The sequence below is a fragment of the Naasia sp. SYSU D00948 genome, from assembly GCF_017916515.1.
Lineage (GTDB): Bacteria > Actinomycetota > Actinomycetes > Actinomycetales > Microbacteriaceae > Naasia.
On record NZ_JAFMTA010000001.1, the window covers coordinates 2,488,229 to 2,545,899 of the forward strand.

A 57,671-nucleotide genomic window follows, 5' to 3' on the forward strand; every position below is an offset into this window, starting at 1 on the left:
GGGGAACACTCATGACTTCACTCGCGCGCAGGGCCGGGATCGCCGCCGTGACCGCCGGTCTGCTCGCCACGGTCGCCGGCTGCGCCGGCTCCGGAGGCTCGGACGAGGGCGGCGGCGCCGGCTCGGGAGGCGGCGACGAGGCGTCGCTCATCCTCATCACGCCGACGCCGATCGGCTCGAACAACTTCCTCCAGCTCGCCGTCGAGGGCCTCGAGCAGGCGGGCGAGGAGTACAGCGCCTCGGTCGACGTGTACGAGAGCGAGGACCCGACGAGCATCCAGCAGAACATCGACGCGGCGCTCCGCGAGCAGCCCGACATCATCATCGGCGTGAGCTTCAGCGTGCTCGACCAGTTCACCCAGGCCGCTCAGGACAACCCCGACCAGCAGTTCCTGCTCGTCGACACCTCGCCCGAGGAGGAGATCGAGAACGTCACCTCCGCCGTGTTCAAGGAGTACGAGGCGACCTACCTCACGGGCGTCGAGGCGGGCCTCCTGGCCGAGGCGGGAGGCGTCGGTGTCGTCGCGGCGCTCGACACCCCCTTCATCCACCGCTGGATCGACCCCTTCTTCGCCGGCGCCCAGAGCGTCAACCCCGGGGTCGCGACCGCCGTCCAGTACGTCGGCGGCGACAACCCGTTCGGCGACCAGGCCCGCGCCAAGGCGCAGGCCCTGATCCTCGCCGAGGGCGGCGCCCAGTACATCCAGGCGGCGGCGTCCGGGGGCAACACCGGCGTGTTCGAGGCGGCCGCCGAGGCGGGCTTCAAGGCGTTCGGCGTCGACACCAACCAGTGCCTCGACTCGCCCGGGAACGTCGTCGACAACGCCATCAAGCGCGTGGACGTCGCGCTCCTCGAGGGGGTCGGAGAGGTCCTCGACGGCAACACGGGCGGCCTCACCGCGTACGGCCTCAAGGAGGGCGGCGTCGGCCTCACCGGACTCGAGGAGGGCGTCGAGGACTCCCAGTGCCTCATCGCCGACTACCCCGAGGTGATCGAGCAGGTCTCCGCGGTCCGTGACCAGATCGTGTCGGGGGAGCTCGAGGTCGAGGATCCGCTGACCGCCGGATGAGGTCCGCCGCCGTCGAGCTGAGAGGCATCAGCAAGAGGTTCGACGCCGTCGTCGCGAACGACGGCGTCGACCTCGTGCTGCACCGCGGCACCATCCATGCCGTGATGGGCGAGAACGGCGCGGGCAAGTCGACGCTCATGTCGATCCTGTTCGGCCTCGTCCGGCCGGACTCGGGGGAGATCGTCGTGAAGGGCGAGCCGCGCTCCTTCCGTGGTCCGCTCGACGCGATCGCCGCGGGCCTCGGGATGGTGCACCAGCACTTCCGGCTCTTCGACAGCATGACCGTCGCCGAGAACGTCGTGTACGGGGCCGAGCCGCGGCGCCGAGGCGTCCTCGATCGGCGTGCCGCGGCCGCGCGGGTCCGGGAGCTGAGCGAGCGCTACGGGCTCGAGACGGACTCGGATGCGGTGGTCGGTCGGCTCTCCGCCGGCGCCCGGCAGCGGGTCGAGATTCTCAAGGCGCTGCACCGGGACGCCGAGATCCTCATCCTCGACGAGCCGACGGCGGTGCTCACCCCCGACGAGGTCGACTCGCTGTTCGCGGTCCTCCGGAGGGCGGCCGGCGAGGGGTCCACCGTCGTGATCGTGACGCACAAGATCCACGAGGTCCTCGCGATCAGCGACGAGGTCACGGTGCTGCGGGACGGGCGCGTGACAGGCCGGTTCACGACCGCCGACGCGACGAGCGACGCGCTCGTGCAGGCGATGACCGGCCGCGAGGTCCGCCCTGTCGGCAACGCCGGCACCGGCGAGCCGGGAGAGGTCGCGCTCGAGGTGTCCGGACTCACCGTGACCGACCGTGGCGTCGACCGGGCGCGCGACGTGTCGCTGGCCGTCCGGCGCGGGGAGATCGTCGGCGTCGCCGGAGTCTCCGGGAACGGGCAGCACGAGGTGGTCGCCGCCATCCTCGGCACCCAGCGCGCCGCCTCAGGGGCGATCCGCATCCTCGGCACGGACGTCACGTCCCTCGACGTGCGCGGCCGCCGCGCGCGGGGTCTCGCCGTCGTGCCGGAGGACCGGCGCGGCGAGGGGACCGCCGTCACGATGAGCACGGCCGAGAACCTGGCCCTCGGGCACCACCGCACACCGCCGATCGGCGCCGCGAATGGCTGGCGTCGCGGCTGGATGTCGCTGCGTGCCCAGCGCGACCAGGCCCGACGGCTGATCGCCGACTACGACGTGCGCACGTCCGGCGAGCGGCTGCCGGTCGGCGCGCTGTCCGGCGGCAACGCGCAGAAGGTCGTCGTCGCCCGCGAGCTGTCCCACCGGGCACCCGTGCTCGTCGTCGAGCAGCCGACCCAGGGCGTCGACATCGGGGCCATCGAGTCCATCCACCAGCGCCTGCTCGACTACCGCCGGGACGGCGGCGCGGTGCTGCTCGTCTCGCACGAGATCGCCGAGCTGCAGGCCCTCGCGGACCGTGTCCTCGTGATGTTCGCCGGGCGGATCGTCGCCGAGTACCCGCGCGCCGAGGCGACGACCGAGCGCATCGGCGCGGCCATGGCGGGAGCCGGGCAGGGCAGACCGCAGGAGCCGGTCCCGTGACCGTCGCCCCTCCCCACGAGCCCGAGATCGAGCCGCGCTCCGCCGTCGTGCGCCGCCTGCTGGGCGCCGCCGCGCGCCATCCCGCGATCGTCCCGATCGCGGCCGTGCTCCTCGCGCTCCTGATCGGCGCCGGGATCATCGCCGCCGCCGGCCTCGACCCCGTCGTCGCGTACGCCGCGGTGCTGGAGGGCGCGCTCGACCCGCGGAGCCTCGACTACACGTTCTCGGTCTGGGGCTTCATCTGCGGGATGGCGCTGGCCGCGGCCATCCCGCTCCGGATGGGCGAGTTCAACCTGGGCGGCAACGGCCAGCTGGTCCTCGGCGGCCTCGCCGCCTACGTCGTCGCGGCGGCCGTGCCCGGACCGCTCGCGGTGCCCCTCGCGCTGCTCGCGGCCGTGGTGCTGGCCGGGGCCTTCGGGGCGCTGTCGGCGCCTCTCGCCACGCGCTTCAACATCCCGATCATCATCAGCACGCTGCTGCTCGCCCCCGTCGCCGTCGCCGTCGTGTCCTTCCTCATCCGCTACCCGCTCGCCGAAGCCGGATCGGGCGTCGCGCAGACCGCGCAGCTGCCGGAGGACGCCCGGATGTGGGCGCTCGGCGACCTCCGGTACAGCAACGTCGGCCTGCTCATCATCATCGCGATGATGGTCGTCTTCTGGATCGTCGACTCCCGCACCGCGGTCGGATTCGAGCTTCGAGTGATCGGGGCGAACCGGCGCTTCGGCTCGTACGGCGGCATCGTCGTCCGCCGGCTGGCGCTCGGCGCGATGACCGCCGCCGGGGCGGCCGCCGGGATCGTCGGCGCCGTGATCGTGCTGTCCTCGCCCTACCGGCTCATCGACGGCGCGCTCCTCTCGCCCGGCTACACCTTCGCCGGGCTGGCCGCCGCCCTCCTCGCCGGCGGGCGTCCCGCGCTGATCCCGGTCACCGCGGTGCTGTTCGCGGTGCTGCAGGTCGGCGGCGCCGCCATGGAGCGGTCCGCGGACGTGCCACGGCAGCTGTCCGAGCTGCTCCAGGGCGTCGTCATCGTCGTGCTCGCGCTGCGGACCGTGCTCGACGCCCGGCGCACGGGGAGGAGCGAGCACTGATGCAGATCTTCGAGCTCAGCTTCGTCGCCGCCGTCCTCCTCGCGACCACCCCCGTGCTCTACGCCGCCCTCGCGGGCGCCCTGTCGGAGCGGGTCGGCGTCTTCAACATCGCGCTCGAGGGGCAGATGCTGTGGGGCGCCTTCGCCGCGGTGGCCGGCAGCCACTTCACGGGCAACCCGTGGCTCGGAGTCCTGATCGCGATCGTCACCACCGCGGCCTTCTCGCTCGTCCTCGCCGTCGGAGCCGCCCGGTTCAAGGCGGACCCGATCATCATCGCGATCGGCACGAACCTCTTCGCGATCGGGCTCACCGGATTCCTGCTCCGGATCCTCTTCGACGTGTCCGGCACCTTCGCCCCGCAGGGCCTGCAGGGGCTGCCCGACATGACCGCCCTGCGCGACATCCCGGTGATCGGCCCTCTCTTCGGAGGGCAGACCCTCCTCGTGCCGCTCGCGTTCGTGCTGTGCATCGCGGCGGGACTGTGGCTGCGCAGCACACCCGGCGGACTCCGGCTGCGGGGCGTCGGCGAGCATCCAGAGGCGTCGGCCAGCCTCGGAGTGAACGTCGCCTCCGCGCAGACCTGGACCACGGTCGTCGGGGGCGCGCTCTGCGGCATCGCGGGAGCCCAGCTCGCCCTCGGCAACGTGACCGTGTTCACCGAGAACATGACCGCCGGGCGGGGCTGGATCGCGGTCGCCGCCGTCATGCTCGTCGCCGCCCGGCCGCTGTGGCTCCCCGTGGCGTGCCTCGGCTTCGGCGCCGCGGAGGCGTTCGGCTTCCGGCTGCAGGGGCTCGGCGCCCCGCAGCAGCTCACGGACGCCGCCCCCTACGCCATCACCCTGCTCGTGCTGGTCGCCACCCGCGTCCGCTTCGGCGCGAAGCGACCCGCCGCCTCGTGACCGCTTCCTGACCGCCTCCGACTCCGAGGGATCCATGACCGACGCCGCCCCCGCGACCCGCCACATCATCGTCGACACCGACACCGGCATCGACGACGCCCTCGCCCTGCTCTACCTCGCCGGCAGGCCGGACGCGGAGGTGGCGGCGATCACGAGCGTCTACGGCAACACGTCGGTCGACAACGCGCTCACGAACATCGCCCGGGTGCAGCAGCTCGCGGGGCTCGAGGACGTCGTCGTCGCACGCGGAGCCGCGGGTCCGATCGAGGGCGAGCCGAGCATCGCGTGGCACGTCCACGGCAACGACGGGCTCGGGGACATCTGGAAGGACCCGATCAGCCCCAGGAACCTGTCCCCCCTGAGCTCGGCGGAGCTCATCGTGGAGATGGCGCGCTCGAAGCCCGGCTTCTACGACCTGCTCCCCATCGGCCCGCTGACGAACATCGGCATCGCGCTCGAGATCGAGCCCAACCTGCTGACGCTCTTCCGGTCGGTGGTCATCATGGGCGGCTCGGGCCCCTTCCCGCCGCTCGGGGTCTCGCAGATGATCGATGCGAACATCCAGAACGACCCGATCGCGGCCGGGAGGGTCTTCGCGGCGCCCCGCCGCGAGCTCGTGATGGTCGGGGTCAACGTGACCGCGGACACGATCGTCGACGAGCAGGCCGTCCAGGCGCTGCACCGGGCGGGGACCGAGTGGGGCACGTTCTCCGCGCAGATCCTCGAGGCGTACATGGACTTCTATCAGGGCGCGTGGGGACGGCGGGTCTCGCCCGCCCACGACGGCCTCGCGGCGGCGCTGCTGCTCGAGCCGCGGTGGATCACCGAGTCGGAGCGGGGGCCGGTCAACATCACGAGCGACGGCTTCGCCGTCCGCGCTCACCTGATGCGCACCGCGAGCGGGCTCCCCGTCAGCTGGCGCATCACTCCTGCACCGGACACCCTCGTCGTCCTGGACGCGGATCGCGACGCGTTCCTCGCGGACTTCGTGCGCATCATCTCCGGCTTCCCCCGGATCTGATGCGGTCATAGGGCGGCCTGCTCCCCGGCGCAAGGGGGCAGACATCGCTGTTCACCGGGGCGTTACCTGAAGTTCGCGCCCCACCGGGGGCGCGGGAGGGAGGCCCCGGTGTGCGGGATCGCCGGCGAGATCACCTTCTCCAGCGGACGAGCCGATCCGGACGCTGTCGAGCGGATGAGCGCCGTGCTCGAGCCACGGGGCCCGGACAGCGGGGGCAGCTGGGACGGCGGCTGGGTCGCCCTCGGTCATCGGCGCTTGAAGGTGATCGATCTCTCCGACGGAGGCGCTCAGCCGATGGTCGACGAGGACCTCGGCCTCGCCCTCGTCTTCAACGGCTGCATCTACAACCACCGGGAGCTGCGCCGGGAGCTCGAGCCCCACTACCGCTTCACCTCCCAGAGCGACACGGACGTCGTGCTCAAGGCGTACCACCGCTGGGGCGAGGACTTCGTCCACCACCTCGTGGGCATGTTCGCCATCGTGCTGGTGGACATCGCCGCGCGGCGCGTGGTGCTGGCGCGCGACCGCCTGGGCATCAAGCCGCTCTACCTGGCCCAGAGCCGGGGCCGGCTGCGCTTCGCATCGACCCTGCCGGCCCTGCTGGCCGCAGGTGACGTCGACACGGAACTCGATGCGGCGGCGGTCGCGCACTACCTCACCCTCCACTCCATCGTCCCCGCGCCGACGACCCTGCTGCGAGGGGTCCGCAAGCTGCCCGCGGCCACGGTGCGAGTGCTGGAGGCCGACGGACGGCAGCGCGAGCACGTCTACTGGTCGCCCTCCTACGAGCGGGACCCGCGGCACGCCGACTGGACGCGCGAGGACTGGCGCGAGGCGGTCCGGGACGCGCTGCGGACCGCCGTGCGGCGTCGCCTCGTGGCCGACGTCCCGGTCGGGGTCCTGCTGTCCGGCGGGCTCGACTCGAGCCTGCTCGTCGCGCTCCTGGCCGAGGAGGGGGTGCAGGACCTGCAGACCTTCAGCACCGGCTTCTCCGGCCCGGGCGGCGACGAGTTCGAGTACTCGGACCAGGTGGCCGACGCGTACGGCACCCACCACCACCGGCTCCCGATCCCGCCCGAGGAGCTGCTCCCGGCTCTGCCCGACGCCGTGCGGGCGATGACGGAGCCGATGAGCAGCCACGACGTCGCGGCGTTCTTCCTGCTGTCCCGCGTCGTGTCCGAGCACGTCCGCGTGGTCCAGTCGGGCCAGGGCGCCGACGAGGTGTTCGCGGGGTACCGCTACCACCAGCCCGCTGCGACTGTGGAGAGGGAGCAGGCTCTTCCCGTCTTCGCCGACGCGTTCGCCGATCGCTCACCGGGGGACCTGGCGCGAGCGCTCATGCCCTCGCGGCTGCTCGAGTCGGACGTCACCGGGGAGCTGCTGGCGGACGCGATCGACCGTCCCGGTGCCGCGTCGGCGCTCGACGCCGTGCTCAGGGCGGACACGCACCTGCTGATGATCGACGATCCGGTGAAGCGGGTCGACAGCATGACGACGGCCTGGGGCCTTGAAGCCAGGGTGCCCTTCCTGGACCAGGACCTGGTGGAGCTGGCCGCCGCCTGTCCGCCCGAGCTCAAGGCGGACCAGGGCGGGAAGGGGATTCTGAAGGACGTGGCGCGGGCAGTGCTCCCCGCCCCTCTCATCGACCGCCCGAAGGGGTACTTCCCCGTCCCGCTGCTCGCGCAGCTGGAGGGTCCCGTCCTCGAGCTGGCCCGTGACGCCGTCACCGCTCCCGAGGCTCGCGCCCGCGGGCTGTTCCGTCCGGAGTACATCGACGAGCTCGTCGAGCACCCCCGCGACGTCCTTCCGGGCAGCAAGGGCAGCGAGCTCTGGCAGGTCGCCGTGCTCGAGCTCTGGCTGCAGCTCCACGGCATCCGCTGACCGCCCGACGATACGAGCGGAGGGGCGTCTGTCCGTGGGGCGTACGCCCCCCTGACCCTTCACACCTTGCGGTGTTACAGTTGCCGCCGTCGCGGTCGGCCCGACGACCGCCTCTGAGGGGTCACAATGGCGTATGTCCTCGGTCTCGACGTCGGCACGAGCTATACGGCCGCCGCGATCCTCCGGCTCGGAACGGAGACCGGTCCGCAGCCGCTGAGGCTCGGCTCGCGGCATGACGCCGTGCCGTCCGTCGTGTTCCTGCCCGATGACGGTCCGATGCTCGTCGGCGAGGCCGCCGAGCGACGTGGGCTCGGGCAGCCGGACCGCATGGTGCGGGAGTTCAAGCGGCGGATCGGCGATTCCATCCCCATCGTCGCCGGGACCGCCCAGGTGCGCGCCGAGGACCTGCTGGCCGCCATGGCGGTCTGGGTGGTGGCGCGCGCCGCCGAGCTCGAGGGGGAGATGCCGAGCCTCGTCGCGCTCGCGCATCCCGTCGGCTGGGGAAGCTACAAGACCGGTCTCGTGCAGGCCGCGCTCGAGCGGGCGGGGCTTCCCGGGGTGAACCTGATCCAGGAGCCCGTCGCCGCGGCCCGGCACTACGCGAGCCAGGAGCGTGTCGAGCCCGGCGCCGCGATCGCCGTCTACGACCTCGGGGGCGGAACCTTCGACGTGGCCGTCCTCCGCACCAAGGACGACGGCCGGTTCACCCTGCTCGGACGCCCCGAGGGGCTCGAGGAGCTCGGCGGGCGGGACTTCGACGACGCCGTCTTCCGCCACGTGCTCGAGTCGATCGGCGACCGCACCGGCGACCTCGATCCCGAGGACCACGAGACGGCCGTCGCCCTCACCCGGCTCCGTCGCGAGTGCGTCGAGGCCAAGGAGGCTCTCTCCTTCGACTCGGAGGCGACGGTTCCCGTGCTGCTGCCCGGCCTCACCACACAGGTGCGGCTGCTGCGCTCCGAGTTCGAGGCCCTCATCGAGGACCGGGTGGAGGAGACGATCGCCGCGCTTCGGACGGCCGCCGAGAACGCCGAGGTCGGCGTGGACGGCCTCGCCACCGTCCTCCTCGTGGGTGGCTCCTCCCGTGTCCCGCTGGTCGCCGAGCTCATCTCCTCCGAGCTGGGACGGCCGGTGGCCATCGACGTCGACCCGAAGGCGGCGATCGCCCTCGGCGCGACCGCCTTCGCCGCGGCGCAGCTCGCGCCAGCCCCGGCCCCCGCGGCTCTCCGCGCGGTTCCCGCGCTCGAGTCCGAGCCGTCCGCCGCCGCGCCGCGCTTCGCCCCCGCCATCACGCTGCCGAGTCGCGCGACGCGGGGCCGCATCCTGATCCTCGGCGCCGCCGCCGTGGCCGCGCTGCTGGTCTTCCTCACTCCGCCCTCGCAGACGGCCACGAGCACGGGGATCGCCGCGGCCGAGAGCGCCGCGGCCGACACGGCCGAGGATCCGGCGGCCGAGACGCAGGCCCCGGCGGCCGCCGCGCCGGAGGCCCAGGCGCCGGCCGCTGCGCCGGTGGACGCGGGGGATCCGACTCCCGACCTCTTCACCTCGCCGAACACCCGGGCGAACTCGATCGCCCCGAACGCCTCCTCGCGCCCGGCGCCCCGGCAGGGCGGCGGATCGGGCACGACCACCAGCACCGCCGGAGCGGCTCCGGCCTCGAGCGGCACCTCCGGCGCAGCCCCGACCCGCCCCGCCACCGGCACGACCCCGGTAACGCAGACGCCACCGCAGCAGCAGCCGCCTGCCGAGGAGCCGCCGGTGGAGGAGCCGCCGGTGGAGGAGCCGCCGGTGGAGGAGCCGCCGGTGGAGGAGCCGCCGGTGGAGGAGCCGCCGGTGGAGGAGCCCCCGGTGGAGGAGCCGCCGGTGGAGGAGCCCCCGGTGGAGGAGCCCCCGGTGGAGGAGCCCCCGGTGGAGGAGCCCCCGGCCGAGGAGCCCCCGGTGGAGGAACCGCCGACGGATCCGGTCGACGGGAACGCTGCGGGGGAGCCGGCGCCCGCCACCGAAGGCTGACCGCGCGTGCGGTCAGCACGATCGAGGGCGGGGCTCCTCAATCCCGTCCCCGGCACTGCCGCGGCCTCGCTGCTCGCGGAGGCGGCCGGAAGTCCCGAGCGGCGGCTGGTCGCCGGGATCACGGGACCGGGAGGCACCGGCAAGAGCACGCTCCTCGACCGCTTGGCGGACCGGTACTCGGGCGCCGGCCTGCCGATCGCCTCGCATCCGTCGGCGCTGCCGGGCAGGGCCGGCCGCGCCGCGCTCCTCGTCGACGACGCGCACCTCCTCGCGGACGACGCCCTCCGCGACCTCCACTCGGCCGTCGCGCGCCCGGAGCTCGACCTCGTCGTGGCCTACCGACTCTGGCCGGAGCGCACTGGGCTGAGACGGCTCGCCGCCGCCCTGGACCACCACCACGTGCCGGTCGTCCTGGGCGCGCTCTCGAGCCGCGAGATCTCGGCCTCCGCCGCGCAGGTCTGGGGGGAGGCGCCCACGACGGCGGCGGTCGACGAGATCCGCCGCCTGACCGGTGGGCAGCCCTGGCTCGTCTCACGTCTGCTCGCGGCCGTGCCCCGTCCCCCCGGTCGCGCCCTGGCCGTGCCGCACGAGCTCCTCGACCAGCTCGGGTACGAGCTCGAGGGCGTCGAACCGACGGTGCACGAGCTCCTCGTCGCGCTCGCCGTCGGCTTCGACCTGTCCGGGCCACTCCCACCCACCCTTGCGGAGTTGGCGGACCGGGTGGACGAGCTGGTGACCCGTGCCCGGCACGACGGCCTGCTCCTCGCCGACGGCGAGCTCGCGCCGGTGGTGCGCGACGCGCTGCTCGACAACACTCCGGCGTACCGGGTCCGGATGCTGCAGAAGGCGCTCGTCGAGGCGTACGCCGACGAGGGCCGGGAGCTCGACCGTCTCGCCGGCAGGCTCGCGCGCGCCGGCCTGCGCGACCGGCGCGTGGCGAGCGCACTCGAGCACTCCGCGGATCACCTGCTGCCCACCCAGCCGGCCGTCGCCGCCGTGCTCTACCGCGAGGCCCTGGATGCCGGAGCCGACGAGCGGTCACTCGCCGCCCGCCTCGCCCAGGCGGAGTGGGCGTCGGGGCACAGCGACGCCGCCTGGCGCCTCCTCGAGGAGCTGATCGAGAGCGAGGACCCGCCGGACGCGATCCGAGCCGTGAACACCGCGGCCGCCCTGTGGGCCGAGCGCGGGATGCTGACCCGCGCCGCCGAGACGTACCGGTGGCTGGGTCAGGAGCGACTGGGCTCCTCCGCGCCGCTGGCCGCCGTGGCGACGATCGGCGCGGGGGAGCCCGCGCCCGCCTCGACGGCGGCGCCGGCTTCGCCGTCCCTGCACTCCGCCGCAGCGGCCCTCCTCGAGCAGGGCCTGCGGGCCTCCCTCACGGCCTCGGCTCAGGACGCCCTGCCCAGCCTGGTCCGCGCCTCCGACATGATGACCGCATCCGGTCACACCGAGCCGCTTCCCGAGGTGCCCGCCGTGGTGGCGGCCCTCGTCGCGCTCTGCGGGGGTGAGCTGAAGGCGGCCGAGTCGGTCGTCGAGGCGGCGCTGAACGGGCGGCAGGGCGGCGACGTGGCCCGACCCCGCCTCCTGCTGCTGCGGGCGTGGATCGCGATGCAGTCCGACCGGCCCGACCTGGCCGGAGAGGCCATCGCCGATGCGACGGCATCCGGCATCCGTCCCCGCGACGAGCTGCTCCTGCGCGCGCTGGAGGTCGGCCTCGGGCGCAGGACGGACGACCTCACCGCGCTCGTGCGCGCCTGGCAGCACGCGCGCGAGACGGTCCTGCACCTGCCCGTCGACCTGTTCTCACTCCTCCCGCTCGGCGAGCTCGTGGTCGCGGCGGCGCGGCTCCGCGACTCCTCCCGCCTCGAGGGACACCTCGACGGCGCGTGGGCGCTGCTGCGCAGGCTCGGGGACCCGCCGCTGTGGTCCGTGCCCCTCCACTGGTCCGGTGTGCAGGCGGCGATCCTCGCCGAGAGCCCGGGCGATCTCGCCCCGCACGCCGCCGCCCTCGTCCGGGCCGCCGCGCACAGCCGTCCGGCGGCCGTGCTCGCCGCCGCCGGCAAGGCCTGGGTGTCGGTGCTCGCCGACCGCTTCGAACCGGCTTCCGTCGAGTCGGCCGCGCGGGGCCTCGCCGCCATCGGGCTGCGGTGGGACGGGTCCCGGCTCGCCGGTCACGCCGCCGCACGGTCGGAGGAGCGGCGGGACATGACGCGCCTCCTCGCGCTCGCCCGCGAGCTGCATCCGGGCGTATCGGCCGCGACCGGCCCGATCGACACCGCCGGGTCCTCGCGCGCCCGCACGGAGTCGGCGTCCGGCTCGGCCACGCTGAGCCCGCGCGAGCGTGAGATCGCGCGGCTCGTGCTCGACGGCAAGAACTACCGCGAGATCGGCGAGGCGATCTTCATCTCGCCGCGGACGGTCGAGCACCACGTGGCCCGGATCCGTCAGCGGCTCGACGCGACCAGCCGCTCGGAGCTGCTGACGCGCCTCCGCCTCCTGCTGGACACCGAGGACACCCCCTCCGACTGATCCGGGGTCCCCGGACCCCGCAGCCGTGGCCGGGGGGACACTGGGCCTCCGCCGGCGACCCCGGACCCTGTCGCCGACCCGGGTTCCGGTGGCTGCCGTTCCCTTGCGCTCAACAGGCATTTCGGCAGTTGAGCAGGCAAAACAGGGCCGTTTCTGCCTGCTGGCCGCGATTCCGCCTGTTGAGCGCGAGCGGCGGAAGGGCGTGCCGCGGCGGGGCCGGCATCCCGGGTCCCCCTAACCCGCCGGGGCACCGAATCCCCATCGAGGGCCGCCCGAGTAGGGGGATGAGCGCGGATGCCGCCCCCCGAACGGCCGCCCTACGGTGAAGCCGTCCGATCCCGACGGACGCGATGACAACGAGCACGACCCGAGCACCACCCCATCGCCCCGCCCGAGGGATCCTCACCACCCGGAAACACCACGATCACCCGAATCGACCCCAGGGAGTACCCAATGTCCGTAACCCAGCTGCTGCTCGAGTTCCTGCTCAACCTGCTCAAGGATCCGAAGGCCGCGGAGGAGTTCCTGAAGGACCCGGAGGGTGTGCTGCACGAGCACGGCCTCGGGGACATCACCATCGACGACGTCGACGCGGTCGTCCCGGTGGTCGTCGACTTCGCCCCCGTCGCCCGCATCGGCGACCGGGTGTTCGAGACCGGCGGCAACGTGGTCGGTGGCGGTGACGCCCACTACGGCGGTGGCGGCGGCCACAACTACGGAGGCGGCCACTCCCCGGCGCCGTCCGTCGCCGATGCCGGCGCCGCCGCGTCCGTGACGCCGGCCGCCGCGCAGCTGACGCACGTGGTCAACAACTTCTCGTACACGAGCGTGGACGACCGCGACACCATCACGGACCAGTCCGTCAACCAGAACATCTGGGCCCTCGGCGACGTCGAGCAGATCTTCGACAACGAGGCGATCGTCGCCTCCGGTGACGGCTCCGCCGCCGCCGGTGACGACGCCGCGGTCGACAACTCCCAGGACCACTCGACGACGAACACGACCACCATCACGGTGGGCGAGGACTTCAACGTCGGCAACACGGATGTCGACATCGACGACTCGTTCAACGACGACCACTCGACGGACAACTCGATCGACGTGTCGCTCGAGGACTCGCTGAACGCCACCGACTCGTTCAACGACAACTCGGACAACTCGGACAACTCCGACAACTCGATCAACGACTCGTACAACGACAACTCGGACAACTCCGACAACTCCGTCAACGACTCGGGGAACACGGACAACTCGATCAACGACTCGGGCAACGCGACCGACTCGTTCAACGACAACTCCGACAACTCGACGCACACCGACGTGGACGTCGACATCGACGACTCGTTCAACCAGACCGAGACCGACGTGGCGATCGACGACTCGTTCAACCAGACGGAGACGAACACCGAGCTCGACGTCGCGATCGACGACTCGTTCAACGAGACCAACACCGACGTCGACGTGGCGCTCGAGGACTCGTTCAACGACAACTCGACGAACGTCGCCGTCGAGGACATCGACGCCGAGTTCACGAACATCGAGGACTCCATCGTCGTCGCCGACAACGAGATCGACGTCGACGTCGAGGCCCCCGAGGACCACGCCTACTAGACCCGGCCGCCACCCACGGCGGGGCGAGCCGGACCCGACGGCTCGCCCCGCGAGACAGGTCGAGCAGGAAGCACCCACTTCCTGCTCGGCCTTCGTCTGTGCATGATGAGGTACCCGAGCCGAAGGAGGCCGTGCGTGCGTTTGGCGGATCTGGTCACACAGGGCATCGCCCTCGCCGACGAGGCGGGGCGCAGCGATCTGCGGAAGCGGCTGGAGCAGACGCGCGAGCGGCTCGGTGAGCCCAGCATCCGGGTCATCGTGGTGGGCGAGTTCAAGCAGGGCAAGAGCCGGCTCATCAACGCCCTCGTCGGGCTGCCGGTCTGTCCGGTGGACGACGACATCGCCACGAGCGTCCCCACCCTGGTGAGCTACGGGGACCCGGCCGGCGCGGTGGTCGTGGTCCCCGTCGAGGACGGGACCGACGGCGAGCCGGTGCTCGAGCGCCGCCCCGTCGAGCTCGAGCGCCTCGCCGACGAGGTCTCCGAGCGCGGCAATCCCGGCAACCAGCGGGGCATCGTCGCGGCGGAGGTCACGCTCCCGCGCAAGATCCTCTCGGGCGGGCTCACCATCGTCGACTCCCCGGGGGTGGGCGGGCTCGACTCGGCTCACTCGCTCACGACGCTGTCGGCGCTCCCGTCGGCGGATGCGATGCTCCTCGTCTCCGACGCGTCGCAGGAGTACACCGAGCCGGAGATCCAGTTCCTCAAGCAGGCGCTGCGGGTCTGCCCGACGGTCGCCGCCGTCCTGACCAAGACCGATCTGTACCCCGCGTGGCGGCAGATCGCGGAGCTGGACCGCGGCCACCTGGACCGGGTGCTCCCCGGGATCCCGCTCTTCCCGGTCTCGTCCGAGCTGCGCACGCAGGCGGCCCGCCTGAACGACAAGGAGCTCAACGAGGAGTCCGGATTCCCCGCGCTGGTGTCCTATCTGCGCACGCAGGTGCTCGCTCAGGCGGAGGCCGTGCAGCGGCGGGCGGTGGCCCACGACCTGGTGTCGGTCACCGAGCACCTGGGCCTCGCCCTGCAGGCCGAGCTCAGCGCCCTGCTGAACCCGGAGCGGACCCCGCAGGTGGTCGCCGAGCTGGAGGCGGCGAAGGAGCGCACGGACGAGCTGCGGCGTCGCACCTCCCGCTGGCAGCTCACCCTCAACGACGGCATCAGCGACCTGATCGCCGACATGGAGCACGACCTGCGGGACCGCGTCCGCAACATCCAGCGCGACGTGGACGAGGCGATCGACTCCGGCGACCCGGGACCGGTCTGGGACCAGCTGATGGAGTGGCTGGAGCAGCGCGTCACCGCCGCGGCCTCCGACACCTTCGTCTGGACCGACGAGCGGGCGCGCTGGCTGTCCGAGCAGGTGGCGGAGCACTTCAGCGAGGCCGAGGTCGCTCTGCCCGCGCTGCCGCGGTCCGGTCCAGAGAGCGGGCTGGAGGCCGTCCCGGCGCTGCCCGAGCTCGATCCGGGCCATCTCGGGCCCATGCAGAAGCTCCTGATCGGAGCGAAGGGGTCGTACGGCGGCGTTCTCATGGTGGGGCTCGTCACGACCCTCGTCGGCATGAGCCTCATCAACCCGTTCTCCCTCGCCGCCGGCGTGCTGATCGGCCGCAAGGCGTACCGCGACGACAAGGACGCCCGGCTGAGGAAGCGGCAGTCGGAGGCGAAGTCCCTGATCCACAAGCAGCTCGACGAGGTGATCTTCCAGGTCGGCAAGCAGCTGCGGGACCGGCTGAGGCTCGTGCAGCGTTCGATCCGGGACCACTTCACGGCGATCGCGGACGAGCACCACCGGTCGCTCACCGCGTCCGTGCTCGCCTCGCAGAAGGCCGCGAGCCTCTACGCCGCGGAGCGGGAGAAGCGGGTGCGGGAGCTGCGCGCCGAGCTGAAGAAGGTGGAGGGGCTGCGCTCGCAGGTCCCGGTCGAGCCGCCCGCGCTCGCGAGGACGGCGTGAGCCGCGCCACGCGCCTGTCCGCCGACCGCCTCCTCGACCGGGCGCTCCAGGTCTACGCGGGGGACCCCGTCGCGGTCGCGCGCCTCGAGGGTCACCGGCGGCGGCTGCACGAGCCCCTCCGGGTCGCGGTCGCCGGGATGGTGAAGGCCGGCAAGTCGACGCTGATCAACGCGATCATCGGGGAGGAGATCGCTCCCACCGACGCGGGCGAGTCGACGCGCGTCGTCACCTGGTACCGCTACGGGCTGAACCCGCGGGTGACCCTGATCGCGCGGGAGGGCGAGCCGCGCGGTCTCCCGGTTCGGCGCCGGGAGGGCCGGCTGGTGCTGGACCTCGCCGGGGTGCCGGTCGAGGAGGTCCGGCATCTCATCGTTGACTGGCCGGCAGCCGGGCTGCGGAACCTGACGCTCATCGACACCCCGGGGATCGGATCCCTGTCGCAGGAGGTGTCCGCGCGGTCCGTGACGTTCCTCACGCCGGAGGACGCGCCGTCGGAGGCCGACGCCATCGTCTACCTGCTCCGGCATCTCCATGCGACCGACCTGCGGTTCCTCGAGTCCTTCCGGGACGTGGAGGCCGGGCGGTCGGGCACCGTGAACGCGATCGCCGTCCTCTCTCGGGCGGACGAGGTCGGCTCCGGCCGCATCGACGCCCTCGTCTCCGCTCGGACGGTGGCGGAGCGGTACCGGCACGACGAGGGCCTCCGCTCGCTCGCGCTGGACGTGGTCCCGGTGGCCGGGCTGCTCGCGCAGGGCGCGCGGACCCTCCGCCAGGCCGAGTACGCCGCGCTCGCGGAGATCGCCGCGCTCGACCGGGACGAGCGCGAGCGGCTCCTCGTGTCGGCGGACCGCTTCGTGCGCCCGGTCGAGGGGCTCCGTGCCGCGCCGGAGCTGCGGCGGGCCGTGCTCGAGCGGTTCGGCCTCTTCGGGATCCGGCTGGCCTCGGTGCTGCTGCGGAACGGGATCACCGAGCCGACGCCGCTCGCGCGGGAGCTGGCCCGGCGGAGCGGCCTCGACCCGCTGCTCCGGATCCTCGCGGACCAGTTCTCCGCCCGGGCCGAGCAGCTGAAGGCGCGCACCGCTGTGCTCGGCGTGGAGGCCCTCCTCCGGGAGCGTCCGGTTCCCGAAGCGGGGGAGCTCACCGCTGAGATCGAGCGGATCACCTCGAGCGCGCATGAGCTGACCGAGCTGCGGCTCCTGGCGGCGCTGCGGACCGGAGCGGCGCCCCTGCCGGACGAGGCGAGGGCGGACGCCGAGAGGCTCGTCGGCGGGTCGGGGGTCGTGCCCTACCAGCGGCTGGGGCTGCGCGAGGGCGCGTCCGAGCAGGAGATCACGGAGGCCGCGACCGCTGCGCTCGCCCGCTGGCGACGTCGCGCGGAGAACCCGCTGTCCGATCGGCTCACCGTCGAGGTGTGCCGCATCGTGTCGCGCAGCTGCGAGGCGATCATCGCGTCGTCCGCTCCTGCCCCTGGGCCCGCTCTGGTCGTCGCCGCCGACTGACGGTGGAGGCCACCGTGGTGACCACCAGCGCGATCGCCGCGAGCGCCAGCTGGGTGACGACGAGGAGCCTCGTCGACGTGCCTTCGGCGCCGAGCGCGATGAAGGGGATCAGCAGGGCGGCGGCGGCGGCGTGCACCGCGAGGAGGAACAGCAGGAACCATCGCCCGGCCGCTCGCCGCTCCGCGGCCCCTCGCAGCAGGAGCTCGACGATCAGCAGCACGGCGAACAGGCCGAACACGCTCCAGAACGCGATGGTGGCGGCGGTGTCGACGGTCTCGGCGTCGTAGCCGAGCTCCATCTCCTCGATCATCGTCTGCACCCGCCCGAACTGATCGGTGCGGCGCAGGAAGGTGACCACGAGCGCCACAGCACCGGCGAGTGCGCTCAGCGCCCAGATCGCCCGGGCCGCGCGGGTGAGGCGCGACGGCTTCGTGATCGGGGCGATCGGCGGGGGAGCGGCTCGGGTCATGGGCGGCCGCGGCGGCGGAGCGGAGGCCGGTGCGGACGGGGCCTCACCGGATGCCGGTGAGCGGGGCGGCGGGACAGGGGCGAGCTCCCGGCCGTCGGCCGTCCCTCGGGCGTCCTCGTCGGTCGTCACGCCGCTACTCGTTGTCCCCGCCGGTGGACCCGGCGATCGACACCTGTCCGGTACCGGTGTTCGCCGGACCGGCGGACCGGCTCGGCCACGTCCAGTCGGCGACCTCCGGGATGTCCTCCCCGCGCTGCCGCGTGTACGCGCGGGCGCGGAGGCGCGCATCCTGCATGCGCTGCCGCAGGGCGCCGTAGCGGGACCCGAGTCCCGGGACCCGGTCGATCACGTCGAGGACGAGGTGGTACCGGTCCATGTCGTTGAGCATCACCATGTCGAACGGCGTGGTCGTCGTGCCCTCCTCCTTGTAGCCGCGGACGTGGAGGAGGTCGTTGTTCGCGCGGCGGTAGGTGAGCCGGTGGATCAGCCACGGATAGCCGTGGTAGGCGAACACGACCGGCACGGTCGGCGGGAAGAACGCGTCGTACTCGCGGTCGCTCAGGCCGTGCGGGTGCTCGCCCTCGGACTGCATCCGCATGAGGTCGACGACGTTCACGACGCGGACCTTGAGGCCGGGGATCGCCTCCCGCAGGATCGAGGCGGCCGCGAGCGTCTCGAGGGTCGGCACGTCGCCGGCGCAGCCCAGCACGACGTCCGGCTGCTCGCCGTCCACCTCCGTGCCGGCCCACTCGAAGATCCCGAGCCCGCGCGTGCAGTGGGCGATCGCGTCGGGCATGGACAGCCAGTCGAACGTCGGCTGCTTGCCGGCGACCACCACGTTGACGTAGTCGACGGACCGCAGGCAGTGGTCGTAGGTCGACAGCAGGGTGTTCGCGTCGAAGGGGAGGTACACCCGCACCACGTCCGCCTTCTTGTTCACGACATGGTCGATGAAGCCCGGGTCCTGGTGCGAGAGCCCGTTGTGGTCCTGACGCCACACGTGCGAGGACAGGAGGTAGTTCAGCGACGCGATCGGGCGGCGCCACGCGATCCGGCGGGACACCTTGAGCCACTTCGCATGCTGGTTGAGCATCGAGTCGACGATGTGGATGAAGGCCTCGTAGCTGTTGAAGAGCCCGTGCCGGCCGGTGAGCAGGTACCCCTCGAGCCAGCCCTGGCACTGGTGCTCGCTGAGCATCTCCATGACCCGGCCGGAGGGGGCGAGGTCCTCGTCGGTCGGGAGGTACTCGCCGTTCCACTGCTTGCTCGTCGCGTGCAGGACGGCGCCGAGCCGGTTCGACGCGGTCTCGTCCGGCCCGAAGATCCGGAAGTTCGTCGGGTTCTCCTGGACGACGCCCGCGAGCCAGGTGCCGAGCACGCGGGTCGGCTCGTGCACGGTGGCCCCTGGCTCCGGGACCTCGACGGCGTACTCGCGGAAGTCGGGCAGGACGAGCGGGCGCCGCAGCACCCCGCCGTTGGCGACCGGGTTCGCGCTCATCCGGCGGTCGCCGTCGGGCGCCAGCGCGGTGACGAGGGGGACCGGCGCGCCGTCGCGGTCGAACAGCTCCTCGGGCCGGTACGACCGCAGCCAGTCCTCGAGCAGGCGGAGGTGCTCGTCCGTGTCCCGCGCGTTCGCCAGGGGCACCTGGTGGGAGCGCCAGCTGTTCTCGGTGGGATGCCCGTCGATCTCCCGGGGTCCCGTCCAGCCCTTCGGGGTGCGCAGCACGATCATCGGCCACGAGGGGCGACCGTCGAGCGTCCCCTCCGCGGCGGACTCCTTGATGTCGCGGATGTCGTCGAGCACCTGGTCGAGCGTCGCCGCCATCCGCTCGTGCACCGCGGCCGGATCCTCGCCGTCGAACCCGCCGGACACCACGTACGGCGTGTGCCCGTAGCCCCGCAGGAGGTCGAGGAGCTCGTCCTCGGGGATCCGCGCGAGGACGGTGGGGTTCGCGATCTTGTACCCGTTCAGGTGGAGGATCGGCAGCACGACCCCGTCGGAGACCGGGTCGACGAACTTGTTGGAGTGCCAGCTCGTGGCGAGGGGGCCCGTCTCGGCCTCGCCGTCGCCCACGACGGCGGCGACGATCAGGTCGGGGTTGTCGAACACCGCGCCGTACGCGTGCGAGAGCGCGTAGCCGAGCTCACCGCCCTCGTGGATGGAGCCCGGGGTCTCGGGGGCCGCGTGGCTCGGGATGCCGCCGGGAAAGGAGAACTGGCGGAAGAGGCGCCGCACCCCGTCCTCGTCCTGGGCGATGTCGGGGTAGAGCTCGCTGTAGGTCCCGTCGAGGTACGCGCTCGCCACCATCCCCGGGCCGCCGTGGCCTGGCCCGGCGATGTAGATCATGTCCAGGTCGCGCTCCCGGATGGCCCGGTTGAGGTGCGCGTAGAGGAAGTTGAGGCCGGGGGTCGTCCCCCAGTGCCCGAGGAGCCGCGGCTTGACGTCCTCGCGGGTCAGCGGCCTGCGCAGCAGCGGGTTGTCGAGGAGGTAGATCTGACCCACCGAGAGGTAGTTCGCCGTTCGCCACCAGGCGTCCAGGCGGGCCAGCGTCTCGTCGTCGAGAGCGGGACCGGAGGCCGGGCGGGCAGGAGCCGTCGTCATGCGCCCAGCCTCCCGTTTTCCGGGTTCCGCGTCGAGGGCCGCGCGGCCCGAGCCGGGGAGTCGCGACGCCCGGCGGACAGCGGAGCGCCTCGGAAACGGGGCTGTCGGCGCTCTCAGCCGGCGGTCGTGGTCTCCGGCAGCTCCTCGCCGTGACGGAACGGCCCGCCGCGATCCGGGCGGCGCTGCCCGGGGACGACCGCGATGGGCACGGGCGGGTTGAGGAGCACGTCGTGTGCGACCGAGCCGAGCTGGAGCAGATCCCGGAAGATGCCGCGTCCGTGCCGTCCGACGACGAGCAGCTGCGCGGTCTCGGCGGCCTCGATGAGCCGGGGGATCGTCGGTCCCTCGGTCAGATGGGCGGAGACGGTGAGGCCGGGGTGGGCGGATCGCACCTGCTGGAGGGTCCTTCCGATCAGCTCACGCGCCGCCTCCTCGGCCGACTGCCAGGGGTAGTCGGCGAGGTAGAGGGGGGTGGGGTAGGCGGGCGCCGCGCCCCAGACGTGGACGAGATCGAGCGGGAGCCCGCGGGCCTGGGCTTCCGCGGCCGCGAACGCCACGGCGGCGGGCGCGGGCTCGTCGTCGCCGACGGCGAGGAGGATCCGCTGCTGCCGCGGGGTCCAGGACCGCGGGACGACCACGAGAGGACAGGCGCTCAGGGCCGCGAGCCGGAGCGGCACCGTCCCGTAGACGAGCCGACGGACGTGGCTCGACTTGTCCGTGCCGACCACGAGCAGCCCGGTGCTCTCGCTCGCCCGCACGAGCTCGGCGGCCACGTGCCCCTCGCGCAGAGACGCCGTCACCGGGAGCCCGGGAGCGGATGCTCTCGCCGACTCCACGGCCTCGGCGAGGCCGGCCTCGTGGTGCCGGCGGGCGGTGGCCTGGAACTCGGCGTGGAACGGGGCCTCGGGGACCACCGTCACGAGCTCGAGCGACGTGGGCACGTGGCGGGACCGGTCGACGGCCCAGGACACCGCCACCCGGCTGGCGGGGCTTCCGTCGATGCCGACGGTGACCGTGCCGTCGTCCACGGCTGATCCTCCTGCCGGCGCTCAGCTCTGCCCGTGGGGCGGGACCTTGCCTCCTGGCTCGGCCGTCCCGTCCCGCCTCATCCCGTACACCGCGGCCTGAGTCCGCCGCTCCAGGCCCAGCTTGTCGAGGAGGCCCGACACGTAGTTCTTGACGGTCTTCTCGGCGAGCTGGAGGCGGTCGCCGATCTGCCGGTTCGTGAGCCCCTCGGCGATGAGCTTCAGGATCTGCTGCTCGCGCAGGGTGAGGGGCACGTCGGCGCCGTTGGTGGTGTGCGACTCCTGCAGCAGCCGCTCACGGACGCGCCGGCGCAGATCCTCCCGAATCAGCTGCTCGCCCGCCACGACGCGGCGGATGGCGGTCACGAGCCCTGCGCCGCGGATGTCCTTCAGCAGCCAGCCCTGGGCGCCGGCGAGCAGCGCGGCCTCCTCGGTCGCCTCGTCCTCGAACGCGGTGAGCATCAGGCACGGGAGCTGCGGATGCTCGGACCGGATCTCGCGGCACGCGTCGACCCCCGTGCCGTCGGGCAGGCGGACGTCGAGCACGACGACGTCGGGCGTCGTCGCCTTCACCCGCGGGACCGCGGCCCGCACCGTGCCGGCCTCGCCGACGACCGTCATGTCGCTCTCGCGTTCGATGACGTCGGCGATGCCGCGTCGGACGATCTCGTGGTCGTCGACGAGGAACACTCGGATCATGCCGCCCCCCTTGCCGGAGTGGGGACCCGCCACTCGAGGACGGCGCCCCCTTCCTCACCCGGGCGGAGCACGCTGCGACCGCCCCATCCCAGTGCGCGGGCCTCGAGGTTGGCGGTGCCGCTCGCGCGGTCCGTCGCGCCCGGGCCGCGCCCGTCGTCCGTGATGCATACGCTGATCTCGCGCTCGTCCGCGGCCACGCTGACCGCGACTCCGGATGCGTGCGCATGGCGGGCGGCGTTCGCCAGTCCCTCGCGGATCACGGCCTCGAGATCGTCGACCATCGCGTCGGGGGCCCACTCGTCGAGCTGCCCCTCGAAGACGATGCGGGGCGGGGTCGGGAAGGAGCTTGCCGCCTCGCCGACCACGTCGAGGAGACGGTGCCGCGCCGTCGAGTTGGTGCGCTCGGTCGTCGACAGGGCGAAGACGGACTTCCGGATCTCGGAGATGGCCTGGTCCATCATCTCGCCGACCTGGCCGAGCTTCGTCCGCACCATCGGGGGGAGGGAGTCGATGTCGATCGAGTGGAGCGTGAGACCGGCGCCGAAGAGCCGCTGGATGACGTTGTCGTGGAGGTCCCGGGCGATGCGGCTGCGCTCCTCGAGGAGCGCGATGCGCTCCCGGGCGTGCCGCGCCTCGCGGAGCTCGAGGGCCACGCTCGCGTGGCGCGCGAAGTCGCCCGCCAGGTTCGTCTCGATGTCGTGGAAGTGCTGGGAGCCGGGTGCGCGCACGACGGCGAGCGCCCCGTACGCGCCGCTCGCGCCCGACAGCGGCAGCACCATCGCGGGACCCGCGAAGGCCTCCCAGTCGCCGCCTTCCGGCTCGCGGACCCCGGGGGACACGATCGGGTTGCCCGAGGCGATGACCGAGCCGATCATGCTGCCCTCCTTGGGCAGCACCCGGCCGACGAACAGGTCGGCGTCCTCGCCCCAGGCGTGCTCGACGACGAGCGCGCTCACCGAGGTCTCGCGGATGAGGAGCACGAGCGAGGCGTTCGTGAGCGAGGCGACGGACTCGGCGATGAGGGCGAGCGGGTCCGCGCCGTCCGCGTTGAGCAGACCGGAGCTGACCTCGGCGGAGGCGATGGCCCACCGCCTGCCCCACTGCGTCTCCTCGAGCAGGCGAGCCTGGTCGATCGCGCTTCCCGCGGTCCCGGCGAGGGCGGTCAGGAGCTCCTCGTCCTCGGCGGTGAAGCTTCCACCTGCGCGGTCGATGAGGTAGAGGTTGCCGAAGATCTCGCCGCGCACGCGGATCGGGACGCCGAGGAAGCACTTGATCGGCGGCTGGAACTCCGGGAAGCCGACGGATCCGGGATCCCGGGTGATGGTCTCGAGCGGGATCGGCTTCGGTCCCGGGCTCCCGGTTCCGCCCAGGGGGCTGCGGTGCGAGTACGGCAGGCTCGCCATGGTCTCGTCGGTGAGCCCGACCTGGACGTACTGCTCCAGATCGCCGTCGGGACCGATGACCGCGAGAGCGCCGTAGCGGGCGCCCACGAGGTCGACGGCGGCCTGCGCGATGCTCCGCAGCACCACGGGGAGGTCGAGGTTCTGGTTGATGGCCCGGGCCGCGGCGAGGAGGCTGCGCAGCCGGCCCTGGGTCGACAGGACGCTGCTCGCCTTGTCGACGAGCTCCTGGATCGCGCGTTCGAGCTCGGAGCGAGGAAGCTCCGGGAAGTTGATCGGAGGGTCGACATTCATGCCGGATCCTGCCTTGGAACTCCGCCTCGGGACCAACGGCCCTGTTTGTTCCGAAGGATACGCCGTGGGCTGATGGATGGCCACCAGCAACACGAGGGGGGCGCGAGCGGTATGAACGGGACGGTCCTCCCCGTCGAGCGCTTGGGCCCCGGAGAGACGGCCGACGACCCGCTGCTCGCGCCGCGGGGCCGCTACCTCGTGGGCTTCGACGGGTCGCAGGCGAGCGCGACAGCCCTGCGCTGGGTGACCGATCGCGCCCGCACCGGGACCCACGAGCTGGTGCTCGTGGGCGTCGCGGAGGAGCCGGACGACACGGGAGCCGCCGCCGGGATCACGCCCCTCGAGCTGGCGCGCACCCTCGGGCAGCGCGCGCAGGATCTGCGGGCGCACGAGCGGCGGCTCTCCGTGTCCACCAGGCTGGCGAGCGGCGACGTCGCCACCGGCCTGGCGCAGGCCGCGCGCCCCGGCGATGTCGTCATCGTGGGCTCCGACAAGACGGGCTACGCCCAGGGGCGGCTCTACGGCTTCCGCAGCATCCAGATCGCCGCCTCCGCCACCGGCACGGTGGTCGTGGTGCCCGCCGTCGACCTGCGCATGCGCGAGGGTGTCGTCGTGGGTCTCGATGACTCCCCGGCCGCGAACGAGCTCGTGCTGATCGCCGCGCGGGAGGCCGCTCGGCGACGCTCCGCTCTGCTGCTCGTGCACGCGGTGCCGAGGGGCAGTGGCGGGGACCGGCTCGCGACGGGTGAGCACCTCCTCGCCCGGGCCAGGGATGCCGCGGCGGAGGCGGGCGAGGTGGAGGTGACCTCCCACCTCGTCCAGCGGCGGCCGGCCGACGCGATCCTCAATCTCTCGCGCGACCGGGCACTCCTCGTGGTCGGGCGCTCGCGGCGGCGGGGCCTCCTCGGCGTGGGCTCCACCCTGCACGAGCTGCTGATGAACGCGAACGTGCCGACGGCGGTCGTTCCCTAGGCGGCCGCGTCACGGAGCCGGGCCGTTCCGCCTCAGCGCGCGTCGCGCGCGGGGACCATCGGCACGACCGCCAGAGGACAGGGGAGGGTGCCGACGAGGTCGTGCGCGAGCGAGCCCAGCACGACGTCGCGGAAGACGCCCGAACCGTGGCGGCCGACCACTGCGAGTCCGGCTCCCTCGACCTCGGGCCGCACGGCGGCGAGCCGCGGACCCTCGACGAGCCGCTCCGAGATGCGGAGGCCAGGGTCGAGCTCGTGCAGCCGGGCGGCGCGGGAGGCGAGGATGTCGTGCGCCTCGCCGCGGGCGGCCTCGTAGCCGGCGCTGCGCTCGGCCAGGCGGGACGGGTATCCCGGCGCCACCTGCCACGCGTGCACCACGCGGAGCTCGCCGCCGCGGCGCTTCGCCTCGCGGGCCGCGAGCTGGAGCGGGGCCTCGCTGTCCTCGTTCTCGCCCACGAGCAGCACGACGCGGTCCGACTCCTGCCATTCGCGCGGCACGATCACGACCGGCGATCGGGTCACGGCGGCGACGTAGAAGGGCAGCGAGGTGTCGACGAGTCCGTCGAGGCGATCGGGCCGGTCGGAGCCGAGGACGAGGAGATCCGTCGGCCGCAGGTGCTCCACCATCGCCCTCCCGATCGGGTGCGCCCGATCGGGCGCCGAGCGGGTCCACCAGAGCACGTCCTCGGGCAGCTGGGCGGTCGTCTCCTGCAGCTGCGCGGCCACGCGGGCCCGCGTGACCTTCGGGGTCTCCACCACGAGCAGGCGCAGGACGTCCCGCTGCGCGTCGAGGGCCGCGAGGGCCCAGCGGAGCGCGGCGAGGCCGGCGTCCCCGCCGTCGAGGGCCACGACCACGCGCCGGGTGATCACCGACGGCGGCGGGCGGCGGGTGCTGACGGACTCGGGTGACGGGACGGCCTCCATGGCGCCACTGTCCCGCTCGCGTTTCGTCCCGCGGCAGGGACCTTGGTCCCGCCGGGACCTTCGGCCCTGGCCGTCCTCCGGATGAGGACCGAGGGTGAGTGGTTCGAGGAGGGAACCCGTGACCGCCGCCGACCCGCCCCCCGCCACCCCGATCCCGGCTCTGCCGGAGCACGCGAGGGACCAGCGGACGGAGCGTGTGCTCGTCGCGTCGGACGGGGGTGAGGCGGGCTCCGCGGCGCTCCGGTGGGTCGCCACGAGGGCCTCGACGCATCGGCTCGTCGTCACGGTGCTCACCGTCGTGGAGCAGGACTGGATCAGCGGCGAGTTCACGGGCGACCGGTTCGAGGACGCGGCGGATCAGGTCGTCAGGAGAGCGCGGGACTACCTCGCCACGGCCGCCGCCTCCACGACCGTCACGACCCGTGTGGAGCGGGGCGATCCGCGCGCCCTGTTCTCCCGGGCGTCCGCGAATCACGACCTGCTGGTGGTCGGCACGAATCGCACCGGGAAGCTCAGCGCCATGCTCGGCAGCACGTTCCCCATCAAGCTCGTGGAGGGGGCGAAGTGCCCAGTCGTGGTCGTACCGAGGAACTGGGTCTCCGGGCGAGGGGCGGTGGTCGCGGGGATCCAGGGGGACGGGAGTGACGACGCCGCCGTCCGGTTCGCCCTCCATGAGGCGCGCGTCCTGCATCGCGAGCTCCGCGTGGTGCACGCATGGGGCGTTCCGACGATCCTCGGACCCGAGCTCCCCTTCGCCGACGACGACGCCGGCGTGGCGGACTCCCACGACGTCATCCTGAGCCGCGCCGTGGACGAGCTCCGCATCGCGGCCCCCGACGTCGTCATCCGCGGTGTCCTCGCAGAGGGCGAGCCGGCGGAGGTCCTCGCGCGGGAGGCGGAGCACGAGGAGCTCCTCGTCGTGGGCTCCCACGGCTGGACGGTGATGGACCGGTTCTTCCTCGGCTCGATCAGCCGGGAGATCCTCACTCGGCCCCCGTGCCCGGTGGCGGTGGTCCGCCCTCACGAGAAGGGGTGACCGGGACGTTCGGCCCTATGGCGACCTCGGGCTCCTCCCGCAGAGTGGCCGGGCACGGCGCGCCTGCGGACGGGAGCGAGGGAGCTTCTGCCACCCCCGAGCTTCGTCCTTCCTCCGCAGGCACCGCCGTGCGGCGCCGGTTCAATCGCCGGTCGCATGCCGCTCGGGCTCGGACCCTCCTGAGGAGGCGGCGGCTTCGTTCTCGCGCTCGAACCACTCCGTGCTGATCCGGCCCGCCGCCCACCCCGCGAGCGTGCTGTTGAGCACGGTGACCAATCCATAGCGCTGAGCGGGCGTCTCCGCGTTCACGACCGCGACCAGCTTGTCCATCGCCCAGGCGGCCACGGGCGCGTCCCGCTCGGTCAGGCTGACGCCGAGGGCGGAGACCGCAGCCGCCGCACGGCTCATCTGCTGCACGGTCTCCGGCTGAAGGGCCACGCCGCGTGCCGGCGGATGGTCCTCCCGGACTCGCGACAGCTCCCGGGCCTCCGCTCCGATGACCTCGATGGCCCGGAGCCGTCCTCGGCGTTCCGCCGACCGGCCGGAGGGCCGGAGCGCCATCCAGCAGGCGAGGGCGCCGAGGACCGCGCCGACGATCCCCGCGGTGAAGCTTCCCCAATCCCACATCGTCCTAGCCCCCCATCCCGGCGTCCGCGGCCTGTGTCTCCTGGGACTTCTGCCAGGGCCAGCGTCCGGTGATCTCGAGCTCCAGAGACCAGCTGAGGAAGGTCCGGATGAGGACGATCAGCGCGAGCACCGCGACGCTCTCCAGAGTGGGGGCGACGGCGACCGTCCGGATGATGTCAGCGGCGACGAGGAGCTCGAGCCCGAGCAGGATAGAGCGCCCGAGGAAGCGCCGAAACCGCCCGTAGACCCCCCGTTCCCGCCGGAGCAGACGCGGCGCAGCGATGACCACCGCCGCCGCCGCGCCGACGAGGATCGCCAGGACTCCCGCGCCGTCCACCGCACTGCCGACGGCCTCGACGACCTCCTGGAACTCCATCCGGTCCTCCTCGTTCTCGCCTCGACGCTAGAGGGGCGCCCAATCACGAGGAAAGGGTCTCGCGCAACTGATTCCCAGCGGACGTCCAGCGGCGTAGCGTGGCAGGGACGAAGGAGGACTCCATGGCCGAGGAACCGGGCAACCAGACCCCGAACACGCCGTCCGTGAGCGAGACGGAGCTGCGGGGGAAGAAGGTCGACGAGCTGCGCGAGGACGCGAAGGAGGCGGGCATCAGCGGGACGTCGGGGATGAAGAAGGACGAGCTGGTCGACGCCCTGGCGTCCACTGCGGGATCGGACTCGAGCGGCGGTTCGAGCGGGTCCGACGAGTCCGGCGACGAGGAGGTGGGCGCGGGCCCGGACGGCGGTCGCGTGCGCACGGGGCCCGACACGTCGAAGTCGCTCAAGTACTCGCAGGAGGTCACCTCCCCGGAGGAGGAGCCCGAGCGCGAGGGCCGCAGCCTCGTCACGACTCACCACGAGGTCATCAAGCAGTGGGCCGAGGAGCGCGGGGGGCGCCCCGCCACCGTCGAGGGGACCGAGCACGAGGACCACCTCGGCGTCCTGCGGTTCGACTTCGGCGACGAGACGAAGAACCTGCGGCAGGTCAGCTGGGACGAGTGGTTCGCGACGTTCGACGAGCGGCGCCTCAACTTCATCTACCAGGAGACCCGCAGCGACGGGAATCAGTCGACCTTCTTCCGCCTGGAGAACCCGAACCGCGAGGACGCCTAGCTCGCGCGGCCGCGCGGAGGGAGCGGGATGCCGGAGGGCGTGCCCATCGAGTTCACCGGCCTCACCAAGCGGTTCGGCGAGGTCGAGGCGGTGTCCGGCTTCACGGCGACCGTTCCGCCCGGGCGGGTCACCGGGTTCCTGGGCCCGAACGGGGCGGGCAAGACCACGACTCTCCGGATGCTGCTCGGGCTGGTCGCTCCGACGGCGGGCCGCGCCACCATCGGCGGCGTGCCGTACCGGCGGCTCGACCGGCCCTTCTCCGCCGTCGGGGCCGCGCTGGAGGCGGCGAGCTTCCATCCGGGCCGGACCGCGCGCGACCACCTGCGGGTGTACGCGCAGGCTGCGCGGGTGGAGCCCCGGAGGGTCGACGCCGCGCTCGACGCCGTCGGCCTGACCTCGTACGCGCGCCGGCGGGTGGGCGGGTACTCGCTCGGCATGCGGCAGCGCCTCGGTCTCGCCTCCGCTCTGCTGGGCGATCCCGGCGTGCTGATCCTCGACGAGCCGATCAACGGCCTCGATCCGGAGGGCATCAAGTGGATCCGGACCTTCCTCCGGGAGCTCGCGGCCGAGGGTCGCACGGTGCTCGTGTCCTCGCACCTGCTGAGCGAGGTCCAGCAGACCGTCGACGACGTCCTCATCATCGCGAAGGGGCGGCTGGTGCACACCGGTCCGCTGTCGGGGCTGCAGGCTCAGCCCGCGGTGCGCGTGCTAGCCGACTCCCCGGATCGCTCCGCGCTGCGCTCCGCTCTGCAGCGCGGCGGCCTGGAGGTCGAGGAGACCGCGGACGGGCTGGTCGTGACCGGCGCCGAGCGGGGCCGAGTCGGCCATGTCGCGTTCGCCGCCGGCGTCGAGCTGAGCCTGTTGACGCAGCAGCGGCCCGCGGCCGGGCTGGAGGACGCCTTCCTGGCGCTCGTCGGGGAGGAGGGGGCCCTGTGAGGACGCTGCTGGCCGCGACGCGCGCCGAGTTCACGAAGACCCTGACCACCCGGCTGTGGTGGGTGCTGCTGCTCATCCTCGTGCTGTATGTCGGCGCGGTCGCGGGCGGCCTCGCGTTCGGGCTGGGTGCGCTGCAGGCGTCCGGCGAGGCCCCGCCCCGGGGCGGCCCGGGCGGTGGCCCCGCCCTGCCGGCGGCGATGCTCGCGCCGGTGATCTACACGCTCGCCACCGTGGTCGGCTATCCGTTCCCCACGCTGCTCGGCTCCCTCGCGGTCACCGGCGAGTTCCGGCACCAGACCGTGACGCCGACCTTCCTCGCGACTCCCCGCCGCGGCGTCGTCCTGGCCGCCAAGTGGGTCGTGCTGCTCGTGCTCGGCGCGCTGTTCGGAGCCGCCGCCCTCGTCGCGACCGTCGGCCTCGGCGCCGCGGGCCTCGGCGCGTTCGGCCTCGACACGGGACTCGGCGAATCCGACATGTGGGCGATGCTCGGCCGGGCGGTGCTTGCGATGGCGCTGTGGGGGGCGGTCGGGGTCGGCCTCGGCGTGCTCGTGCCGAGCCAAGTCGGCTCGATCGTCACGATCCTCGCGTTCACGCAGTTCGTCGAGCCGATCCTTCGCACCGTCGCGGGCTTCGTCGACTGGGTGGGCGAGGTGGGGCGGTTCCTGCCGGGCGCGGCGAGCGACGCGCTCGTGGGCGCCAGCTTCTTCACCGTCCTCGGGGGAGGGACTCCGTCCCTGGAGTGGTGGCAGGGCGGTCTGGTGCTCGCCGGCTACGCGGTGGCGCTCACGGCCGTCGGCTACGCGCTGACCTGGCGGCGCGACATCACCTGATCGTCCTGCGGCGGCGGGCGACGAGCGCGAGCGCCCCGATCGCGGCGAGCGGCAGGAGCCGGACGGGCGCGGGCCACCGCCAGTCGCCGGAGACCGCGTTGAGCTCGGGCTGGGGATCGAACACGTTGCCGGGCGACGGGGCGACGCCTCCGCGGCGGAGCGCGATCAGGTCCATCACGGGCGGAACGAGCCGCGCGTAGAGCGCAGGGGCGAGGAGGCGGACCGGCACGAGCATCCCCTGGGTGCGGCCCACCACCGTGGTGCGGCGCGGGCGCCGGAGCACGCGGAGGATCGCCGCGGCCGCACGCTCGGGCGCGACGATCGGCGGAAGCGGATGGGCCTCGCGGCCGGAGTAGTTGGCCGCGTGCTGGTAGATCGGGGTGTCGATCGTGGACGGCAGCACGGTGCTCACCGCGATGCCGTCCCGCTGGATCTCCTCGCGGAGCACCTCGGCGAAGCCGAACAGCGCGTGCTTGCTCGTGATGTAGCCGGACGCGTAGGGGCTCGTCACACGCGAGTAGACGGACGCGACGAACACCAGGTGCCCGCCGCCCTGGGACCGGAACACCGGCAGCACCGCCCGGGCGGAGAACACCTGGCCGAAGAGGTTCGTCTCGAGCTGCTGGCGGAACACCTCCCGCGGGGTGTCCTCGAAGCGGCCGTAGGCGAACACCGACGCCAGCCCCACCCAGGCGTCGATGCGGCCGAACTCGTCGACGACCGTCCGCACGAGGCGCTCCACCTGGGACTCGTCGCTCACGTCGGTGGGGACGGCGATCGCGCGCCCGCCGCGCGCGCGGCACTCCCGGGCGACCTCTTCGAGCGTCTCGGCGCTGCGCGCCGCGAGCGCGAGGGTGACGCCGTGCTCCGCGAGGAGCAGTGCGGTCGCCCTGCCGATGCCGCTGGATGCGCCGACGAGGACGACGACCGAGCCGCGGAGCCGGCGCGCCACCTACCGGTACGCCTTGCGCTGGCTGTCCTCGTCCGCGACCCGGACCCCGTACCGGTAGGACAGCTCCCCGCCCAGGTATCCGGAGGCCGCGAGCAGCAGCATCGCCATGAGGCTGAGGACGAAGCCCGCGACGCTCACCTGCTCGAACCCGGCGGCGAGGCGCACGATGAAGCTGATCAGCATGAGCAGGAGCACCGTGAGGTTGAGGACCATGTGGAGGCGCGCGGTGCGATGCGCCCGGGTCCCGTTCTGCAGCTGCAGGTAGTCGAGGAAGCCGAGCGCCGCGGCCACCACCCCGCCGACGAGGCCGATGCCGATCAGCCAGGCCGCGCCGCGGGCGAAAGCCTCGGGGTTGTCGCCGAAGATGGCGACCAGGTCGAACACGACCGAGGCCGTCCATGCCCCGATCGGAATGGTGATGACCATGGCGTGGAACGGGTGGCCGTAGGGACCGGCCAGGATCGTGCGGGGCCGCTTCGCCCGGCGCAGAGGGTCGTCGGTGTCCATGTCTCCTCCAGAGGGATGTGCGGACACGCTAGGCCGACGGGCCGCACGGGAACCAGGGGTTGCGGCTCCCCGCTTCCGCCGCCGCTACCGGCTGACGCTGATCCGATGCTCGGGCGGGAGCTGCTCGAGCTCGAGGAGGGGCGAAGCGGTGTCGAACCTCCGATAGCCGATGCCCGCGGCTTCCAGGCGCGCGGTGTGGCGGGAGAGGCGCCGGTGGAAGTCGGCGAAGTCGCGGTGCTGACCCGGCGCGAGCGGCGACCGCCACACCGCCTCGGCGAAGGCGCAGAGCCGCGGGTAGGTCATGTACTCGGCCTGGCGCACGCCGGGCACGTACTCGGTCCAGAGGTTCGCCTGGGCGCCCAGCACCCGTCCGGCGCCCGGCGCCGCGAGGCGCTCACGTGCTCCGGGAGGCACCGGCTCGAACGCGAAGACGCGGGCGAGGGGGAGCGGGGAGTCGGGGAACGTCACCGGCTCGTCCGGGTTCCTCGACTGGCGGTGGTCGAGGTACACCCATTCGCTCGGCGTCATGACGACGTCGTACCCGGCGAGGGCCGCGTCGATGCCGTGCTGCCGGGTGCGCCAGGCCATCACGAGGATGTCCTGCGGAGCGCCGCCGTCCACGACCTCGTCCCAGGCGACGAGGCGCCGCCCCCGTTCGCGGACGATGTCGTCGATGCGTGCGGTGAACCAGCCCTGCAGGGCCTCCTCGTCCGGCAGGCCGAGCTCGCGCCGCTTCCGCTGCACGGCCGGCGACTCGATCCACTCCTTCTTGGGCACCTCGTCGCCGCCGCTGTGCACGAAAGGCCCGGGGAAGATGTCCATGACCTCCGCCAGCACCTCCCGGACGAAGCGCAGCGTGCTCTCCTCGAGGTTGAGGATCCGCGTGCTGACTCCCCAGCGGGTCCGCACCTGCGCCCTCGCCCCGTTGCCGAGCTCGGGATACGCGGCGATCGCCGCCTCGACGTGACCGGGCAGGTCGACCTCGGGCAGCACTGTGACGTGGCGCTGGGCCGCGTACGCGACGACGAGCTCGAGCTCCTCTCGCGTGTAGGCGCCTCCGTGGGGGAGGCCGTCCTCGCGCACGTCGGCACCGGGATGGTCGAAGCCGACGACGGTGGCGGAGCGCCAGCCGCCGAGCTCGGTGAGGAGCGGGTACCCCGGGACAGGGAGACGCCACCCCTGGTCGTCGGTCAGGTGCAGATGGAGCACGTTGAGCTTGTGGGCCGCGAGCTGGTCGATCGTCGCCAGGAGGAACTCGACGGGGAAGAAGTGCCGCGCGACGTCCACCAGGAACCCGCGCCACGGATGCGCCGGGCTGTCCTCGATGAGCACGCGCGGCAGGCGGACCGGTCCCGGGGCGAGCGCCTCCTCGAGATCCGGCCGGGACAGCCGTTCCGGAGGAAGGAGCTGCAGGAGGGTCTGGACGCCGTAGAAGACCCCGGCGTCGCTCCCGCCGCGGATGCTCACCGCGTCCGGTCCCACTTCGAGGACGTACCCCTCCGGCGGAAGGGACCGGTCGATCTCGCGGTGGACCTGCGACGTGCTCCCCAGGAGGAGGGTCCCCTCGAGCACCTCGATCCGGGCGGGCTGGGGCACGAGACCGAGATCCACGGGCAGCATCCTCGACAACCTCCGAGGCTCAGCCTATGGAATCGTTCTCACGAAGGAGGAGCAGCAGTGCCCCCCTCCCGGCGTGTCCCGGACTCCGCGAGAGCGGCGAGGACCTCGGCGTCGCTCGTCTGATCGAAGTGCGCGTACGCCTGCCCGACGGCGAAGAAGGCCTGCGGGGTCTCGAGGGCCACGAAGTCGTCCGCATGCTCGGAGAGGCCCGCCAGCCAGTCCGCGGGCGCGACCGGGGTCGCGAGCACGATCCGCTCGGCACCGAGGTTCCGGGCGATGCGGCAGGCGGCCTCCGCCGTCGCCCCCGTGGCGATGCCGTCGTCGACGATCACCGCGGTCCTGCCGTGGAGGTCGACGCGCTCGCGTCCCTGGCGGTAGGCGGCCGCGCGCCTCTCGAGCTCGGTCCGCTCGCGCGACTCGATGTCGTCGAGCTGCTCCGGGCGCACCTTGAGGGCCGCGAGCACGCGGTCGTGCAGGACGCGGACGCCGTCCTCGCCGATCGCCCCCATCGCATACTCCGGATTGGCGGGGGAGCCGAGCTTGCGCACCAGCAGCACGTCCAGGGGGGCCTCGAGAGCGCGCGCCACCTCGGCCGCCACCGGCACGCCGCCCCTCGGCAGCCCGAGGACGACAGGGGCGGTCAGTCCGAGCCCCGCGATGCGCTGCCCCAGCTGGATGCCCGCGTCCTCGCGATTCCGGAACACAGGCCTCACGCTACGAGGCCGGGGGCGGACCGGGAAGACCGATAGCCTCGCAGCGTGAGCGAGGCGCGCGCCTGCATCGGGATCTCCGGGTGGCGGTACCGGGGCTGGCGCGGCGACTTCTACCCGAAGGGCCTCGCCCAGCGGCTCGAGCTCGCCTACGCCGCCGAGCGCTTCGGGTCGGTGGAGATCAACGGCTCCTTCTACTCGCTGCAGCGCCCGTCCAGCTACCGCGCGTGGGCGGAGCAGGTGCCCGAGGACTTCGTGTTCGCCGTCAAGGGTGGCCGGTACATCACGCACATGCTGCGGATGAGGGGGGCCGAGGCCGCGCTCGGCAACTTCTTCGCCTCCGGGGTGCTCGCGCTCGAGGAGCACCTCGGCCCGGTGCTGTGGCAGCTGCCCGGTCGCCAGGCCTTCGAGCCCGAGGTCGTGGACGCCTTCCTGGCGCAGCTGCCCAGGACGACCGCCGAGGGGGCGGAGCTGGGCAAGCGGCACGACGAGAAGCTGAAGGGCGAGCCGGCGCTGTCGGTCAACGCGGTGAGGCCCATCCGGCATGCGCTCGAGGTCCGCCACCCGAGCTGGGACTCAGCGGAGTGCGAGGAGGTGCTCCGCCGCCACGGCGTGGCGCTCGTGGTCTCCGACGGCGCGGGGAAGTGGCCGATGATCAGGCGCGTCTCGACGTCCGACTTCGTCTACGTGCGCCTGCACGGCGGCGACGAGCTCTACGTGAGCGGCTACTCGCCGGACGAGCTGCAGGCGTGGTCGGTGGAGGTCCTCGGCTGGCTCGACGGCTCGCCGGACGGCCTGCCCCGGGACGTCTACGTCTACTTCGACAACGACGCCAAGGGCTTCGCGCCCTGGGATGCGCTCGAGCTGCAGCGGCTCGTCGGCGAGGGGCGAACGTCCGCCGGCTGAGGGCGTCGCGGTCCTGTCGGTGCGGGCTCGCGCGGATCAGGAGATTCCCGCCGTCTCTCTGCGCGGTTCAGGAGATTCCGGCCGTTTCGCACGCCGTTCAGGAGTGGCCGCGGCGTGTCGGAGGCGCTGTCCTGATCCGCGCAATCGGCTTCCCCGGGGGCGGCGCCGCGAGCCCGCGAGAGGTGCCCCCCGTTGTGGGGTGGACTGAACGTTCCACCTGACCGTCAGTAGGATTCAGCCATGGCCGAGGCGTGGAAGGACCCTGCGGAGGCGCGGCGCGCGCGCTCCTCGGGCGACCCTTCCGACGACATCCACGACGACGACGAGCTCGCCGCCGCCCTCCGCGCCCAGCTCGATCGTCTGGCCGAGACCGGGGCCATCCCCATCATCCCCGCGTCCGGCGTCCGACCCGGAGCACAGGGCCCTTCCGGGTCACCGGCCCCCGTCCCCTCTGGAACCGCGACAACCGCCGGCTCCCCTGGGGCGGTCCCACCGGTGGCCGGCGCCCGCCCGTCCTGGCCGACCTTCGCTCAGGCGGACTCGGCGAGACGCGGAACCAGAGAGGACGTGGGGGAGCAGCCCCCGCCCGGAGTCCGGAGAGCCGGTGGCGCTGCCGCAGCGACCCCGCCCGCGACCGCTCCGGACCGCCAGCCGGATGACGCTGGTGAGAGCCGCGACGAGGGCGACCGGCCGGCCGGTGCCCGATCGGCGCGGGATGCCGTCGGCAGCTCCCCGGTTCCGCACTTCGCCCCGCCCGTCCTGCCCGTGCCGGAGGCCCCGCCGGAGCCGGTGGACGCGTCGTCCCCGCTGCCCGAGGGTCGGGCGCTCGAGCTGCTCGAGCAGCTGCAGCCCCGGCTCGCGGAGATCCGGCTCGACCCCCAGACCTACGAGGAGTGGCAGCGCTCCCTGCTCGACATCTCCGCGGAGGCCGGAACCATCCCACCGGCACCGGTGTCGACGCAGGAGGAGGAGCCGCTCGCGGGTCCCCGCCGGCGCTCCTCAGCGGAGCCGATGCCTGAGGAGGAGGAGCCGCTCGCCGGTCTCCGCCGGCGCTCGTCGGCGGTGCCGATGGCCGAGGAGGATCCGCTCCCCGGTCCCCGGCGGCGATCCTCAGCAGCGGATCCCCTGCCAGTGCAGGAGGAGGAGGCGCTCCCGGGTCCTCGTCGCCGCTCCGCCGCCGCTCCTCCGGCCGAGTCGCCGGTCGGCATCCCCGCCGAGGAGATCGCCGCCGAGGAGGCCGCCGCCGAGGCGGCCCCCGTCGGGCCGATCCCTGCCGCCGGGGTGCCGACCCCGCCCGCGCCGCCCCGCGAGGAGACCGGCTCGGTGTCCGCGAGGCGAACTGCGGAACCGGCGCGCGAGATCGACGTGCTCCCCGACGCTGAGCGGGCAGGGTCGGAGGTGGTCCCGGCCGGGCCGGGGGACGCGCGCTTCACGCCGCCGCTCGGGCTTCCCCCCGAGCCGTCGCTTCTCCCGTCGCTTCCCGACCTCACGAGCCCGGTCCAGCTTCCGCAGTCGCTGTCGGCGCTTCCGGTCGCCGAGGAGCACGCCGAAGAGGTCATCGACGCCGAGCTCGTCGACGAGGACCAGCCGGCGGAGACGGAAGCGCCACCGGAGGCCGACGCGCCGTCGTCGGACGCCGTCGGCCCGGTCGACGTCCAGCTGGCCGTGCCCGCCGCCGACGCGGCCGCTCTCGCCGTCCGCTCCCGTCCCGCCGTCGGGGAGGACGACGGGGACGAGGGCGAGGAGGTCGAGCGCCTCGACCTGGACGGCATCACGACCGACACCGGACCCATCCGCACGGGGTCCGTGCCGATCGTCGCCGTCCTCGACCGCGACCTCGACGACGACGTCGACGACGTCGCTCCGCCCGAGGAGCTCCTGCCGGTGACCGGCTCGATCCCGCTCTCGCCGACGACGGAGACGGGACCGGTCGAGCCGGTGTCGAGCGCCAGCGTGCGCACGGGGACGATCTCCCTGCCCGTGCCGGAGACCGGTCCGCCCTCGCCGTTCGCGGTGGAGGAGGCGGACCTGCGGCCGATCGAGGAGGAGCAGCGCCTCCGCCGCCCCATCGCCCAGTTCTGGCTCTGGCTCGCCCCCAACAGCTCGGCGCTGACGCTGATCCTGGGAGGCTCGCTCATCACGCTCGGCATCAGCGTCCGCCAGGCGGTCGGGGCCGCCATCCTCGGGGTCGCCCTGGCCTGCCTGCCGCTCGCCGCCAACGTGCTCGCCGTGAAGCGCGCCGCCCAGCCCGTCGCCGTCGCCTCGCGCGCCTCCTTCGGCGCCCGTGGCAACATCCTGCCGACCGTGCTGCTGCTGCTCGTGCGCCTGTTCTGGGCGTCGGCGCTGACGTGGCTCGCCGCCGGGACGGTGCGCTCCGTGCTGGCCGCCGCCGGCTGGGACGCCGTCGTGAGCCCGACGACGGTCGCCGTCGTGTTCGCCGTCGTGTTCCCGGTCGTCGCCTGCCTCGTCGCGGTCTTCGGGCACGGCCTGCTCGCCCGCGTGCACCTGGTGCTCGGCGGGCTGTCGGTCGTCCTCCTGCTCCTGCTGCTCGGCCTCACCGCGCCCCTCCTCGACGGCCCGGCGCTGCTCTCGCGGCCCGACGGGTCGCCCCTCGCCGTGATCGGGGCGGCGGTCGCCGTGGCCTCCCTGCTGTCGGTGGCGTGGGCCGCCGCGGGCGGCGAGCTCGCCCGCTACCAGCAGCCCGGTGCCTCGGGTGCCGCCACCGCGGCCTGGGCGTCCCTGGGTGCGGCGGCGCCCGCCCTCCTGCTCACCGTCTGGGGCGTGCTCCTGTCGGCGTCCTCGTCCGCGGGGGCGCGCTCGGCGCCGGTCGCGACCGTCCTGGAGCGGCTGCCGGCATGGGCTCCGGTGCCGCTGCTGCTCGCCGCCGTGCTGGGCCTGGTCGCGGCGCTCGCGACCGTGCTCTACTCGACGGGCCTCACCGCGGGTGCTCTCGGCATCCCGGGCAGCCGGGCCGTGCGCACGGTGCCCGCCGGGCTGGTCGCGATAGCCGTGGGCATCGTTCTCATGCTCGCCGACCCGCCCCTGGCGCGACTGCTCGGCGACATCCTCCCGGTCCTCGCGGTGCCGGTGCTCGCCTGGACGGGCATCATGGCGGCCGAGCTCGTGCTCCGGCCTCGCGCCTTCGACTCCGGAGCGCTGCTGCGGCGCGGCGGCTCGCGCGACGTCCGCTGGCCGACCGTGGTCGCCCTCGTCGTGATCTCGCTCCTCGGCATCGGGCTCGTCGGCGCGTCCGAGTCCGCGCCTGTCGCCGGATACCTGTGGGCGCTCTTCGGGGTTCCGGCCGACAGCGCGCTCGCGCAGTCGAACCTCGGCGTCCCGCTCGCGATCGTCCTGGGAGCCGCGACGGCCTACGTCGTGAACCGCGCGGAGTCCCGGCCCTCGGGGACCCCGCACTCCTGATCGCTACGCTGGACTCGTGACGGTGCGCGCGGCTCCCCAGGAGCAGGAGAAGCTACTCGACCTGCAGAGGATCGACACCCGGAGCCAGCAGATCCAGCACGCGAAGAGGACGCTGCCGCAGCTCGCCGAGCTCGCGCACATCGCCGCGGCGGGCGACGCGCTGCGCCGCCGGATGGCGACCGAGCAGGGCGCGCTCGAGGACCTGCGGACGGAGCTCGGCCGCATCGAGGCGGACGTCAAGGTCGTCGAGACCCGCATCGCCCGGGACGCCGGCCGGCTCCAGAACACCTCGTCGATGAAGGACGCCCAGGGCCTCGAGCACGAGCTCGCGTCGCTCAAGCGGCGGCAGAGCGACCTCGAGGACATGGAGCTGACCGTCATGGAACGGCTCGAGGAGCAGGAGGGCGTGGTCGCGGGCCTCGAGGAGGAGCGCACGGGTCTCCTCACCCGCCGCGAGACCCTGATGGCTGAGCGCGACAAGGCGGTCGCCGAGCTCGACGCGGAGGCCGCCGAGCTGGCGGCCTCGCGCGAGGCGCTGGTCGCCACGCTCCCGAAAGACCTCGTCGAGCTGTACGAGCGGCAGCGCTCCCGGTACGGCATCGGTGCGGCGCTGCTGCGCCGGGGGATCTCGGGCGGCAGCAACGTCGCGCTGACCGCATCCGATCTCGCCGCGATCCGCGCAGCGCCCGCCGACGAGGTCGTCCTCGACCCGGAGAGCGGCTGCATCCTCGTCCGCACCAGCGAGTCCGGCCTCTGACCGCTCTTTCGTCTGCGCTCGCCTGCGCTCCCGCGGGGAGTGCGGACGCGGCGCGACCGGCGGCGGGGGAGCGGATGTCCGCACGACCCGCGCGGGCGGACGCCCGGTAGACTGCTCGACCGGAATGGGTCGGCAAGACGGCCGCGTCATCCGCGAGGATGCCGAGGAACGTCCGGGCTCCGCAGAGCAGGGCGGTGGGTAACACCCACCCGGGGCAACCCGAGAGCAAGTGCAACAGAGAGCAGACCGCCACGTCGCCTCGTGCGGCGGGGTAAGGGTGAAACGGTGGTGTAAGAGACCACCAGAGGCCTGGGCGACCAGGCCTGCTGGGTAAACCTCGCCCGGAGCAAGGTCAAGCAGGGAACGTCGAGGCTGCTCGCTGAGTTCCCGGGTAGACCGCTGGAGGCGCACGGCAACGTGCGTCCGAGATAGATGGCCGTCCACGGTGTCGTCACGACACCCGGACAGAACCCGGCGTAGCAGCCGGCCCATTCCGCCTCCCTTTCTCTTCTTTCGCGTCCCGCCTTCCGCGATCGGGGTGGGGGCGTCCGCGTGCGCGATCCGGTCCGCCTACGGTGGAGGGGATGCAGCACGGCTGGCTCTCCTGTCCCCGATGCGGGCGCGATCTCGACGGTGAGGACGGGGAGCTGCGCTGTCCCTCCGGGCACCGGTTCGAGGTCGGGCGCCGGGGGTATCCGTCGCTCGTCGTCGGGCGGTCCCCGCTCGTGCGGAGCGAGCCCGCCGCGGTCCTGGACGCCGCCGATGCGGAGTGGGGATCCGGACGGCTGGATGCCCTGATCCAGGCGGTCGAGGCGGTCCTGCCCTCGTGCGCCGGTGTCCGGGTGCTCGACTGCGGGTCCGATCTCGGACACCTCGTCGCGGCGGCAGCAGGTGGGCGCCCGGGGCTGCGGGCGCTGCTCGTCCGAAGCTCGCCGGCGGCCCTCGTGCGGGCGAGGGCCCGCTCAGGCGCGCACGGCGTGCTCGTCGACCCGAGCCGTCCCTGGCCGGTACGGGACGCGTCGGCCGACGCGGTGCTCTGCGCGTTCGCGGATCACCGGCCCGCCGAGTTCCACCGGGTCCTGGCGCCGGGCGGCGTCGCGATCATCGTCGCCCCGCAGCGCCAGGCGGCCGCCGTGGACGACGACGTCTATCCGTGGTTCGAGCACGACCAGACCCGGACGGCCGCCGGTCCCTCCGGCGCCCCGGCGGCGATCATCCGCTTCCGCCGTCGCCGCCGTCCTCTCTCCTGGTGACCGGCGCCCCCCGCCGTCCGACCGTCGAGATGCCACTTGGTGCTCCAAAAAACGGCGAATGGGAGCACTAAGTGGCATCTCGGCGGGGGAGGGGACCCCGCACCGGGAAAGGAGCTGCCGTCAGGCGGTCGCCTTGTCGACCAGGTCGCGCGCGCCCTCGCGGGTCCGGGTGCCGGCGGCGTGCGCCGCGAGCGCGGCCGCGCCCAGGATGCCCGCGTTGTTCCGGAACTTCGCGGGGATGATCGGCGCGCGCAGGTCCAGGTACTTGAAGAACTCGTCCCAGTGCTTCGAGACGCCCCCGCCGACCACGAACAGGTCGGGGGAGAACAGCATCTCGAGGTGGGCGTAGTACTTCTGCAGGCGCTCGCCCCAGTCCTTCCAGCTGAGCCCCTCGCGCTCCATCGCCGCGTAGGAGGCGACCTTCTCGTAGTCCTCGTGGCCGTCGAGAGCCAGGTGGCCGAGCTCGGCGTTGGGCACGAGCACGCCGTTGTAGATGATCGCGCTGCCGATCCCGGTGCCGAGCGTCGTGAGGATCACGAGTCCGCGCTCGTCCTTCGCGGCGCCGAACTGCGACTCGGAGTACCCGGCGGCGTCGGCGTCGTTCACGAAGACGATGTCCCGCCCGAGCGCCTTCTCGAACAGCTGCTCGGCCTGCAGCCCGACCCACTTCTTGGACACGTTCGCGGCCGACATGGTCGTTCCGTGCTGGACGACGGCCGGGAAGCAGACGCCGACGGGCGTGTCCGCCGGAGCGTCGCCGAGCTGCGGGATCAGGGAGACGACGACATCGACGATGTCCTCCGGCGTGCCGCCCTTGGGCGTGGGCTTCTTGACCCGGTCCGACAGCAGGTCGCCCGTGTCCACGTTCACGATGGCGCCCTTGATGCCGGTTCCGCCGATGTCGATGCCGATCGCAGTCGTCATGCGATCCAACCTACTCGTGCCTTCGCGGCAGTCCCACGCCCTTGAGAACCCGGGCGGACCAGGGATATGGCGCCGGGACTCCGCATGCCATCATGGCCGGAGGAGCCGCCGGCGCGGCGGTCCGGATGCCGACCCGGAGGGTGTCATGGGTGACGAGGACCAGCAGTGGTGGTACAACTCGCGGACCGGGGAGGTGGAGCGGGGCAAGATCTCGAACGCCCTCGACCGGGTGGGCCCCTTCGCCACCGAGGAGGAGGCGCGGCACGCTCCCGAGAAGCTGCGGGAGAACGCGGCTCGCTGGGCCGCCGAGGAGGCCGCCGACAACGACTGGGGCCGCCGCAGCTAACACCCTGCGTGTCCGTCTCCCCGCCTTCAACAGCGGGGCTGTCGGCCTCGCCTCGGCGGCGTCCCTGCTCGCCGTCAACAGGCCGAAACTACAAGGACAGGCTGCAGACCGACCTGTCCTGCTGTTGAGCGCGAACTCGCCTGTTGAGCGCCAGAAGCACCACTCGCCTGTCGAGCGCCAGGAGCGGCGGCGGGAGACGGAAGGCGGGGCCTACTCGTACTCGTGCTCGGGGGCCGGGTAGACGCCGGACTCCACGTCGTTCCGGAAGGACTCCACGGCCTGCGTGAGGACGCCGTGGAGGTCCGCGTACTTCTTCACGAAGCGGGGGTAGCGGCCCCCGTGCAGGCCCGCGAAGTCGGTCCACACCATGAGCTGGCCGCTGGTGTGCGGTCCCGCGCCGACGCTGATCGTCGGGATCCGGATGGACTCGGTCACCCGCTTCGCGACCTCGCTCGGCACCATCTCGAGAACCACCGCGAAAGCGCCCGCGTCCTCGACCGCATGGGCGTCGGCGAGGACGGCGTCGGCCGCGTCGCCGCGCCCCTGGACGAGGTGCCCGCCGATCTGGTGCTCGCTCTGCGGCGTGTAGCCGATGTGCGCCATAACCGGGATGCCCGCCGTCACGATCCGCCGGATCTGCTCGGCACTGCGCACCCCGCCCTCGAGCTTCACGGCCTGGGCGTGCGTCTCCTTCATGAAGCGGAACGCCGTCTGCAGGGCCTGGTCCGGCCCGAGCTCGTAGGAGCCGAACGGCAGGTCGGCGATGACGAATGCGCGCTGCGCCGCGTTCGCGACCGCGCGCGTCAGCGGGATGAGCTCGTCGACCGTGACCGGCACGGTGCTGTCGTAGCCGAGGACCACCTGGCCCGCGGAGTCGCCCACGAGGAGGAAGTCGATGCCCGCCTGATCGAAGATCGCGGCCGAGAGCGCGTCGTAGCTCGTGAGCCCGACGATCGGGATGCCGTTGTCCCGCGCCTGCTGGAAGTGCCGTTTCCGCACGCGCTTCAGGGGCGCCGGGTCGCTCATGCGCTCATCCTATTCCCAGCCGAAATCAAGGATCGCGGCCGGGACGGCCGAGCCGGGAGGCACGGAGCGGGAGTCTGCGAGGAACCAGACGAGCTCCGTCCGCCGGCAGGCCTCTCCTCGCCCCCACCGGGCGTCCCGCGCGAGCTCGGCGGGGATCAGGTGCGCTCGTGGCGGTCCGTGATCGGCAGCCGTCGGTCCCGCCCGAAGGCCACCGAGGACACCTTCGGACCGATCGCGCTCTGGCGGCGCTTCCACTCCGCGCGGTCGACCAGGCGGATGACGTGGTCGACGACCTCCGGGTCGAAGCCCAGGTCCTTGATGTCGTTCGGGCCGAAGCGCTTGCCGATGAAGGCGTCGAGGATCTGGTCGAGCACGTCGTACTCGGGCAGCGAGTCCTGGTCCGTCTGACCCGGCCGGAGCTCCGCCGACGGAGGCTTCACGATGCAGTTCTCCGGGATCGGCGGCGTCTCGCCCCGCTCCCACGCGGCATCGTTGCGCCAGCGGGCGAGCTCCCACACGAGCGTCTTCGGCACGTCCTTGATCGGCGCGAAGCCGCCGACCGAGTCGCCGTAGATCGTCGAGTAGCCGACCGCGAGCTCGCTCTTGTTGCCGGTCGTGAGGACGAGCTGGCCCTCCTGGTTCGAGATCCCCATGAGGATCACCCCGCGGACGCGCGCCTGCACGTTCTCGGCGGCGAGGCCCGTCCAGTGGAGCTGATCCTCGAAGGGCTGGACCAGGTCCGCGATCGGCTCGACCCGGTAGTGCAGGCCGATCCGCTCGGCGAGGTCCTCCGCGTCGTCCAGCGAGTGGTCGCTCGACCAGCGGCTCGGCATTCCCACGCCGTACACGCGGTCCGCGCCGAGAGCGTCCGCGGCGATCGATGCGCAGACCGACGAGTCGATGCCGCCGGACAGGCCGAGGATCACGGAGCGGAACTTGTTCTTCTCGACGTAGTCCCGCAGGCCGACGACGAGGGCGTTCCAGATCTGCTCCCGGTCGTCCGGCAGCTCCGCGACGTCGGGGGCGATCTCCGGGCGGTCCCGCTCCCGGCGCGGCAGCTCGACGCGGTTGACGCCCTCGACGATCGTCTGCGGCGTCACGTCGGCCACGTCCACGTCGACGACGAGGAGGTGCTCCCGGAACTGCGGGGCGCGCGCCAGGATCCGGCCGGACTGGTCGACCACGACCGAGTCCCCGTCGAAGACGAGGTCGTCCTGCCCGCCGACGAGGTTGACGTAGGCGACGACCGAGTCGGTCTCCGCGGCGCGACGGCGCACGAGGGGGAGTCGCTGCTCGTCCTTGTCCCGCTCGAACGGGGATCCGTTGATCACGACGAGCAGGCCGGCATCCGCGAGCGACACGCGAGAGACGGGTCCGCCGTCGCGCCAGATGTCCTCGCAGATCGCGAGCGCGATGTCGACGTCGCCGAGGCGGAGCACCGTCAGCTCGTCTCCCGGGATGAAGTTCCGGTACTCGTCGAACACGGAGTAGTTGGGCAGGTGGAACTTCGCCTGCCGCGCCACGAGCTCGCCGCGGTAGAGGACCGCCGCGCAGTTCTGCGCTATCGCCGACGGGGCGTTGCCGAGGCTGTTCACGCGCGGCTCGAACGGCCCGTCGGGGAACCCGACGATGACGGGCAGGTCGCCGAGCCCCTCCTCCTCGAGCCGGCCGGCCAGGTCGTGCAGCACCTCGCGGCTGCGGGACAGGAACGACGGCCGCGTCGACAGATCCTCGATGGGATAGCCGGACAGCGCCATCTCCCCGAACACGGCGAGATCGGCGCCGGAATCGAGCGCGCGACGCGTGTACTCGACGATCGAGTCCGAGTTCTCGCGGAAGGCGCCGACGATGGGATTGGTCTGAGCGAGCGCCAAGCGAACTCTGGGCATAGCCACTAACCTAATAGCGCACTCGACGGGGGCCGCGGGGCCCGCCTCAGAAGGGATTCCGTGGTCGACAAGCAGCGCGACTTCGTCCTCCGAACCATCGAAGAGCGCGGCATCAAGTTCGTGCGCCTCTGGTTCACCGACGTCATCGGCACGCTCAAGTCGGTCGCGATCGCCCCGGCCGAGGTGGAGGGCGCGTTCGCCGAGGGGATCGGCTTCGACGGCTCCGCCATCGAGGGACTCACCCGTGCGTTCGAGGCGGACGTCCTCGCCCATCCCGACCCCACGACCTTCCAGGTGCTGCCGTGGCGCGGCGAGATCGACCCGACCGCCCGCATGTTCTGCGACATCACCACCCCGGACGGGCAGCCGCATGCGGCGGACCCCCGCAACGTCCTGAAGCGCGCCCTCGCGAAGGCGGCGGACCGCGGATTCACCTTCTACACGCACCCCGAGATCGAGTTCTACCTGCTCAAGTCGAGCTCGTTCGGACCCGACGGCCCGGACCCCGTCGACCGGGCCGGCTACTTCGACAACGTCCCGGGCGGCACGGCCCACGACTTCCGGCGCCGGAGCGTCCGGATGCTCGAGGACCTCGGGATCTCGGTGGAGTTCAGCCACCACGAGGCGGGGCCGGGCCAGAACGAGATCGACCTCCGCTACGCCGACGCGCTCACCATGGCGGACAACATCATGACGTTCCGCACGGTCATCAAGGAGGTGGCGATCGAGCAGGGCGTCTACGCGACGTTCATGCCGAAGCCGCTCCAGACCGAGCCGGGCAGCGGCATGCACATGCACATGTCGCTGTTCGAGGGCGACACCAACGCGTTCTTCGACCCCGGCGCGCAGTACCAGCTCTCGACCATCGGGCGTCAGTTCATCGCGGGTCTCCTGCGGCACGCGCCGGAGATCACCGCGGTGACGAACCAGTTCGTCAACTCCTACAAGCGGCTGTGGGGCACCACCGAGTCGAAGCTCGGCGAGGCGCCCAGCTTCATCACGTGGGGCCACAACAACCGCTCGGCGCTCGTCCGCGTGCCGCTCTACAAGCCCGGCAAGGGCACGTCGTCGCGTGTCGAGTACCGGGCCATCGACTCGGCCGCGAACCCCTACCTCACGCTGGCACTGATGCTGGCCGCCGGCCTCAAGGGCATCGAGGAGGGCTACGAGCTCCCCGCCGAGGCGGAGGACAACGTGTGGGAGCTGACCGACGCGGAGCGCCGCGCCCTCGGCTACCGGCCGCTGCCCGCGAGCCTCGACCACGCCATCCAGTTCATGGAGGAGTCCGAGCTCGTCGCCGAGACGCTCGGCGAGCAGGTGTTCAACTACGTGCTGCTCAACAAGCGGCGCGAGTGGCGTGAGTACCGGGCCCAGGTGACGCCGTACGAGCTGCGGTCGAACCTCGAGGTCCTGTAGCCGCCTGAGATGCGCCGGGAGCTGACGACCCTCAGCGAGCTGGCGCGGCTCGGCTTCGCCGACCTCGGCAGCGTCCGGGGCAAGCTCGACGAGCTCGAGAGCCTCGTCGGGACGGGGGAGGACCTCCTCCCGCTCCTCGGCGGCGTCGCGGATCCCGACCAGGCGCTGGACGAGCTGCTGCGCCTCGCCCGGCGGCATCCGGGCGAGGTGACGGCCGCGCTGTCCTCCGCGGGTGCTGCCCGGCGGCTGCTGCTCGTGCTCGGCGCGTCCGCGGGGCTCGCCGACTTCCTGAGCCGGCGCCCGGAGGCCTTCGCCGCACTCGCGGAGCCGTTCCTCGAACTGCCGGCCGCCGAGGAGATCCGCGCCGACCTGCTGGACGCGGTGGGAGCCGGCGAGGACGGTGTCGCGGCCCTGATCGGCGACGAGGGGCGGATCGCCCTTCGGGCGCGCTACCGGCGGCTGCTGCTCCGGCTCGCCGCGTGGGATCTGGGCCAGGACCGGCCGGTGGAGGGCATCCAGCCCGTCACGGCGATGCTCGCCGACCTCGCCGCCGCCGCGCTCGACGCCGCCCTCGCGGTCGCGCGGGCGGATGCCGCTCGGCCGGGAGCCGGCCCGGGGCGGTTCCGCCCGGAGGACATCGCCGCGACCCGGCTCGCGATCATCGGCATGGGCAAGGCCGGCGCACGCGAGCTCAACTACGTCAGCGACGTCGACGTCATCTTCGTGGCGGAGCCGGCGGAGGGCAGTGAGCTCGACGCCGAGAAGGCCGTCACGATCGGCACGCGGCTCGCCATGCTCACGATGCGCGGCATCCACGAGATCGCCGTGGAGCCGGCGCTCTGGGAGGTCGACGCCAACCTCCGGCCGGAGGGAAAGAAGGGCGCGCTCGTCCGCACCCTCGAGTCCCACCTCGCCTACTACGACCGGTGGGCCAAGGACTGGGAGTTCCAGGCGCTGCTCAAGGCACGCGCGATGGCCGGCGACCGCGCGCTCGGCGAGCAGTACGTCGAGCGCGTCTGGCCCAAGGTCTGGTCGAGCTCCGAGCGGCCGAGCTTCGTCGAGCAGGTGCAGCGGATGCGCGAGCGGGTGACCGAGCACATCCCGGCCGAGGACGTCGAGCACCAGATCAAGCTCGGCCGTGGCGGCATCCGCGACATCGAGTTCACCGTGCAGCTCCTGCAGCTCGTCCACGGACGCACGGACCCCGCCATCCGCGAGCGCGGCACCCTCCCCGCCCTGCAGGCCCTCGCGGCCGCCGGCTACATCGGCCGATCCGAGGCCGCCGAGTTCGCGGACGACTACCGCGTGCTCCGACTGCTGGAGCACCGGCTCCAGCTCGAGCGGCTGCGGCGCACGCACCTCATGCCGCGGGACGAGACCCGGCTCCGGGTGCTGGCCCGCTCGTCCGGACTCGGCACGACGGCGGAGGAGCTGCTCAGCCGGTGGCAGCGCACGAAGGTCGCGGTGCGCAGCCTGCACGAGCGGCTGTTCTACCGGCCGCTGCTCTCCGCGGTCGCGCGCATGCCGGGGTCCGCCCTCGCGCTGACGAGCGCACAGGCGGAGGCGCGGCTCGCGGCCATCGGCTTCGTCGACCCCCGCGGCGCCCTCGGTCACATCGCCGCGCTCACCCAGGGCGTGTCCCGCCGTGCGACGATCCAGCGCCATCTGCTGCCCGTCCTGCTGCAGTGGCTCGCCGACGGCGCCGATCCGGACGGCGGGCTCCTCGCGTTCCGCCGCATCAGCGAGTCCCTCGGCGACGCGCACTGGTTCCTCCGGATGCTGCGCGACAGCCACGAGGCGGCCTTCCGGCTCACCCAGGTGCTGTCCGGCTCGCGCTTCGTCGTGGAGCTGCTGGAGCGGTACCCGGAGGCCGTCGGCTGGCTCGAGGACGAGGAGGACCTGCGGCCCCGCGGCTGGGATGCGCTGCGCGAGGAGACGAGCGCGACCATCCTGCGGCATCGGGACAAGGACGCCGCGGCGGGCGCCCTCCGCACCGCCCGGCGCCGGGAGATCCTCCGGCTCGCCCTCGCCGGGATCCTCGGGTTCGTGAAGATCGAGGAGCTCGGACGGGCCCTCTCCGACATCACCACCGCGCTGCTGGTCGGGGTGCTCCGCAGCATCCGGCGCGAGGACGGTCCCTGGCCGGAGTTCGCGATCATCGCGATGGGGCGGTACGGGGGAGCGGAGCTCGGCTTCGGCTCGGACGCCGACATCATGTACGTGTACCGGCCGATCGCCGGCATGGCGCCCGAACTCGCGCAGTCCAAGGCGGAGCAGATCGTGAAGGAGATCACCCGTCTCACCGCGGACGCGCGCCTGCCGCTCGAGCTCGACCTGGACCTCCGGCCCGAGGGCAAGCAGGGCCCCCGGGTGCGGTCCCTCCGCTCCTACGAGGCGTACTACGCGCGGTGGTCGCTCACCTGGGAGGCGCAGGCCCTGCTCAGGGCCCGCGGCGTGGCGGGCGACCACGACCTCGTGCACGAGTTCACCGCCCTCGCCGACCGGGTGCGGTACCCCGCGGAGGTCGCGGAGAGCGAGGTGCGGGAGATCAAGCGGATCAAGGCGCGCGTCGAGAACGAGCGGCTGCCGCAGGGCGCCGACCCGGCCCGGCACCTGAAGCTCGGCCGGGGGACGCTCAGCGACGTGGAGTGGCTCGTGCAGCTGCTCCAGCTCCAGCACGCCGCGCGGGTCCCCGCCCTGCGCACACAGTCGACGATGGCGGCTCTGACCGCCGCCGTGAACGCGTCGCTCCTCAATCCCACGGATGCCGAGCGGCTGCGCGCGGCCTGGCTGCTGTCGTCGCGCCTCCGCTCCGCGATCACCCTGTCGGCCAACAAGACCTCGGACCTCCTGCCGTCCGGACGCCGCCAGCTCGACGGCATCGCGCGGCTGCTGGGCTTCCCGCCCGGGTCCGCCGCGGTGCTGGAGGACGAGTACCTGCGCGTCACCCGGCGCTCGCGCACGGTGTTCGAGCGGCTCTTCTACGGCGAGCCCAGCCGCGTCCGCCCCGAGATGTGAAGCCCGTCGAGATGCCACCTGGTGCTCCCTTCTCCCTGCTTTGGGAGCACCAGGTGGCACTTCGACGGGTGGGTCGAGGGGAGGGACGCGCTCTGGTAGAACGGGAGGGGAACGTTCCCGGAGTGCGAGGGCGGGCATGGCGGACACCGGCGGCCGGGACGTGCGGCCCAACATCCTGCTGATCCTCGCCGATCAGGTCGTCCCGTTCCTGACCGCGCCGTACGGCGATCCGGTCGCGAGGACCCCGAACCTGCAGCACCTCGCCGAGCGGGGCGTGCGCTTCGACGCCGCCTACACGCCCGCGCCGCTCTGCGCCCCGGCGCGGGCCGCCCTCGTGGCCGGGCGCGACGCATCCGCTCTGGGGTGCTTCGACAACGCCTCGATCCTGCCCTCGGACGTGCCGACGATGGGGCACTACCTGACGAACCAGGGCTACGACACGGTGCTGACCGGCAAGATGCACTTCATCGGCCCCGACCAGCTGCACGGGTTCCGGCGCCGGCTCACCACCGACGTCTTCCCGGCGAGCCTCGACTGGGTTCCCGTGCCGGACGAGCACGGCCGGTTCCCGGCCGGCGGGCACGCGCGCCACTACGCGGATCCCGATCCCGGCGTCCGGACGTGGACGAAGTTCATGGACTTCGACGAGGAGACCCAGCACCGGGCGCTGCAGTACCTCCGTGAGCGCGGCCGGACCCAGGCCGCCGAGCCGTTCGGCATGATCGTGTCCTTCCACCACCCGCACGACCCGTTCCACGTGCCGCGGGAGTACTGGGACCTCTACGAAAATGTCGACATCCCCCTCTCGTCCTGGCCGGAGGGGATCGCCGAGTCGGTCATGGACCGGTGGGCGAACGAGGCCCACGACACCGCCGGATTCGACCTGCTCGACCCGGACTCGCGGCGCCGGCTGCGGCGGGCGTACTACGCGGCGCTCAGCTACGTGGACGACAAGATCGGCGCGATGCTCGACGCGCTCCGGGCGTCGGGGGAGCTGGAGCGGACCGTGATCGTCGTGACGAGCGATCACGGCGACATGATGACCGAGCGCGGCATGGTGCAGAAGCGCACCTTCTACGAGTGGTCGTCCCGCGTCCCGCTCACCCTGACCTTCCCCGACGGGGCGTACGCCGGCTCCGCCGTGCCCACGCCCGTCTCGCTGATCGATCTCCTGCCGACGTTCCTCGACCTCGCGGGCGTCCCGGAGGCGGGCCGCGCGCAGCTCGACGGCCGCAGCCTCCTGCCGGTGCTCGAGGGCGGGCACGACGGGAACGTCCCGGTCTTCTCCGAGTATCACCTCGAGAAGGTGCACGCGCCCTGCTTCATGGTCCGCCGCGGCCGCTGGAAGTACGTCTACGTGCACGGCCACGACCGCCAGCTGTTCGACCTCGAGACGGACCCGGACGAGTGGACGGACCTGTCCGGCCGTCCCGAGCACGCGGACGTCGAGGCGGAGCTGCACCGGCTGCTCCTCGAGCGCTTCGACCCCGACGCCCTCGCCGCCGCCGGACAGGCGAGCGTCCGCCGCCGCGCCATCGTCGCCGAGGCGATGCGGCGCAACCACCAGCACTGGGACTACACCCCGGTCTTCGACGCCACCCGCCAGTACGTGCGGTGACGCCCTTTGCGCGGATCAGGAGTTTCGACGCGGTTCAGGGGATCCGGCGGGTCTCGCACGCGGTTCAGGAGGACTCGCCGCGCCGGGACGGGGGAGTCCTGATCCGCGCAACAGCGTGCAGCCCGACGGCACGGTTGCAGGGTCCGCCGCGCGTCGTACCGTGGATGCCGTGACCGAGGACGCCGTCCGCATCGTCCCCATCGGCGAGGTGCCGTGGGCCGATGTGGAGACGGTGTTCGGCACGCGAGGGGATCCGTCCCGCTGCTTCTGCCAGTGACTTCAAGCTGTCGGGAGGGCAGTGGCGGGGGTCGACCCGGGAGCAGTGCCGCGACGCGCTCCGCGAGCAGGCGCGGGAGGCGCCGGGGCCGGGGCTCGTCGCCTACCTCGGGAACGAGCGCGCCGGGTGGTGCGCCGTCGAGCCGCGAGCGAACTACGAGCGGCTCCGCTCGTCCCGGGTCCCCAGGGCGAGCCCGGACAGCGACTTCGAGGACACCTCGATCTGGGCGATCACGTGCCTCGTGGTCAGGGTCGGGTTCCGGAGGCGGGGCATCGCCCGGGTCCTCGTCCGGGCCGCGATCGAGCACGCGCGGGCGAACGGGGCGACGGTCGTCGAGGCGTACCCGGTGGACACGGACGAGCGACCGGATGCGAGTGCCGCGGAGCTGTACCACGGCACGGTGTCCCTGTTCCGCGCCGCGGGCCTGGAGGTGGCAGCCACGCCGCTGCCCGGACGCGCGCTCATGCGGCTCCGCGTCGGCTGAACCCCGTCTTCCCGAGCCGCACCGCTTCCCGACGGGAGGGGGCGACTTGCCGAAAAGTCGGCCCCGCAGCCCCCGCGCGCCCGATTTTTCGGCAAGTCGGCCGTCCGCGTCAGGCGGGAACGGCGATCCGGTATCCGCGTTTGATCACCGTCGCGACGATGCGCGGGTCGGGAAGCGCCGAGCGCAGCCGGCTGATCGCCATGTCGACCGCGTGCGGGTCGAGGGGCTCCGGTGCCGCGCCCGCCAGCGCGTCGCGCGGCACGATCGCGCCCTCGGCCGCCACCAGGGCCCGGAAGAGGGCGAGCGAGACCGGGCCGAGCGGAACTGCCGTGCCGCCGATCCGGGCCACCCTGCCGCGGAGCTCGAGCGGCCCGCCAACGGTGTCGAGCCGCAGTGCGCTCGACTCGAGGTGTTCGCACGTGAGCCGGATGAGCGCGCCCATCCGGAACCGGTCCGGGACGATGGGCAGGATCCCGGCCTCGACCAGCGGAGCGGCCGTCACCGGGCCGACCGCGGCGGCGACGACGGACTCCCGGAACGCGCTCTGCAGCGCCTCCAGCCGACCCGCCTCGGCCGCGATCGCGAAGAGCGCCTCGACCGCTGGAGCGCTCGTGAACGTGACAGCGTCGAGGCCCCCCGTGCAGATCCCCTCGATCAGCCGCAGCACCCGCCCCGTGTCCTCGTGCATCGTCCAGCGGTACGGCGCCACGGTGAGCACGCGGGCGCCCGCCGCGGACAGCCGCGCGAGCTGGCTCTCATCCGTGTAGCCGTGCAGCTGCACCGCGACGGTGAGCCCGTCGACCGGCTGCTTGAGGACCAGATCGACCATCGACGTTGTCGTCTCCCGTTCGCTCATGCCGTGGTCGTCGAGGCCCGCGGCACGGATGGCGCCCCGCGCCTTCGGCCCGCGGACGTAGATGCGCCCGTGCTCGAGGACCTCGTGCAACTCGTCTCCGAGCCCTACGGCGTCCGCCGCCTCGATCCAGCGCCGCATCCCGAAGGAGGTCGTCGCGAGGAGGATGTCCGGCCTCGCGGCGATGATCGCGCGCGTCTCCTCTTCGAGCATCCCGTCGTCCCCGGCGCCGCTCATCCGGATCGTCGGGGCATGCGTGACCTCGGCGCCTCGGCGCTCGAACGCGGCGATGAGATCGTCGGAGCGACGATCCGAGGTGACGCCGATCCGGAAGCCCTCGAGCTGGTCCGGCCGGAAGCCGGGCGCGGAGGTGTCCGCGTCGGCAGGAACGGAACTCACCGCCTGGACGGCGCCGAGACCGGCACCGACCGCGTCGACAGGACCGGGACCGGCCGCGCGCGAGGGAGCCGCCGTGGTCACGAAGCCAGCCGGGCCGCGGTCTGCAGGAGCTCCGCGGCCCCCGCTCGGTCGGCGTCCGCGGCGACGCGGACCACCTCGCCGACGACGATCACCGCCGGCGAGCTGGGGCGCAGCGTGCCGAGCAGCCCGGTGACCTCTCCCACCGAGGACACGGTCGCCCGCTGGGAGGGGGAGTAGCCGCGCTCGATGATCGCGAGCGGCATGCCGGCGGGCATGCCGTGGCGCTGCAGCCCGGCGGCCAGGTGCGGAAGGTTCGTCACGCCCATCAGCACCACGAGCGTGCCGCCGAGCCCGACCAGGTGCTCGAGCTCGTCCTCGCTGAACGGCGCGTGACCGGAGATCACGGTGAACGCGCGGCTCACCTCGCGGTGCGTCACCGGGATGCCCGCCGCGGCGGGGACCGAGATCGCGCTCGTCACACCCGGCACCACGGTCACCGGGACGCCGGCCCGCCGGCACGCGAGGACCTCCTCGCCCCCCCGGCCGAAGACGAACGGATCGCCGCCCTTGAGCCGGACGACCCGGAGGCCGCGCAGCGCGTGCTCGACGAGCATCGCCTCGATCTCGTGCTGCGGGACGGCGTGGTGGCCCGGCGTCTTGCCGACGTCGACGAGCTCCGCGCCGGGCGCGGCCTCGGCCAGGAGCTCGCGCGGGCCGAGCCGGTCGTACAGGACCACGTCCGCCTCCGCGAGCGCGCGGCGTCCGGCCAGCGTCAGCAGCTCGGGGTCGCCGGGTCCGCCGCCGATGAGGGTGACGAGCCCACGCGGCGTGGGGGATACGGGCGCCTCGTCGGCGAGCAGCGCTCCGGCCGTCCGCGCGGCCTCGGCGAGGCGGCGGCGGATCCCGGCGGGCCCCTCGACCCAGACGACGAGGCGCGGGAGCGCGGGGTTTCCTGCGTACAGCCGCCGCGCGAGGTCGGCGGCGTCGAGCACGGTGACGACGGCTCCGGCGGCCCGGACGCGCGCGACGACCCTGCGGGTGCCCGACGGGGTGCCGATCACGAGCACGTCCTGCCCGGTCAGATCGAGGTTCAGCTCCATGTCACGCCTTCCGCACCGGGATCGAGGGACCGGACAGGAGGACCGGCCCGGCGGCCCGCTCCTCGGCGGTGGCCGGCCGGCGCTGGCCCCGCTCGCTCACCTTCACGATGCCGGGGTCGGCGGCGTCGGGAGCGTTGACGAACGAGCGGAAGCGCCGCAGCCGCTCCGGGTCGGCGAGGGTCGCCGCCCACTCGTCCTCGTAGTTCTCGACGTGCAGGGCCATCGCGGCCTCCAGCTCGTCCGCGATGCCGAGGGAGTCGTTGCACACGACGTCGCGCACGTGCTCGAGCCCGCCGGGCAGCTCCTCCTGCCAGCGGGCGGTACGCTGCAGGCGCTCCGCCGTGCGGATGTAGTACATGATGTAGCGGTCGATGTACCGGATCAGCGTCTCGTCGTCGAGGTCCTGCGCCAGCAGCTGCGCGTGCGCGGGCTGGTAGCCCCCGTTGCCGCCGACGTAGAGGTTCCATCCTGCGTCCGTGGCGATGACGCCGATGTCCTTGCCCCGCGCCTCCGCGCACTCGCGGGCGCAGCCGGAGACGCCGAGCTTGAACTTGTGCGGCGACCGCAGCCCCCGGTAGCGGAGCTCGAGCTGCACGGCCATCCCCACGGAGTCCTGGACGCCGTAGCGGCACCAGGTCGACCCGACGCAGGACTTCACCGTGCGCAGGGACTTGCCGTAGGCGTGCCCGGACTCCATCCCGGCCTCGACGAGGATCTTCCAGATCTCGGGCAGCTGCTCGAGACGGGCCCCGAAGAGGTCGATCCGCTGCCCGCCGGTGATCTTCGTGTAGAGGTCGAACTGCTGGGCGACCTCCGCGATGACCTTGAGCTTCTCGGGCGTGATCTCGCCGCCCGGGATGCGCGGGACGACCGAATAGGTCCCGTCCTTCTGCATGTTGGCGAGTGCCCGGTCGTTGGTGTCCTGCAGGGGACCGGAGCCGCCGTCGAGGATGTAGCTGCCGGTCTGGGTCGCGAGGACGGACGCGATCACGGGCTTGCAGACGTCGCAGCCGAGGCCCTGCCCGAAGCGGGCCAGGACCTCCTCGGCCGACCGCAGGCCCAGGATCCGCACCGACTCGAACAGCTCGCTGCGGCTGAGCGAGATGTGCTCGCAGAGCGCCTTGGAGACCTCGAGGCCCGCCTTGGCCATCTCGGTGTCGAGGAGCTTCTTCACGAGCGGGACGCAGGAGCCGCACTGGGTGCCGGCCCGAGTGCAGGACTTGAGCTCGCCGAGGTCGGTGCACCCGTCGGTCACCGCGTGGCGGACGGCGCCGACGGACACGTTGTTGCAGGAGCAGAGCTGCGCGTCGTCCGGCAGGTCGGCGCCCGCGGGTGCCTCGGCGCCCGAGGCCGAGAGGTACGCCCCGGGCTCCGCCGGGAGCTCGCGGCCGAGCAGCGGCCGCAGCGCGCTGTAGGGGGCGGCGTCGCCGACGAACATGCCGCCGAGCAGGGTCTTCGCGTCGTCGCTGACCACGATCTTCTGGTACAGACCACGTGCCGGATCCGCGTAGACGACCTCGAGCGCCCCGGCGGTCCGCCCGAGCGCGTCGCCGAAGCTCGCGACCTCGACGCCCGCGAGCTTGAGCTTCGTGGCGTCGTCGATGCCGGGGAAGACCGCGCCTCCGCCGCAGATCCGGTCGGCCACGACCTCGGCCATCGCGTTCGCCGGGGCGACGAGGCCGACGCAGACGCCGCCGATGCTCGCCACCTCGCCGATCGCCCAGACGTGCGGCGCGGAGGTCCCGCATCCCTCGTCCACGGCGATCCCGCCGCGGGCTCCCAGGTTCAGCCCGGCCTGCCGGGCGAGCTCGTCCCGAGGGGTGATGCCGATCGAGAACACGACGATGTCGGCGTGCACGGCGCTGCCGTCGGTGAGCTCGACCCCGAGGACGCGTCCGCTGTCGGACGTGACCACGCGGGTGGGCCGGTTGCCGAGGTGCAGCGCGATGCCGGACGAGGAGATGATGCGGCCGAGCGACTCGCCGGCGCCCTGGTCCAGCTGGGCGGACATGAGCCAGCGGCCGGAGTGCACGACGGCGGCGCGCGCGCCGAGCCGGTGCGCGCCGCCGGCCGCCTCGAGGCCGAGGAGCCCGCCGCCCACCACGACGACGTTGGCGGGACGCCCGTGGCGTTCGCGGAAGGCCGCGATCTCCTCGACGAGGCCGTCGACGTCCTCCAGCGTCCGGTAGACCCGGCCCGCCTCGGCGCCGGGGATGGCAGGCACGGTGGGGGAGGAGCCGGTCGCGAGCACGAGCTCGTCGTAGGCGAGGACCTCGCCCGACTCGAGCGTGACGTGGCGGCCGTCCGGGTCGATCGCGACGACCCGGCGGTCGCCCCGGTACGCGACCCGGTCCCACAGGGCGGAGTCGCCGAGCGCGAGGTCGACGGGGCCGTCGAGCCGTCGGGAGAGGGCGACCCGGTCGTACGGCCGATGCCGCTCCTCGCCGAGGACGGTCACGGCGAGCGGGACGCCGTCGCGCGAGGCGAGGGACTCCGCGAGGCGATGGCCGGCGGGGCCGCCGCCGACGATGAGCACGCGGCGAGGCGTTTCCTGCATGCTTGCTGTCCTCCGGAGGTCGGGGTCCGGTCCGGCGCGAGAGGCGCGGTCGGTCCTGCCCAACGCTAGAGACGCGCGGTTTCACCCCCGTTGCCTCCCTGTAACGGCAGATGACGCGCACCTCACGCCGGGGGAGAGGTCGCGTGAGGTCTTCGTTACGAGCGCGTCACGCCCGCGGCCTCGTGCGGAAACATCGCCTGCCTAGCGTCGGATCGTCCCCCGATTGAGATTCGCGAGGAGTTCCGGATGACGCTGCTCGACACCGCACCGAGCGCCCGCACCCGCACGGCGGCTCCGTGGGTCCCCGTGTGCCGCCTCGAGGACCTCGAGCCGCTCTGGGGCGAGGCGGCGCTGATCGGCGCCGACCAGGTCGCCCTCTTCCTGCTGCCGGACGGCAGCGTCCACGTGACGTCCAATGCGGACCCGGCGACGGGCGCCTTCGTGATGTCGCGCGGCATCGTCGGCTCGCGTGCGGGCCGGCCGACCATCGCCTCCCCGCTGCACAAGGACGTCTTCGACCTCGAGACGGGCGCGTGCTACACCAAGCCGGACCTCCGGCTGCCGACGTGGAGGGTCCGCGACCGCGACGGGATCCTCGAGGTCGCACAGCGGGTCGCGCTCGTCGCGGCGTCCCACGGGACGTCCGACCCCGCCGGCCGTCGCGCCGTCGCCGGCCTCGTCGATGGCGTGCGGCGCCGTCTCCCGGCAACGGACGTGCGGGACGCGTTCGTGGACATCGAGGACCCGGACGTGCCGTCCGTGCTCGACGCCCTCGAGGACGACGCGCCCGCCGCGATCGTGCCGCTGCTGCTCTCGGCGGGGTACCACGTCCACGTCGACCTGGCGGAGGCCGCCGCCGAAGCCTCGCGGAGCACGACCGTCACCGGAGCACTCGGCCCGGACCGCCGGCTCGCGGTCGTCCTCGCCCGGCGCCTGCGGGAGGCCGGTCTCGCCGCGGGCGACTCCGTCGTCCTCGCCGCTGCCGGATCGAGCGACGCGGCCGCCGTCGCGGACTGCGCCGTCACCGCGGACCTGCTCGCCGCCGAGCTCGGCCGGCCCGTGGCCGTGTCCTACATCTCCGCCGCGTCACCGCGCGTGGCCGACGCCGTCGCCTCCGCGCGGCTGGCATCGCCCGGCGCACGCGTCGCCGTCGCGAGCTACCTGCTCGCGCCGGGGTACTTCGCCACGCTGGCCGCGCGCGCCGGCGGCGACCTCACCAGCCGCCCTCTGCTCGTGGACGACGAGGAGCCGCCGGCCGAGCTCGTCGACATCGTCGTCGAGCGCTACTCGTCCGCCGTCTGACCCCGCTCGCGGGCCGCGCGCCCGCGCTGCCCGGACTCCTGCCGCTCCTTTCGCCCTCCCATCCCTAGGACCTCCTGGAGGTACCCGTGAACGCGCCCACCTCGCTCGTCGACGCCCCGGAGCATCCGGCTCCGGTCGCGCCTCCCGTCACCGCCCCGGCCCACGCCGGCACGCCGGCCGCTCTGGGGCACCGTCCCGGCCGGTGGATCGACGGCTGGAACCCGGAGAACCGCCTGCAGTGGGAGGGCGGCGGGCGCCGGATCGCGGCCCGCAACCTCCGCTGGTCGATCT

At 73.1% G+C, this 57,671-nt stretch carries 45 protein-coding genes and 1 other RNA gene (1 of these 46 cut by a window edge); 28 read left to right on the plus strand and 18 right to left on the minus strand.

Annotation, left to right across the window (positions count from 1 at the left end; all coding sequences use genetic code 11):
- Positions 1–11 precede the first annotated feature (11 nt).
- The 11 genes from J3P30_RS11735 (at position 12) to J3P30_RS11785 (ending at position 17,102) form a co-directional block, all read left to right on the plus strand.
- A complete protein-coding gene (locus tag J3P30_RS11735) occupies positions 12–1,070 on the plus strand; it encodes a BMP family ABC transporter substrate-binding protein (protein ID WP_210481196.1) in 1,059 nt (352 codons plus the stop codon).
- A complete protein-coding gene (locus tag J3P30_RS11740) occupies positions 1,067–2,614 on the plus strand; it encodes an ABC transporter ATP-binding protein (RefSeq protein WP_210481197.1) in 1,548 nt (515 codons plus the stop codon). Before J3P30_RS11735 ends, J3P30_RS11740 begins: the two co-directional genes overlap by 4 nt.
- The gene (locus tag J3P30_RS11745) at positions 2,611–3,702 is read left to right on the plus strand and encodes an ABC transporter permease (RefSeq protein WP_210481198.1); all 1,092 of its coding nucleotides are present in this window, start codon (positions 2,611–2,613) and stop codon (positions 3,700–3,702) included. The genes J3P30_RS11740 and J3P30_RS11745 overlap by 4 nt, the downstream gene beginning before the upstream one ends.
- A complete protein-coding gene (locus J3P30_RS11750; RefSeq protein WP_210481199.1) occupies positions 3,702–4,601 on the plus strand; it encodes an ABC transporter permease in 900 nt (299 codons plus the stop codon). The genes J3P30_RS11745 and J3P30_RS11750 overlap by 1 nt, the downstream gene beginning before the upstream one ends.
- A 34-nt stretch (positions 4,602–4,635) precedes the next feature.
- On the plus strand, positions 4,636–5,622 hold the full coding sequence (locus tag J3P30_RS11755) for a nucleoside hydrolase (protein WP_210481200.1): 987 nt from the start codon (positions 4,636–4,638) through the stop codon (positions 5,620–5,622).
- Positions 5,623–5,730: 108 nt separating this feature from the next.
- Entirely contained in the window at positions 5,731–7,503 is a 1,773-nt protein-coding gene (locus J3P30_RS11760) for an N-acetylglutaminylglutamine amidotransferase (RefSeq protein WP_210481201.1), read from the plus strand.
- A 126-nt stretch (positions 7,504–7,629) separates the two neighbouring features.
- Positions 7,630–9,513, plus strand: a complete 1,884-nt coding sequence (locus J3P30_RS11765; RefSeq protein ID WP_210481202.1) for an Hsp70 family protein — start codon at positions 7,630–7,632, stop codon at positions 9,511–9,513.
- 2,205 nt (positions 9,514–11,718) lie between these two features.
- Positions 11,719–12,042 carry a helix-turn-helix transcriptional regulator gene (locus J3P30_RS15720; protein WP_246853319.1) on the plus strand — a complete coding sequence of 108 codons (324 nt, stop codon included), beginning with the start codon at positions 11,719–11,721 and terminating at the stop codon, positions 12,040–12,042.
- A gap of 453 nt (positions 12,043–12,495) precedes the next feature.
- Positions 12,496–13,653 carry an IniB N-terminal domain-containing protein gene (locus J3P30_RS11775; RefSeq protein WP_210481204.1) on the plus strand — a complete coding sequence of 386 codons (1,158 nt, stop codon included), beginning with the start codon at positions 12,496–12,498 and terminating at the stop codon, positions 13,651–13,653.
- Between the two features lie 135 nt (positions 13,654–13,788).
- Positions 13,789–15,603 (plus strand): dynamin family protein, encoded by a 1,815-nt coding sequence (locus tag J3P30_RS11780; protein WP_307807486.1) that lies wholly within the window; start codon positions 13,789–13,791, stop codon positions 15,601–15,603.
- Positions 15,600–17,102: a dynamin family protein gene (locus J3P30_RS11785; RefSeq protein ID WP_210481206.1), complete on the plus strand. Its 1,503-nt coding sequence runs from the start codon at positions 15,600–15,602 to the stop codon at positions 17,100–17,102. The genes J3P30_RS11780 and J3P30_RS11785 overlap by 4 nt, the downstream gene beginning before the upstream one ends.
- Here the strand turns inward: J3P30_RS11785 and J3P30_RS11790 are convergent.
- From J3P30_RS11790 to J3P30_RS11810, 5 genes are all read right to left on the minus strand, one after another.
- Positions 17,047–17,700, minus strand: a complete 654-nt coding sequence (locus J3P30_RS11790) for a hypothetical protein (protein WP_210481207.1) — start codon at positions 17,698–17,700, stop codon at positions 17,047–17,049. The two genes, J3P30_RS11785 and J3P30_RS11790, sit on opposite strands and share 56 nt — an antisense overlap.
- Before the next feature lie 4 nt (positions 17,701–17,704).
- Positions 17,705–20,173 (minus strand): phosphoketolase, encoded by a 2,469-nt coding sequence (locus tag J3P30_RS11795; RefSeq protein WP_210481208.1) that lies wholly within the window; start codon positions 20,171–20,173, stop codon positions 17,705–17,707.
- Between the two features lie 113 nt (positions 20,174–20,286).
- Positions 20,287–21,201: a universal stress protein gene (locus tag J3P30_RS15630; protein ID WP_210481209.1), complete on the minus strand. Its 915-nt coding sequence runs from the start codon at positions 21,199–21,201 to the stop codon at positions 20,287–20,289.
- A 21-nt stretch (positions 21,202–21,222) separates the two neighbouring features.
- Positions 21,223–21,897 carry a response regulator transcription factor gene (locus J3P30_RS11805; protein ID WP_210481210.1) on the minus strand — a complete coding sequence of 225 codons (675 nt, stop codon included), beginning with the start codon at positions 21,895–21,897 and terminating at the stop codon, positions 21,223–21,225.
- Entirely contained in the window at positions 21,894–23,591 is a 1,698-nt protein-coding gene (locus J3P30_RS11810) for a GAF domain-containing sensor histidine kinase (protein WP_210481211.1), read from the minus strand. The genes J3P30_RS11805 and J3P30_RS11810 overlap by 4 nt, the downstream gene beginning before the upstream one ends.
- A 111-nt stretch (positions 23,592–23,702) precedes the next feature.
- On the opposite strand from J3P30_RS11810, the gene J3P30_RS11815 reads away from it, so the two are divergent.
- Entirely contained in the window at positions 23,703–24,563 is an 861-nt protein-coding gene (locus tag J3P30_RS11815) for a universal stress protein (protein ID WP_210481212.1), read from the plus strand.
- Between the two features lie 32 nt (positions 24,564–24,595).
- Here J3P30_RS11815 and J3P30_RS11820 read toward each other — a convergent pair whose 3' ends face one another.
- On the minus strand, positions 24,596–25,486 hold the full coding sequence (locus tag J3P30_RS11820; protein ID WP_210481213.1) for a universal stress protein: 891 nt from the start codon (positions 25,484–25,486) through the stop codon (positions 24,596–24,598).
- A gap of 118 nt (positions 25,487–25,604) precedes the next feature.
- On the opposite strand from J3P30_RS11820, the gene J3P30_RS11825 reads away from it, so the two are divergent.
- Complete coding sequence (locus J3P30_RS11825) at positions 25,605–26,522, plus strand: universal stress protein (RefSeq protein WP_210481214.1); 918 nt, start codon at positions 25,605–25,607, stop codon at positions 26,520–26,522.
- A 141-nt stretch (positions 26,523–26,663) separates the two neighbouring features.
- Here J3P30_RS11825 and J3P30_RS11830 read toward each other — a convergent pair whose 3' ends face one another.
- Positions 26,664–27,149 (minus strand): hypothetical protein, encoded by a 486-nt coding sequence (locus J3P30_RS11830; protein ID WP_210481215.1) that lies wholly within the window; start codon positions 27,147–27,149, stop codon positions 26,664–26,666.
- A gap of 4 nt (positions 27,150–27,153) precedes the next feature.
- Positions 27,154–27,525 (minus strand): DUF1622 domain-containing protein, encoded by a 372-nt coding sequence (locus J3P30_RS11835; protein ID WP_210481216.1) that lies wholly within the window; start codon positions 27,523–27,525, stop codon positions 27,154–27,156.
- A gap of 122 nt (positions 27,526–27,647) precedes the next feature.
- On the opposite strand from J3P30_RS11835, the gene J3P30_RS11840 reads away from it, so the two are divergent.
- Genes J3P30_RS11840 through J3P30_RS11850 form a run of 3 tightly spaced genes read left to right on the plus strand, consistent with a single transcriptional unit; the run spans position 27,648 to position 30,025 of the window.
- Positions 27,648–28,259 (plus strand): Rho termination factor N-terminal domain-containing protein, encoded by a 612-nt coding sequence (locus J3P30_RS11840; protein WP_210481217.1) that lies wholly within the window; start codon positions 27,648–27,650, stop codon positions 28,257–28,259.
- A 27-nt stretch (positions 28,260–28,286) separates the two neighbouring features.
- The gene (locus J3P30_RS11845) at positions 28,287–29,195 is read left to right on the plus strand and encodes an ABC transporter ATP-binding protein (RefSeq protein WP_210481218.1); all 909 of its coding nucleotides are present in this window, start codon (positions 28,287–28,289) and stop codon (positions 29,193–29,195) included.
- Positions 29,192–30,025, plus strand: a complete 834-nt coding sequence (locus tag J3P30_RS11850; RefSeq protein WP_210481219.1) for an ABC transporter permease — start codon at positions 29,192–29,194, stop codon at positions 30,023–30,025. The genes J3P30_RS11845 and J3P30_RS11850 overlap by 4 nt, the downstream gene beginning before the upstream one ends.
- On the opposite strand, the gene J3P30_RS11855 is transcribed toward J3P30_RS11850, so the two are convergent.
- The 4 genes from J3P30_RS11855 to J3P30_RS11870 all read right to left on the minus strand — a co-directional run bounded on the left by J3P30_RS11855 (position 30,018) and on the right by J3P30_RS11870 (position 33,808).
- Positions 30,018–30,977 (minus strand): SDR family NAD(P)-dependent oxidoreductase, encoded by a 960-nt coding sequence (locus J3P30_RS11855; protein ID WP_210481220.1) that lies wholly within the window; start codon positions 30,975–30,977, stop codon positions 30,018–30,020. The two genes, J3P30_RS11850 and J3P30_RS11855, sit on opposite strands and share 8 nt — an antisense overlap.
- Entirely contained in the window at positions 30,978–31,484 is a 507-nt protein-coding gene (locus J3P30_RS11860; protein ID WP_210481221.1) for a DUF2231 domain-containing protein, read from the minus strand.
- An 84-nt stretch (positions 31,485–31,568) separates the two neighbouring features.
- A complete protein-coding gene (locus J3P30_RS11865; RefSeq protein ID WP_210481223.1) occupies positions 31,569–33,095 on the minus strand; it encodes a beta-N-acetylhexosaminidase in 1,527 nt (508 codons plus the stop codon).
- Between the two features lie 47 nt (positions 33,096–33,142).
- Complete coding sequence (locus J3P30_RS11870; RefSeq protein WP_210481224.1) at positions 33,143–33,808, minus strand: phosphoribosyltransferase; 666 nt, start codon at positions 33,806–33,808, stop codon at positions 33,143–33,145.
- Between the two features lie 54 nt (positions 33,809–33,862).
- Here J3P30_RS11870 and J3P30_RS11875 point away from each other — a divergent pair, with 54 nt between their 5' ends.
- From J3P30_RS11875 to J3P30_RS11895, 5 genes are all read left to right on the plus strand, one after another.
- Positions 33,863–34,720: a DUF72 domain-containing protein gene (locus tag J3P30_RS11875; RefSeq protein ID WP_210481226.1), complete on the plus strand. Its 858-nt coding sequence runs from the start codon at positions 33,863–33,865 to the stop codon at positions 34,718–34,720.
- Positions 34,721–34,960: 240 nt separating this feature from the next.
- On the plus strand, positions 34,961–38,140 hold the full coding sequence (locus J3P30_RS11880; protein ID WP_210481228.1) for a cytosine permease: 3,180 nt from the start codon (positions 34,961–34,963) through the stop codon (positions 38,138–38,140).
- A 16-nt stretch (positions 38,141–38,156) separates the two neighbouring features.
- Complete coding sequence (locus tag J3P30_RS11885) at positions 38,157–38,897, plus strand: hypothetical protein (protein WP_307807488.1); 741 nt, start codon at positions 38,157–38,159, stop codon at positions 38,895–38,897.
- Positions 38,898–39,022: 125 nt separating this feature from the next.
- Positions 39,023–39,392, plus strand: an RNA gene (gene rnpB, locus J3P30_RS11890) — RNase P RNA component class A.
- Between the two features lie 89 nt (positions 39,393–39,481).
- Entirely contained in the window at positions 39,482–40,150 is a 669-nt protein-coding gene (locus tag J3P30_RS11895; protein ID WP_210481229.1) for a class I SAM-dependent methyltransferase, read from the plus strand.
- A 120-nt stretch (positions 40,151–40,270) separates the two neighbouring features.
- On the opposite strand, the gene ppgK is transcribed toward J3P30_RS11895, so the two are convergent.
- Positions 40,271–41,074, minus strand: coding sequence for a polyphosphate--glucose phosphotransferase (ppgK, locus tag J3P30_RS11900; RefSeq protein WP_210481230.1), 804 nt, complete (start codon positions 41,072–41,074; stop codon positions 40,271–40,273).
- A gap of 145 nt (positions 41,075–41,219) precedes the next feature.
- Between ppgK and J3P30_RS11905 the strand changes: the two genes are divergently transcribed.
- A complete protein-coding gene (locus J3P30_RS11905; protein ID WP_210481231.1) occupies positions 41,220–41,420 on the plus strand; it encodes an SPOR domain-containing protein in 201 nt (66 codons plus the stop codon).
- A 210-nt stretch (positions 41,421–41,630) separates the two neighbouring features.
- Here the strand turns inward: J3P30_RS11905 and panB are convergent, their stop codons facing one another.
- The gene (gene panB, locus J3P30_RS11910) at positions 41,631–42,446 is read right to left on the minus strand and encodes a 3-methyl-2-oxobutanoate hydroxymethyltransferase (RefSeq protein ID WP_210481232.1); all 816 of its coding nucleotides are present in this window, start codon (positions 42,444–42,446) and stop codon (positions 41,631–41,633) included.
- Between the two features lie 155 nt (positions 42,447–42,601).
- Complete coding sequence (locus tag J3P30_RS11915; protein ID WP_210481234.1) at positions 42,602–44,335, minus strand: NAD+ synthase; 1,734 nt, start codon at positions 44,333–44,335, stop codon at positions 42,602–42,604.
- Between the two features lie 60 nt (positions 44,336–44,395).
- On the opposite strand from J3P30_RS11915, the gene J3P30_RS11920 reads away from it, so the two are divergent.
- The 4 genes from J3P30_RS11920 (at position 44,396) to J3P30_RS11935 (ending at position 51,148) form a co-directional block, all read left to right on the plus strand.
- Positions 44,396–45,751 carry a glutamine synthetase family protein gene (locus J3P30_RS11920; RefSeq protein WP_210481235.1) on the plus strand — a complete coding sequence of 452 codons (1,356 nt, stop codon included), beginning with the start codon at positions 44,396–44,398 and terminating at the stop codon, positions 45,749–45,751.
- Between the two features lie 9 nt (positions 45,752–45,760).
- Positions 45,761–48,769 (plus strand): bifunctional [glutamine synthetase] adenylyltransferase/[glutamine synthetase]-adenylyl-L-tyrosine phosphorylase, encoded by a 3,009-nt coding sequence (locus J3P30_RS11925; protein ID WP_210481237.1) that lies wholly within the window; start codon positions 45,761–45,763, stop codon positions 48,767–48,769.
- 136 nt (positions 48,770–48,905) lie between these two features.
- Positions 48,906–50,387, plus strand: coding sequence for a choline-sulfatase (gene betC / locus J3P30_RS11930; RefSeq protein WP_210481239.1), 1,482 nt, complete (start codon positions 48,906–48,908; stop codon positions 50,385–50,387).
- Positions 50,388–50,671: 284 nt separating this feature from the next.
- A complete protein-coding gene (locus J3P30_RS11935; protein WP_307807549.1) occupies positions 50,672–51,148 on the plus strand; it encodes a GNAT family N-acetyltransferase in 477 nt (158 codons plus the stop codon).
- Positions 51,149–51,257: 109 nt separating this feature from the next.
- On the opposite strand, the gene J3P30_RS11940 is transcribed toward J3P30_RS11935, so the two are convergent.
- The 3 genes from J3P30_RS11940 to nirB form a co-directional block, all read right to left on the minus strand.
- Positions 51,258–52,400 (minus strand): uroporphyrinogen-III synthase, encoded by a 1,143-nt coding sequence (locus J3P30_RS11940; protein WP_307807489.1) that lies wholly within the window; start codon positions 52,398–52,400, stop codon positions 51,258–51,260.
- A 77-nt stretch (positions 52,401–52,477) separates the two neighbouring features.
- Positions 52,478–53,521, minus strand: coding sequence for a uroporphyrinogen-III C-methyltransferase (gene cobA / locus J3P30_RS11945; RefSeq protein ID WP_210481243.1), 1,044 nt, complete (start codon positions 53,519–53,521; stop codon positions 52,478–52,480).
- Position 53,522: 1 nt separating this feature from the next.
- Positions 53,523–56,078, minus strand: coding sequence for a nitrite reductase large subunit NirB (gene nirB / locus J3P30_RS11950; RefSeq protein WP_210481245.1), 2,556 nt, complete (start codon positions 56,076–56,078; stop codon positions 53,523–53,525).
- A gap of 246 nt (positions 56,079–56,324) precedes the next feature.
- On the opposite strand from nirB, the gene nirD reads away from it, so the two are divergent.
- Both nirD and J3P30_RS11960 read left to right on the plus strand, forming a co-directional pair.
- Positions 56,325–57,380: a nitrite reductase small subunit NirD gene (nirD, locus tag J3P30_RS15635; protein WP_210481246.1), complete on the plus strand. Its 1,056-nt coding sequence runs from the start codon at positions 56,325–56,327 to the stop codon at positions 57,378–57,380.
- Positions 57,381–57,466: 86 nt separating this feature from the next.
- Positions 57,467–57,671, plus strand: partial view of an MFS transporter gene (locus tag J3P30_RS11960; protein WP_210481247.1) — the 5' portion only. The gene runs 1,238 nt beyond the window's last position; the window shows 205 of its 1,443 coding nt (coding positions 1–205); the start codon lies at positions 57,467–57,469; its stop codon lies beyond the right edge, outside the window.

Bases quoted from the DNA above. Each gene is read 5' to 3' on its own strand.
- J3P30_RS11735 (WP_210481196.1), top strand. From the start codon at position 12: ATGACTTCACTCGCGCGCAGGGCCGGGATCGCCGCCGTGACCGCCGGT.
- J3P30_RS11740 (WP_210481197.1), top strand. From the start codon at position 1,067: ATGAGGTCCGCCGCCGTCGAGCTGAGAGGCATCAGCAAGAGGTTCGAC.
- J3P30_RS11750 (WP_210481199.1), top strand. From the start codon at position 3,702: ATGCAGATCTTCGAGCTCAGCTTCGTCGCCGCCGTCCTCCTCGCGACC.
- J3P30_RS11755 (WP_210481200.1), top strand. From the start codon at position 4,636: ATGACCGACGCCGCCCCCGCGACCCGCCACATCATCGTCGACACCGAC.
- J3P30_RS11765 (WP_210481202.1), top strand. From the start codon at position 7,630: ATGGCGTATGTCCTCGGTCTCGACGTCGGCACGAGCTATACGGCCGCC.
- J3P30_RS15720 (WP_246853319.1), top strand. From the start codon at position 11,719: ATGACGCGCCTCCTCGCGCTCGCCCGCGAGCTGCATCCGGGCGTATCG.
- J3P30_RS11775 (WP_210481204.1), top strand. From the start codon at position 12,496: ATGTCCGTAACCCAGCTGCTGCTCGAGTTCCTGCTCAACCTGCTCAAG.
- J3P30_RS11795 (WP_210481208.1), bottom strand. From the start codon at position 20,173: ATGACGACGGCTCCTGCCCGCCCGGCCTCCGGTCCCGCTCTCGACGAC.
- J3P30_RS11805 (WP_210481210.1), bottom strand. From the start codon at position 21,897: ATGATCCGAGTGTTCCTCGTCGACGACCACGAGATCGTCCGACGCGGC.
- J3P30_RS11810 (WP_210481211.1), bottom strand. From the start codon at position 23,591: ATGAATGTCGACCCTCCGATCAACTTCCCGGAGCTTCCTCGCTCCGAG.
- J3P30_RS11815 (WP_210481212.1), top strand. From the start codon at position 23,703: ATGAACGGGACGGTCCTCCCCGTCGAGCGCTTGGGCCCCGGAGAGACG.
- J3P30_RS11820 (WP_210481213.1), bottom strand. From the start codon at position 25,486: ATGGAGGCCGTCCCGTCACCCGAGTCCGTCAGCACCCGCCGCCCGCCG.
- J3P30_RS11830 (WP_210481215.1), bottom strand. From the start codon at position 27,149: ATGTGGGATTGGGGAAGCTTCACCGCGGGGATCGTCGGCGCGGTCCTC.
- J3P30_RS11835 (WP_210481216.1), bottom strand. From the start codon at position 27,525: ATGGAGTTCCAGGAGGTCGTCGAGGCCGTCGGCAGTGCGGTGGACGGC.
- J3P30_RS11840 (WP_210481217.1), top strand. From the start codon at position 27,648: ATGGCCGAGGAACCGGGCAACCAGACCCCGAACACGCCGTCCGTGAGC.
- J3P30_RS11845 (WP_210481218.1), top strand. From the start codon at position 28,287: ATGCCGGAGGGCGTGCCCATCGAGTTCACCGGCCTCACCAAGCGGTTC.
- J3P30_RS11860 (WP_210481221.1), bottom strand. From the start codon at position 31,484: ATGGACACCGACGACCCTCTGCGCCGGGCGAAGCGGCCCCGCACGATC.
- J3P30_RS11880 (WP_210481228.1), top strand. From the start codon at position 34,961: ATGGCCGAGGCGTGGAAGGACCCTGCGGAGGCGCGGCGCGCGCGCTCC.
- J3P30_RS11895 (WP_210481229.1), top strand. From the start codon at position 39,482: ATGCAGCACGGCTGGCTCTCCTGTCCCCGATGCGGGCGCGATCTCGAC.
- ppgK (WP_210481230.1), bottom strand. From the start codon at position 41,074: ATGACGACTGCGATCGGCATCGACATCGGCGGAACCGGCATCAAGGGC.
- J3P30_RS11905 (WP_210481231.1), top strand. From the start codon at position 41,220: ATGGGTGACGAGGACCAGCAGTGGTGGTACAACTCGCGGACCGGGGAG.
- panB (WP_210481232.1), bottom strand. From the start codon at position 42,446: ATGAGCGACCCGGCGCCCCTGAAGCGCGTGCGGAAACGGCACTTCCAG.
- J3P30_RS11915 (WP_210481234.1), bottom strand. From the start codon at position 44,335: ATGCCCAGAGTTCGCTTGGCGCTCGCTCAGACCAATCCCATCGTCGGC.
- J3P30_RS11925 (WP_210481237.1), top strand. From the start codon at position 45,761: ATGCGCCGGGAGCTGACGACCCTCAGCGAGCTGGCGCGGCTCGGCTTC.
- betC (WP_210481239.1), top strand. From the start codon at position 48,906: ATGGCGGACACCGGCGGCCGGGACGTGCGGCCCAACATCCTGCTGATC.
- cobA (WP_210481243.1), bottom strand. From the start codon at position 53,521: ATGGAGCTGAACCTCGATCTGACCGGGCAGGACGTGCTCGTGATCGGC.
- nirB (WP_210481245.1), bottom strand. From the start codon at position 56,078: ATGCAGGAAACGCCTCGCCGCGTGCTCATCGTCGGCGGCGGCCCCGCC.
- nirD (WP_210481246.1), top strand. From the start codon at position 56,325: ATGACGCTGCTCGACACCGCACCGAGCGCCCGCACCCGCACGGCGGCT.